45 protein-coding genes are annotated in these 57,671 nt (G+C 40.9%); 36 read left to right on the forward strand and 9 right to left on the reverse strand.

Translation table 11 applies throughout. The features are described 5' to 3' along the window. Nucleotides 1-69: 69 nt before the first annotated feature. A complete protein-coding gene (locus ACTQ9S_RS11545) occupies nt 70-1,023 on the forward strand; it encodes a hypothetical protein (RefSeq protein ID WP_440455067.1) in 954 nt (317 codons plus the stop codon). Between the two features lie 148 nt (nt 1,024-1,171). On the opposite strand, the gene gltA is transcribed toward ACTQ9S_RS11545, so the two are convergent. After that, nucleotides 1,172-2,452: a citrate synthase gene (gene gltA, locus ACTQ9S_RS11550; protein WP_068033753.1), complete on the reverse strand. Its 1,281-nt coding sequence runs from the start codon at nt 2,450-2,452 to the stop codon at nt 1,172-1,174. A gap of 1,041 nt (nt 2,453-3,493) precedes the next feature. On the opposite strand from gltA, the gene sdhC reads away from it, so the two are divergent. The 16 genes from sdhC to kdsA all read left to right on the forward strand — a co-directional run bounded on the left by sdhC (nt 3,494) and on the right by kdsA (nt 26,006). Next, nucleotides 3,494-3,880, forward strand: coding sequence for a succinate dehydrogenase, cytochrome b556 subunit (gene sdhC, locus ACTQ9S_RS11555; RefSeq protein WP_082787118.1), 387 nt, complete (start codon nt 3,494-3,496; stop codon nt 3,878-3,880). Between the two features lie 20 nt (nt 3,881-3,900). After that, a complete protein-coding gene (gene sdhD, locus ACTQ9S_RS11560) occupies nt 3,901-4,287 on the forward strand; it encodes a succinate dehydrogenase, hydrophobic membrane anchor protein (RefSeq protein ID WP_068038841.1) in 387 nt (128 codons plus the stop codon). A gap of 402 nt (nt 4,288-4,689) precedes the next feature. Beyond that, nucleotides 4,690-6,540: a succinate dehydrogenase flavoprotein subunit gene (gene sdhA, locus ACTQ9S_RS11565; protein WP_068325418.1), complete on the forward strand. Its 1,851-nt coding sequence runs from the start codon at nt 4,690-4,692 to the stop codon at nt 6,538-6,540. A gap of 179 nt (nt 6,541-6,719) precedes the next feature. Beyond that, a complete protein-coding gene (locus tag ACTQ9S_RS11570; RefSeq protein WP_068033760.1) occupies nt 6,720-7,430 on the forward strand; it encodes a succinate dehydrogenase iron-sulfur subunit in 711 nt (236 codons plus the stop codon). 1,054 nt (nt 7,431-8,484) lie between these two features. Continuing rightward, nucleotides 8,485-11,370, forward strand: a complete 2,886-nt coding sequence (locus ACTQ9S_RS11575) for a 2-oxoglutarate dehydrogenase E1 component (protein WP_068033762.1) — start codon at nt 8,485-8,487, stop codon at nt 11,368-11,370. Nucleotides 11,371-11,554: 184 nt separating this feature from the next. Continuing rightward, entirely contained in the window at nt 11,555-12,796 is a 1,242-nt protein-coding gene (gene odhB, locus ACTQ9S_RS11580; RefSeq protein WP_440455006.1) for a 2-oxoglutarate dehydrogenase complex dihydrolipoyllysine-residue succinyltransferase, read from the forward strand. Between the two features lie 264 nt (nt 12,797-13,060). Continuing rightward, the gene (gene lpdA, locus ACTQ9S_RS11585; protein ID WP_351118948.1) at nt 13,061-14,512 is read left to right on the forward strand and encodes a dihydrolipoyl dehydrogenase; all 1,452 of its coding nucleotides are present in this window, start codon (nt 13,061-13,063) and stop codon (nt 14,510-14,512) included. A gap of 193 nt (nt 14,513-14,705) precedes the next feature. Next, nucleotides 14,706-15,872, forward strand: a complete 1,167-nt coding sequence (sucC, locus tag ACTQ9S_RS11590) for an ADP-forming succinate--CoA ligase subunit beta (RefSeq protein ID WP_440455007.1) — start codon at nt 14,706-14,708, stop codon at nt 15,870-15,872. A 136-nt stretch (nt 15,873-16,008) separates the two neighbouring features. Further along, nucleotides 16,009-16,884: a succinate--CoA ligase subunit alpha gene (sucD, locus tag ACTQ9S_RS11595; RefSeq protein WP_440455008.1), complete on the forward strand. Its 876-nt coding sequence runs from the start codon at nt 16,009-16,011 to the stop codon at nt 16,882-16,884. A gap of 420 nt (nt 16,885-17,304) precedes the next feature. Beyond that, the gene (gene galE, locus ACTQ9S_RS11600) at nt 17,305-18,351 is read left to right on the forward strand and encodes a UDP-glucose 4-epimerase GalE (protein WP_440455009.1); all 1,047 of its coding nucleotides are present in this window, start codon (nt 17,305-17,307) and stop codon (nt 18,349-18,351) included. Further along, the gene (locus tag ACTQ9S_RS11605) at nt 18,317-19,555 is read left to right on the forward strand and encodes a capsular polysaccharide export protein, LipB/KpsS family (protein ID WP_440455010.1); all 1,239 of its coding nucleotides are present in this window, start codon (nt 18,317-18,319) and stop codon (nt 19,553-19,555) included. The genes galE (ACTQ9S_RS11600) and ACTQ9S_RS11605 overlap by 35 nt, the downstream gene beginning before the upstream one ends. Continuing rightward, a complete protein-coding gene (locus ACTQ9S_RS11610; RefSeq protein WP_440455011.1) occupies nt 19,552-20,523 on the forward strand; it encodes a hypothetical protein in 972 nt (323 codons plus the stop codon). The genes ACTQ9S_RS11605 and ACTQ9S_RS11610 overlap by 4 nt, the downstream gene beginning before the upstream one ends. 14 nt (nt 20,524-20,537) lie before the next feature. After that, the gene (locus ACTQ9S_RS11615) at nt 20,538-21,881 is read left to right on the forward strand and encodes a glycosyltransferase (protein ID WP_440455012.1); all 1,344 of its coding nucleotides are present in this window, start codon (nt 20,538-20,540) and stop codon (nt 21,879-21,881) included. A 117-nt stretch (nt 21,882-21,998) separates the two neighbouring features. Continuing rightward, nucleotides 21,999-24,128 carry a tetratricopeptide repeat protein gene (locus tag ACTQ9S_RS11620; protein ID WP_440455013.1) on the forward strand — a complete coding sequence of 710 codons (2,130 nt, stop codon included), beginning with the start codon at nt 21,999-22,001 and terminating at the stop codon, nt 24,126-24,128. A 38-nt stretch (nt 24,129-24,166) separates the two neighbouring features. Continuing rightward, complete coding sequence (locus tag ACTQ9S_RS11625) at nt 24,167-25,123, forward strand: KpsF/GutQ family sugar-phosphate isomerase (protein WP_440455014.1); 957 nt, start codon at nt 24,167-24,169, stop codon at nt 25,121-25,123. Between the two features lie 43 nt (nt 25,124-25,166). Continuing rightward, nucleotides 25,167-26,006: a 3-deoxy-8-phosphooctulonate synthase gene (gene kdsA / locus ACTQ9S_RS11630; RefSeq protein WP_440455015.1), complete on the forward strand. Its 840-nt coding sequence runs from the start codon at nt 25,167-25,169 to the stop codon at nt 26,004-26,006. A gap of 11 nt (nt 26,007-26,017) precedes the next feature. Here the strand turns inward: kdsA and ACTQ9S_RS11635 are convergent, their stop codons facing one another. Then, nucleotides 26,018-26,998: a capsular polysaccharide export protein, LipB/KpsS family gene (locus ACTQ9S_RS11635; protein WP_440455016.1), complete on the reverse strand. Its 981-nt coding sequence runs from the start codon at nt 26,996-26,998 to the stop codon at nt 26,018-26,020. Between the two features lie 142 nt (nt 26,999-27,140). Between ACTQ9S_RS11635 and galE (ACTQ9S_RS11640) the strand changes: the two genes are divergently transcribed. From galE (ACTQ9S_RS11640) to ACTQ9S_RS11660, 5 genes are all read left to right on the forward strand, one after another. Further along, entirely contained in the window at nt 27,141-28,199 is a 1,059-nt protein-coding gene (galE, locus tag ACTQ9S_RS11640) for a UDP-glucose 4-epimerase GalE (protein WP_440455017.1), read from the forward strand. A 99-nt stretch (nt 28,200-28,298) separates the two neighbouring features. After that, nucleotides 28,299-29,183, forward strand: a complete 885-nt coding sequence (locus ACTQ9S_RS11645) for a UTP--glucose-1-phosphate uridylyltransferase (protein ID WP_440455018.1) — start codon at nt 28,299-28,301, stop codon at nt 29,181-29,183. A gap of 19 nt (nt 29,184-29,202) precedes the next feature. Further along, nucleotides 29,203-30,867 carry a glucose-6-phosphate isomerase gene (gene pgi, locus ACTQ9S_RS11650; protein ID WP_440455019.1) on the forward strand — a complete coding sequence of 555 codons (1,665 nt, stop codon included), beginning with the start codon at nt 29,203-29,205 and terminating at the stop codon, nt 30,865-30,867. A gap of 274 nt (nt 30,868-31,141) precedes the next feature. After that, nucleotides 31,142-32,512 carry a UDP-glucose/GDP-mannose dehydrogenase family protein gene (locus ACTQ9S_RS11655; protein WP_440455020.1) on the forward strand — a complete coding sequence of 457 codons (1,371 nt, stop codon included), beginning with the start codon at nt 31,142-31,144 and terminating at the stop codon, nt 32,510-32,512. Between the two features lie 173 nt (nt 32,513-32,685). Next, a complete protein-coding gene (locus ACTQ9S_RS11660; RefSeq protein WP_440455021.1) occupies nt 32,686-33,765 on the forward strand; it encodes a Fic family protein in 1,080 nt (359 codons plus the stop codon). Between the two features lie 67 nt (nt 33,766-33,832). Here ACTQ9S_RS11660 and ACTQ9S_RS11665 read toward each other — a convergent pair whose 3' ends face one another. After that, nucleotides 33,833-35,314 carry a phosphomannomutase CpsG gene (locus ACTQ9S_RS11665; protein WP_440455022.1) on the reverse strand — a complete coding sequence of 494 codons (1,482 nt, stop codon included), beginning with the start codon at nt 35,312-35,314 and terminating at the stop codon, nt 33,833-33,835. A gap of 155 nt (nt 35,315-35,469) precedes the next feature. On the opposite strand from ACTQ9S_RS11665, the gene mazG reads away from it, so the two are divergent. From mazG to yjgA, 8 genes are all read left to right on the forward strand, one after another. After that, nucleotides 35,470-36,351, forward strand: a complete 882-nt coding sequence (mazG, locus tag ACTQ9S_RS11670; RefSeq protein WP_440455023.1) for a nucleoside triphosphate pyrophosphohydrolase — start codon at nt 35,470-35,472, stop codon at nt 36,349-36,351. After that, nucleotides 36,348-36,716, forward strand: a complete 369-nt coding sequence (locus ACTQ9S_RS11675; protein ID WP_440455024.1) for a ComEA family DNA-binding protein — start codon at nt 36,348-36,350, stop codon at nt 36,714-36,716. The genes mazG and ACTQ9S_RS11675 overlap by 4 nt, the downstream gene beginning before the upstream one ends. Nucleotides 36,717-36,888: 172 nt before the next feature. Then, nucleotides 36,889-39,201: a polynucleotide adenylyltransferase PcnB gene (pcnB, locus tag ACTQ9S_RS11680; RefSeq protein WP_440455025.1), complete on the forward strand. Its 2,313-nt coding sequence runs from the start codon at nt 36,889-36,891 to the stop codon at nt 39,199-39,201. A 1-nt stretch (nt 39,202) separates the two neighbouring features. Next, a complete protein-coding gene (gene folK / locus ACTQ9S_RS11685; protein WP_440455026.1) occupies nt 39,203-39,715 on the forward strand; it encodes a 2-amino-4-hydroxy-6-hydroxymethyldihydropteridine diphosphokinase in 513 nt (170 codons plus the stop codon). 242 nt (nt 39,716-39,957) lie between these two features. Further along, complete coding sequence (panB, locus tag ACTQ9S_RS11690) at nt 39,958-40,758, forward strand: 3-methyl-2-oxobutanoate hydroxymethyltransferase (protein WP_068033805.1); 801 nt, start codon at nt 39,958-39,960, stop codon at nt 40,756-40,758. A 51-nt stretch (nt 40,759-40,809) separates the two neighbouring features. After that, the gene (gene panC / locus ACTQ9S_RS11695) at nt 40,810-41,709 is read left to right on the forward strand and encodes a pantoate--beta-alanine ligase (protein WP_440455027.1); all 900 of its coding nucleotides are present in this window, start codon (nt 40,810-40,812) and stop codon (nt 41,707-41,709) included. Nucleotides 41,710-41,838: 129 nt separating this feature from the next. Beyond that, entirely contained in the window at nt 41,839-42,807 is a 969-nt protein-coding gene (gene rapZ / locus ACTQ9S_RS11700; protein ID WP_351118933.1) for an RNase adapter RapZ, read from the forward strand. Nucleotides 42,808-42,921: 114 nt separating this feature from the next. Further along, the gene (gene yjgA, locus ACTQ9S_RS11705) at nt 42,922-43,434 is read left to right on the forward strand and encodes a ribosome biogenesis factor YjgA (RefSeq protein ID WP_068033809.1); all 513 of its coding nucleotides are present in this window, start codon (nt 42,922-42,924) and stop codon (nt 43,432-43,434) included. Nucleotides 43,435-43,559: 125 nt separating this feature from the next. Here the strand turns inward: yjgA and ACTQ9S_RS11710 are convergent, their stop codons facing one another. Further along, complete coding sequence (locus tag ACTQ9S_RS11710; RefSeq protein ID WP_068033811.1) at nt 43,560-44,180, reverse strand: thiol:disulfide interchange protein DsbA/DsbL; 621 nt, start codon at nt 44,178-44,180, stop codon at nt 43,560-43,562. A 583-nt stretch (nt 44,181-44,763) separates the two neighbouring features. Here ACTQ9S_RS11710 and ubiG point away from each other — a divergent pair. From ubiG to ACTQ9S_RS11730, 4 genes are all read left to right on the forward strand, one after another. After that, entirely contained in the window at nt 44,764-45,525 is a 762-nt protein-coding gene (gene ubiG / locus ACTQ9S_RS11715; RefSeq protein WP_350655708.1) for a bifunctional 2-polyprenyl-6-hydroxyphenol methylase/3-demethylubiquinol 3-O-methyltransferase UbiG, read from the forward strand. A gap of 29 nt (nt 45,526-45,554) precedes the next feature. Continuing rightward, complete coding sequence (locus ACTQ9S_RS11720; RefSeq protein WP_068033813.1) at nt 45,555-46,265, forward strand: HAD family hydrolase; 711 nt, start codon at nt 45,555-45,557, stop codon at nt 46,263-46,265. A 96-nt stretch (nt 46,266-46,361) separates the two neighbouring features. Beyond that, nucleotides 46,362-47,210, forward strand: a complete 849-nt coding sequence (locus tag ACTQ9S_RS11725) for a YciK family oxidoreductase (protein WP_440455028.1) — start codon at nt 46,362-46,364, stop codon at nt 47,208-47,210. A 127-nt stretch (nt 47,211-47,337) separates the two neighbouring features. After that, on the forward strand, nt 47,338-47,604 hold the full coding sequence (locus tag ACTQ9S_RS11730; protein ID WP_440455029.1) for a DksA/TraR family C4-type zinc finger protein: 267 nt from the start codon (nt 47,338-47,340) through the stop codon (nt 47,602-47,604). A 190-nt stretch (nt 47,605-47,794) separates the two neighbouring features. Here the strand turns inward: ACTQ9S_RS11730 and ACTQ9S_RS11735 are convergent, their stop codons facing one another. Next, nucleotides 47,795-48,931 carry a CobW family GTP-binding protein gene (locus ACTQ9S_RS11735; RefSeq protein WP_440455030.1) on the reverse strand — a complete coding sequence of 379 codons (1,137 nt, stop codon included), beginning with the start codon at nt 48,929-48,931 and terminating at the stop codon, nt 47,795-47,797. A 68-nt stretch (nt 48,932-48,999) separates the two neighbouring features. After that, a complete protein-coding gene (gene ompR / locus ACTQ9S_RS11740) occupies nt 49,000-49,764 on the reverse strand; it encodes an osmolarity response regulator transcription factor OmpR (RefSeq protein ID WP_068033820.1) in 765 nt (254 codons plus the stop codon). Between the two features lie 579 nt (nt 49,765-50,343). Here ompR and ACTQ9S_RS11745 point away from each other — a divergent pair. After that, a complete protein-coding gene (locus tag ACTQ9S_RS11745) occupies nt 50,344-52,863 on the forward strand; it encodes a Tex family protein (RefSeq protein ID WP_440455031.1) in 2,520 nt (839 codons plus the stop codon). 127 nt (nt 52,864-52,990) lie between these two features. Here ACTQ9S_RS11745 and ACTQ9S_RS11750 read toward each other — a convergent pair whose 3' ends face one another. The 3 genes from ACTQ9S_RS11750 to ACTQ9S_RS11760 form a co-directional block, all read right to left on the reverse strand. Continuing rightward, nucleotides 52,991-53,683 (reverse strand): hypothetical protein, encoded by a 693-nt coding sequence (locus tag ACTQ9S_RS11750; protein ID WP_440455032.1) that lies wholly within the window; start codon nt 53,681-53,683, stop codon nt 52,991-52,993. A 445-nt stretch (nt 53,684-54,128) separates the two neighbouring features. Continuing rightward, a complete protein-coding gene (locus ACTQ9S_RS11755) occupies nt 54,129-54,959 on the reverse strand; it encodes a hypothetical protein (RefSeq protein WP_440455033.1) in 831 nt (276 codons plus the stop codon). Between the two features lie 721 nt (nt 54,960-55,680). Further along, nucleotides 55,681-56,979 carry a saccharopine dehydrogenase family protein gene (locus ACTQ9S_RS11760; RefSeq protein WP_440455034.1) on the reverse strand — a complete coding sequence of 433 codons (1,299 nt, stop codon included), beginning with the start codon at nt 56,977-56,979 and terminating at the stop codon, nt 55,681-55,683. A 470-nt stretch (nt 56,980-57,449) separates the two neighbouring features. Between ACTQ9S_RS11760 and ACTQ9S_RS11765 the strand changes: the two genes are divergently transcribed. Next, entirely contained in the window at nt 57,450-57,605 is a 156-nt protein-coding gene (locus ACTQ9S_RS11765) for a DUF1328 domain-containing protein (RefSeq protein WP_021814049.1), read from the forward strand. Nucleotides 57,606-57,671 lie beyond the last annotated feature (66 nt).

Raw genomic sequence — 57,671 nt, forward strand, 5'->3', positions numbered from 1 at the left:
TATTAACCATAAGAATTAACAACAAATTCTATCTGCTATATTAGCTTTTAACAAAGGAATTGTGCCGTGATTTTTACTTTTTGGAACTCAAAGCTTGATGCTGTTCGATCAAAAAATACCATTCATAAGGTTACTACTGTTCATTTATGGCGAACACCTAATTTAATAGTAGCGATACTTGCAGGAACATTGATGCTGGCAGGTTGTCAGCAGCAGTCAGAAACTACGGAATCTGACAATGACAGTCAAACAAGCACACAAATTGATGCTGAAAATGCTAAGCCTGCGCCATTGAGTGATTCAGCTAAGGCACGTATCGAGCAGTTTCAGCCTTTGTACGTCGCCCAGATGCAAGGTCTACAACGACGTTTGCAAGCAGAGTATGAGGCACTACAAGCAGCTGATGCTTCTGATAGCGAAAATGCCTTGTTGCTTGATGGTACATCTGAGTCAGTCGATGATACGATTAATACTAATAGCCCCGACTCTACAATTAGCGCCACTGCTGACCCTATAACCAATGATGCAGATATTGAAGCTACTAACGAGGTAGCTACGAATGATGCCGAAGTTGAGATAAATACTAGTACTGAAGTGGGGGAGCGTGATCTAGAGGTATTAAAGCGTATTAGCCTTGAGCCGCGTAGACCGGAAGTATTAACTGAAGAGCAGATTATCGAACGTTATCAACAGGCGATGCAAGCGCTTTATGAGCCAGCGACTACCGCGCTTAGTGCTCAAGATACAGACACTTTACTAAATATCGCTACTCTAGTGCCGCAGTTATTTGAACATGCAGAGATTGCTGAGAGAGTAAGTGTAAAGAGCCCCGCACTAGCACGCTTAATCATCCAGCATCAAGTATGGCAGCAGATAGAAGCTCAACAAGCGCTCGATATGCAGCAAATGAAATTAAAGCAACAGCAAGAATTTGAAGTTCTAATGACGAAGTTTAATGACACTATCAAAGACTATGATGAGCAAATCGCTAAATACGAGCAGACTTTACAAGAGTTTCAGTAACCGCTTCTGTAATCCTCTTGAATAGCTTCTTTTTTCAATACGTACTTTTCTGATAATTGCTTATAAGCGCTCAAACTATTAATTTAAACGACAATAAAAAATCCCGCACAATGGCGGGATTTTTTATTGTTTTAATATCTAATCAAACTTACTTACGGTCTTCAACTTTAACGAAATCGCGATGCGTTTCACCAGTATATAGCTGACGTGGACGACCGATTTTAAACGGTGCGCTATGCATCTCTAACCAATGGCTGATCCAACCAGAGGTACGAGCTAGCGAGAAAATAACGGTAAACATTGACGTTGGGATACCAATGGCTTTTAAGATAATGCCAGAGTAAAAGTCAACGTTTGGATATAGGTTACGCTCAACGAAGAACGGGTCTTCTAGAGCAATCTTTTCAAGTGCCATTGCAAGCTCAAGCTTAGGATCATTGATACCTAGGGCACCTAATACTTCGTCACAAGTCTCTTTCATGACTTGGGCACGTGGATCAAAGTTTTTATAGACACGGTGACCAAAGCCCATTAGCTTCACTTCACGGCTCTTCACTTTTTCCATAAATGCAGGTACGTTTTCAACTGAACCGATTTCATCAAGCATCTCAAGGACAGCTTCGTTCGCGCCGCCATGTGATGGGCCCCATAGCGCAGCAATACCAGCAGCGATACAAGCGTAAGGGTTGGCGCCAGTAGAACCAGCCAAACGTACCGTAGACGTTGAAGCGTTCTGCTCATGATCAGCATGTAAGGTAAAGATCTTGTCCATTGCTTTGGCAATCACAGGGTTTACTTTATAGTCAACGTCAGCAGGGGTTGCAAACATCATATATAAGAAGTTTTCTGCATAGTTAAAGTCGTTACGTGGATACATGAACGGTTCGCCTTGTGAGTATTTATAACTCATCGCAGCAAGCGTTGGCATTTTAGCAATCAAACGGATAGCAGTGATTTCACGATGATTCTCATCACTGATATCTAATTTATCATGGTAAAACGCTGATAAAGCACCAACGACACCAACCATAATTGCCATTGGATGCGCATCACGGCGGAAGCCTTCAAAGAACTTACGCAGTTGATCATGAACACCTGAATGCTTACGGATTTTTTCAAAAAAGTCTGCTTTTTGCTCAGCAGTAGGTAGATCACCATGAACAAGAGCATAAGCAACTTCTAAATACTCAGCATTGTTCGCTAACTGATCGATAGGATAGCCGCGATGTAATAACTCGCCTTTACCACCATCGATAAAAGTAATCTTTGACTCGACAGGAGCAGTAACTTTAAAACCGGGATCATAAGACCAATAACCAGATTCTTGTAAAGCGGCAACGTCGATAACCGGGCGCCCTAAAGTGCCTTTAATAATTGGAAGTTGGTATTCCTTACCATCTACTGTTAGGGTGGCGTTGTTATCAGCCATAATTTCATCTCCATTGGTTTTAGCTTGTTAGAGTAAAAGTACTAACGACACATAACTTCGTGTCGTCACATGAACAAATACGGATTCAACTAATTTCAGATTCTGGCTATGTTACCAGTAATTCGGCACAATTAGAAAAGACTTTTGACAGCCATTCCCCCAATTTACGTGGTTTCAGGGTATTTCTATCGGGTAATTTTTGTATCAAAATATGTCTGCTTGCTTATTTATAGTAAATTAAGTGTTTTTAGCAGAGTAACATGATGACTATTATCATGATATAAACTGACTCTTTTTAATTGTTTAGTTATACTAAATTTTATATTAATACGGTTGAAAACAGACAGTGCATACCTAGTAGAGTAAAACCATAAAAGCTACTATCAATAAAAGAGTAGTAGGTTTACGACAATTCTATTACAGATAATTGACTTTATGTTAAGACAGCCACGATATTCACTATTTAAGGGATAAATTTGTAATTGTTGGCTAGCCATTTTATAATGGCGTGATTTGACTGATGCTAACTTTGTTTTAGTAAATGCTCGCTAGCGTATGTTGGTTCATTAAATGCTTAATCGAATGCTTTTTGTTAAAGTTAATATGTTAATTTGCAAGCATAACAATAGTTTATGACTTGAATGCTGTCGTTGTTTGTTCTATTTTTAGATTGACTATGATTCAGTTCATTTTAGAAAAGATGACCGAGTAGCGTTATCTCTTTTGCCTTAAAGAACTAATTAAAAATAGACCAGTTAACTGTACAGCCAACTATTATATTAATGGTAGATAAACAAAATAACAGATCGCTTCAATGACAGCATAGCCTTGTTATTCATTTATGTTTTATCGTCAGTGAATAACTAATAAGTGCTCACGATAATGAGTAGGTGCAGCATAAACAGTTAATTGTTAACCCCTTAATTAGCACAGTCAGCTAGCTCTTCCTTACTTTATTCGTCTCATGTGTTGCTGAATGTTTAGTAGGATCAATTCCTACTTAGCGTTGTTAGTAGATACAGGAGTATAACCGCAAAAAGGATGCCCGCTGTGAAAAGCAACCGACCTATTGATCTGCCTTTGAGCCAAGTGATTAGCGTTAATCGCTCACCGATTGCGATAGCTTCAATTTTACATCGTATATCTGGCATTATTCTATTTCTATTAATTCCTGTCATGCTTTGGTTATTACAGACCTCTTTGGCCTCGCCTGAGAGCTTTGAAACCGTGTTTGATAACGTCCTTATTCGCTTCTTAGCATGGATATTTGTTGCCGCAATTGCTTATCATTTTGTGATGGGTATGAAGCACTTATTTGCTGATATGGGCATGAATGAGGAGCTGAAATCTGGCCGTACTGCCTCTATGGTCAGTTTTGTGATTGCAGCGATTCTAATTGTCGCGTCATTTGTATGGGTGATGTTCTAATGATAAAAAATGATTCAGGAATCAAAAGCGCCACCGGTCTGACAGGTTCAGGCTCACGTGATTGGATTGTCCAGCGTATTAGTGCTGTCGTATTGGCAGTCTATAGTGTTGTATTACTGGGCTTCTTTTTGACACATGGTAATGTGACCTTTATTGAGTGGTCAGACTTTATGACCAGCTTACCAATGCGTCTATTCAGTTTAGTCGCTGTACTGGCGCTTGCTGGCCATGCTTGGGTCGGTATGTGGACAGTATTTACCGATTACATTACGTCTGGCAAGATGGGTGAAAGCGCTCCAAGACTACGTATGGTATTACAAACCTTAATGATTATCGCCATTTTAGTTTATCTATTCTGGGGTATTATGATTTTTTGGGGTAATGGCTTCGGTGTCGTTGCTGTTTAACTATTGAAGACATCTCGTTTTCAGACCCTACAATGACGGACTGTTCAGTCAGTTTTAATGGCCTCTAAAGTCTTTAAGAGCAGTCAGTCAGTAGCCATATTAGATTCATCATGTTGGATAGTGTGCACAAACATTGTCAGCTTAGCGCATTCATAATGGTAGGATGCACTATATAATGTATCAAGCGCCGATACGAAGGAAGCTTATTAAAAGCTACGTAGAGTCTCAAGCTTAATATAATGATGAATATGCAAATTTTAGTAAGTGGTTGAAGGTTGTCTCAAAGATATTAGCGCTTCTGTTGAGCTTATTCTATTGAACATATAAGGATACTCAAATAATTGAACGTGATGTCTGATAGACACTCCTTGTATTTACTTCACAAGCATTAGGAAAACCGTAATGGCAACAAGACAAGACAATACTATTAGCAACATTAAGACCCTGAACTACGACGCAGTCATCGTTGGCGGTGGCGGTTCAGGCATGCGTGCTTCACTACATTTGGCTGAAGCGGGCATGAAGGTTGCAGTGCTTACCAAAGTATTCCCAACGCGTTCGCATACTGTTGCGGCACAGGGCGGTATCGGTGCAAGCTTAGGTAATATGAGCAATGATAACTGGCACTTTCACTTTTATGACACCGTTAAAGGGTCAGATTGGTTAGGTGACCAAGACGCTATTGAATATATGTGCCGTGAAGCGCCAAAAGTTGTTTATGAGCTTGAGCACATGGGCATGCCGTTCGATCGTAACGAAGATGGTACGATTTATCAGCGTCCATTTGGCGGTCATACGTCAAACTATGGCGAAAAAGCCGTTCAACGTGCTTGCGCTGCAGCTGACCGTACAGGTCATGCGCTATTGCATACGCTGTATCAGAAAAACCTAGAGCAAGGCACTGAATTTTTTATTGAGTGGATAGCCCTTGATTTGATCAAAGACGAAGCTGGCAACATCAACGGTGTTGTAGCGCTTGAGCAAGAAACAGGTACGGTTGCGGTATTCCAGTCACCAATCACTGTCCTAGCGACAGGTGGTGCTGGTCGTATCTTTGCTGCCTCTACCAACGCTTATATCAATACTGGCGACGGTATTGGCATGGCAGTCCGTGCAGGTATTCCATTACAAGATATGGAATTCTGGCAGTTCCACCCAACGGGTGTTCATGGTGCAGGCGTACTATTGACCGAAGGTTGCCGCGGTGAAGGGGCTATCTTACGTAATAAAGACGGCGAAGCCTTTATGGAGCGTTATGCGCCAACCGTGAAAGACTTAGCACCTCGTGATCTAGTATCGCGCTCTATGGACCAAGAGATCAAAGAAGGTCGTGGTTGTGGTCCTAATGCGGATCATATTGTAATGGATATGACCCATTTGGGTGTGGAAACCATCATGAAGCGCTTACCATCAGTATTTGAGATTGGTAAAAACTTTGCGAACGTTGATATCACTAAAGAGCCAATCCCCGTTATCCCAACCATTCACTATATGATGGGCGGTATTCCAACCACTATTCATGGTCAAGTCATTGTACCGGATTTAGAAGCGGGTACTGATGAAGATGGCCTATATGCAAAAGGCAACGTGGTTAAAGGTCTGTATGCTATCGGTGAATGTGCTTGCGTTAGTGTTCACGGTGCCAACCGTTTAGGTACTAACTCACTACTTGATTTATTGGTTTTTGGTCGCGCAGCAGGTAAACATATCGTTGATGAATATCATCATGCTGATCATAACTACAAGCCGCTTGATCCTCATGTATTAGATTTCACGGTACGTCGTTTGGATAAATTGCAGCAGTCTACAGAAGGCTACAATGCGCAAGACGTAGCGGATGAGATTCGTGCGACTATGCAAACGCATGCGAGCGTCTTCCGTACGCAAGCGATGATGGATGAAGGCGTTGAAAAGATTTTAGCGTTAGGTGAAAAGATTGATCAAATTCATTTAGGTGATAAATCACAAGTGTTTAATACTGCCCGTATTGAAGCATTCGAAGTTGCCAATCTATATGAAGTAGCGAAAGCGACGATGATATCAGCAGCTAAGCGTCACGAAAGCCGCGGTGCTCATAGTGTATCCGATTATGATCGTCCAGAAGACGATGACTATGCACCAAATGGCCGTAATGATCACGATTGGATGAAGCATACCTTATGGTATTCTGAAGATAACCGTATCATTTATAAGCCAGTTCGCAAAGTTCCATTGACTGTAGATTATGTCGAGCCAAAAGTTCGCGTTTATTAATTCTGTATTACACGCTGTTTGTGTATGAATAGGATTAACGTTTTATCCCTTATTAATTTATTAAAAAGGTGACCGCCAGCTACAAGCTTATGCCAGTGCTATGATTCAGATTAAACATTAGCGCTGGCATGTTGCAACCTTTGTATGCCCGCCATCACCTACGTGTGGAGTTTAGCATTATGAGCCGAGGTACTCGCACCATCGAAATCTATCGCTACGATCCTGATCAGGACGCAGCGCCACGCATGCAAACTTATACGATTGAGCTACTAGACTCAGATCGTATGTTGCTTGACGTATTATTACGCCTAAAAAAGGAAGATGAGACCATTACCTTCCGTCGCTCATGCCGTGAAGGCATCTGTGGCTCTGACGGCGTAAATATCAATGGTAAAAACGGCCTAGCATGTTTGATCAACATGAATACGTTGCCTGAAAAAGTGACTGTTCGCCCATTACCAGGTTTGCCAGTGGTTCGTGATTTGGTTGTTGATATGAACCAATTTTACGAGCAGTATGAAAAAGTACATCCGTACTTAATCAATGAGCAGCCAGCGCCACCAACTGAGCGTTTACAGTCACCTGAACAGCGTGAAAAGATGAATGGTCTTTATGAATGCATCTTATGTGCTTGTTGTTCAACCAGCTGCCCATCATTTTGGTGGAACCCTGATAAGTTCTTAGGTCCAGCAGCACTACTTAATGCTAACCGTTTTGTAGTTGATAGCCGTGATACAGATACGCAAGCGCGTTTGGCTCGTTTGGATGATCCGTTCAGCCTATTCCGCTGCCGTGGAATCATGAACTGTGTATCAGTTTGTCCAAAAGGTCTGAATCCAACTAAAGCAATCGGTAATCTACGTAATATGTTGCTTGACCAAGCCGGTTAAATAAGTCGATTAACAACAACTTTGTTCAAGTACCCAATACTAAAACACCGTCTGAATATCAGGCGGTGTTTTTAATTGCTTATTACTTTTAGAGTAGATAATAAAAGTGATGATTGAGCTTTTGGCAGTCATGCAACTTATCTGTAACCAATATCTTGTTCAATGTAAGTCTATGCGTACAGTGCGTTGGTAGCGTGTAAGAGTTCGGAGCTTAGCATCTGTTTACCTGTACAATTTACCTCTATAAGCAAAGCATTTGTAAACTGGTCTGGTGTTAACTTCGCTTGCTGTAGAATGGTACTGTTTTTTAACGATACTATTTTTAAAATAAAGCCAGTATATGACAACTTGTGATAAATATTCGGCTCTAAAAATGCTATCATAGTCACTGTAAGTGTTATTCAAAATCAGACCTATCGCAATGCGTTCATTATGGGCGAAGGTTATTATTTCACTCTCAACAAGTGGATAATTTTTGCTGAATGATAATTAATATTTATTACGTAAATACATAGTATTGAACAAACAAACTATGTCAGGTAATTGATGCATGTTACCCTATATAGCAGTGTATGCTTGGCGTAAAAGCAGGTGATAATGTTTAGTAGTGGGTATTTTCGGCAGTAGTTAACTGAGATAAACCAATAAATACTCAGCTTATTATCAATAAAATTAGATTAATAATGCGCAGTAAAATTTCGTTTGATTAATCTAATGGTTATAAATGAAACCATTATATATAAATTAAATTTGTGAAACGAGGCAAGAAACAAGACCGAACGTTCACAGATATTTGTAATAGTGGTATCACGGTAATAATGAGGGTTAAAGTTACTTGTTGCTATCTATTCCAGACAATTATAAAAAGTAAATTTTGGGCTTGATATTGTAGTTGGTCATACATATCTACCCCATCAAGTAATAGCGTGTAAAAGCGCTCCTTGATAAACAGTACTTAACGATATATGCCAGTTTTTCTAAAAGCCTAGCATATGACAGATTACACAACAATAAGCACAATTCCATTCATTTATCTATCAAATAGACGATTATTATGAATAGTATAACTAAAGAAGCAGCCGGTGTAGAACATACTGAACTTGCCGCTGACAATGCCCATTATATCGAATCTCTTTATGAGCAGTTTTTAAGCGATCCGAGTAGTGTCGATAACGATTGGCAAGATTATTTTAAACAATACCAGTCTCCTAACGATGCCAAGCACAACGAGATTAAAGATCAGTTCTTACTGCTTGCACGAAATCAAACCGCTAATAAAGGTGGCGCTGCCCCTGATAGCTCAACTACGAGCACATCAGCAGACTGTGCTGATCCTAAACAGATGGGTGTTCAGCAGCTGATTTCAGCGTATCGCCGCCGTGGTCATCGCCGTGCGCAGCTTGATCCTTTAGGTTTGCACCCGCGTGCTGAAGTAGAGGATTTAACCCTCGCTTATCATGGCTTATCAGAAGCTGATCTTGATACTATATATCCTACCAGCGATATTAGTATTAGCAAATCAGAAGCGCCATTGCGTGAGATCATTGAAATCATGGAACGCGTCTACTGCCGTTATATTGGCGTAGAGTACATGCATGTTACCACCAGTACTGAAAAACGCTGGATGGAAAAATATCTTGAGACCAACTTAGGTTACATCAAATTCGATAAAGAAAAGCGCTTATCTATTCTTGAGCGTTTGACTGCGGCTGAAGGTTTAGAGAAATATTTAGCGCGTAAATATACGGGTGTAAAGCGTTTCGGCTTAGAAGGTGGCGAGAGCTTTATTCCTGCTGTTAATGAAATCATTCAACGTGCTGGCAGTTATGGTACTAAAGAGATGGTTATCGGCATGGCACACCGTGGACGTCTTAACTTATTAGTGAACGTTCTAGGCAAAAACCCAGCTGATCTATTTGATGAGTTTGATGGTAAAGTGCAGCCAGAAAAAGGTTCAGGCGACGTAAAATATCATAATGGTTATTCATCCAACGTGATGACACCAGGTGGTGAGGCGCATTTAGCGTTGGCCTTTAACCCATCGCATCTTGAAATCGTAGCCCCAGTATTGCAAGGTTCTGTCCGCGCGCGTCAAGTACGTCGTAATGATCAAGCCCGTCATAACAACAAAGATGGCAACTCAGTATTGCCAATCGTTGTTCATGGTGATGCCGCATTCGCAGGTCAGGGCGTCGTGCAAGAGACTTTCCAGATGTCACAAACGCGTGCTTATACCACGGGTGGCACACTACATATCGTTATCAATAACCAAGTTGGTTTCACTACCAGTCGCCAAGAAGATTTGCGCTCGACAGAGTATTGTACCGATGTGGCAAAAATGGTGCACGCACCTATCTTACACGTGAATGGTGATGATCCTGAGTCAGTAATCTTTGCCGCTCAGCTAGCACTTGATTACCGTCATGAGTTTGACAAAGATATCATTATTGATCTCTTCTGCTATCGCCGTAACGGTCATAATGAAGCCGATGAGCCGTCAGCGACTCAGCCACTGATGTATGCGGTTATCAAGAAGCTACCAACGACTCGTGCTATTTATGCGCAGCAGCTTATTAAAGATGGTGTCATCAGCGACGAAGAAGCTACAAACTATGAAGATGCGTACCGTGAGTCACTAGATCGTGGCGATTATGTGGTGAACTCTTTAGTTAGTGATCCTGATGAAGCGCTATTTGTAGATTGGAAACCTTATCTAGGTCATGATTTGGTTGATGACTGGGATACCAGTGTCGATATAGAAAAGCTAAAACAATATGGTCGCCGTATGGCTGAGATGCCAGAAGGCTACAAACTACAACGCCAAGTTCAAAAAGTCGTTGACCAACGTTTAGCCATGCAAACTGGTGAAGAGCCTCTTAACTGGGGTGCGGCAGAAACGCTTGCTTATGCATCACTTGTCGATAATGATGAAGTGTTAGTACGTATCACCGGTGAAGACGTGGGTCGCGGTACTTTCTCACATCGTCATAGTGAAATATATAACGTCAATGACGGTAGTATGTATGTGCCACTAGCCCATATTAGTGAAAAACAAGCTCGCTTTGCGACTTACAACTCATTGCTATCAGAGGAAGCAGTATTGGCCTTTGAATATGGCTATGCGACGACCGTTCCAGATGCATTGGTCGTTTGGGAAGCACAGTTTGGTGATTTCGTTAACGGTGCGCAGGTAGTCATTGACCAGTTTATCTCTAGTGGTGAGACTAAGTGGCAGCGTGTTTGTGGTTTAACGATGCTATTACCGCATGGCTTTGAAGGTCAAGGTCCTGAGCATTCTTCAGCGCGTCTTGAACGCTTTTTACAGTTATGTGCTGAAGACAATATGCAGGTCATTACGCCAACTACGCCAGCGCAAATATATCACGCGCTCCGTCGTCAAGCGGTACGTCCAATTCGTAAGCCGCTAATCGTCATGTCACCAAAGAGCTTACTACGTCATAAGCTTGCGACTTCACAGCTTGAAGAGCTTGCCAATGGTAAGTTTGAAACGGTATTGCCAGAGATCGATCAGCAAAATGCCGATCAGGTCACACGTTTAGTATTGTGTGGTGGTAAGGTTTATTATGACTTACTTGAGCAGCGTCGTGCTTTAGGGTTAGATCATGTGGCCATTGTGCGTATTGAGCAGCTCTATCCACTTCCAGAAGAACGCTTGATTGCTGAAATAGAAAAATATAGCAATTTAAAAGAAATTGTCTGGACGCAAGAAGAGCCGTTGAACCAAGGCGCTTGGTATTACTTGGCACCGCATATGTTCCGTATCGTCGTACCACATCCGACTAAAGCGAAAGTTATGGAGCCAGTAGCGCGTCCTGCTAGTGCAGCACCAGCAACAGGCTCACCAAAATTGCATGCTCAGCAGCAGCAAGCATTAATCGCTGGTGGTCTTGGCATTAGTGTCGATGAGTTGGCCGAATAAAAGCTATCAGTATAAGATAAATCAATCAGGCGATAGCAGTTAGGACTCATTACGTTATTAGATCATCAATAAGTAAGCTATTTATAAGGGTGTATCATTATCCATGACACACCCTTAAATGAGCACTAACTGTCTATCACGACTTAATAATAAATAGTAATATCCAAATCTAAGGAGTATATCGATGGCTGAAATTAAAGCCCCCGTTTTTCCAGAATCGGTTGCCGATGGCACAATCGTTGAATGGCACGTCACTGAAGGCCAACAAGTTAACCGTGATGACCTTTTAGCAGAAATCGAAACTGATAAAGTAGTACTAGAAGTCGTCGCGCCTGATAATGGCGTTGTGACCAAAATCGTTAAGCAAGTTGACGATACTGTACTATCAGACGAGCTTATCGGTGAGTTCGAAGCCGGTGCTAGCGCTGGTGCAGCGCCAGCCGTAGATCCAGACCAACCTGCTGCGCCTGTGCAAGAAAAACAAGCAACTGATGGCGGCGAACCAGTACAAGCTACTGATAAAAAAGGTGATGCTGAAACTGACCATAAAGATCAAAGCCCAGCAGTACGCAAAGCGGCCAAAGAGAGTGGCGTAGATCCTAAAAACGTCGAAGGCAGTGGTCGCGGAGGTCGTGTTACTAAGACTGATATGGCAAGCCCAACGCTAAAAGCTGACAGCTCTATCAAATCTGATAGCGGTCGTCCTGTAGCTGAGTCAACAGGTGAGCGTACTGAAAAACGTGTGCCAATGACTCGTCTACGTAAGCGTGTCGCTGAGCGTCTATTATCAGCGTCGCAAGATACTGCGATGCTAACCACGTTTAATGAAGTCAACATGAAGCCGTTGATGGACTTGCGTACTAAGTATAAAGATAAGTTTGAAAAGCGTCACGGTGTACGTTTAGGCTTTATGTCTTTATTCGTACGTGCAGCTACCGAAGCGCTAAAACGTTTCCCAGCAGTGAACGCTTCATTAGATGGCGACGATATCGTTTATCATGGTTTTTATGATATTGGTGTTGCTGTATCATCAGATCGTGGTCTAGTTGTTCCTGTATTGCGTGATACCGATCGCATGAGCATGGCAGATGTTGAGAGCAAAATCCGTGAGCTTGGCGGTAAAGCACAAGAAGGCAAATTAGGTTTAGATGAGATGACTGGTGGTACATTCACTATCTCAAACGGTGGTGTATTTGGCTCACTCATGTCAACGCCTATCTTGAACCCACCACAAACTGCTATCTTAGGTATGCATGCTATTAACGATCGCCCAATGGCAGTCGATGGTAAAGTTGAAATTCTACCAATGATGTATCTTGCGTTATCTTATGACCACCGTATGATCGATGGTAAAGAAGCGGTACAGTTCTTAGTCACTATCAAAGAATTGGTCGAAGACCCATCATTGCTATTACTAGACCTATAAGCTTCTAAGCTTGTATTGGCAATCGCTGATACAAGCTTTTTGCTTTGGTGCTAAAGATTATAGATGCATTTTTATAAGTGCTTTGCAGTCTTTAATATCCGGTTTTTAGTAATATGGATAAGCGCTATATGACACACGATGCTGAATTAGTGTATTAACTATCTATTTATCGCGTGACGTATGGCTCTTTTTTATTAAATCGTATAATGATTGCACCTATAAACAGAACTAAAATCAAAACCAAAATTAGAAAAGGAACGTACTATGAAAGACAATTATGATTTAGTCGTCATTGGCGGCGGTCCTGGTGGTTACGAAGCAGCTATCCGTGCAGGACAGCTGGGTATGAGTGTTGCTTGTATCGAAAAACGCGTTTATAAAGGCGAGCCTGCTCTTGGCGGTACTTGCTTAAACGTCGGTTGTATCCCATCAAAAGCGCTACTTGACAGCTCGCATCGTTATGAAGCCACTAAGCATGATCTTGATGAGCATGGTATTAGCACCGGCGACGTATCTATCAATATCGAACAAATGATAGAACGCAAAGAAGGTATCGTTAAGCAATTGACTGGTGGTGTTGCAGCATTATTAAAAGGTAACGGCGTTGACTGGTTACAAGGCTGGGGCACGTTAGTTGACGGCAAAGGCAGCGATAAAAAAGTTAAGTTTGTCGCTCTTGAAGACGAAGCGGAAAGCACTATTACTGCTAAGAATGTGATTCTAGCGGCAGGTTCTGTGCCTATTGATATCCCAGTTGCCAAAACTGACGGTGATCGTATCGTTGATTCTACTGGCGCGCTTGATTTCACTGAAGTGCCTAAGCGTTTAGGCGTTATTGGTGCAGGTGTAATCGGTCTTGAGCTTGGTTCTGTATGGCGTCGTTTGGGTTCAGAAGTTGTCGTATACGAAGCACTACCTGAATTTTTAGCAGCTGCTGATAAAGACATCGCTAAAGAATCGCGTAAGATGTTGAAGAAGCAAGGCCTTGATATCCGTGTTGATACCAAAGTAACCAATGCTGAAGTACAAGGTGACGAAGTTGTAGTTACCAGTGAAAACAAAGGCGAATCAAGCGAGGAGCGCTTTGATAAGCTAATCGTCTGTGTTGGTCGCCGTGCTTATTCTGAAAAACTACTTGGTGAAGACAGTGGTGTTACTTTGACTGAACGTGGCCTTATTGACGTAAATGATCAATGTAAAACCAATCTCGATGGCGTATACGCAATCGGTGACTTAGTCCGTGGTCCTATGCTTGCGCATAAAGCAATGGAAGAGGGCATGATGGCGGTGGAGCGTATCCATGGCGAAAAAGCTCAGGTCAACTATGACACTATCATCAACGTTATCTACACGCATCCAGAAATCGCCTGGGTTGGTTTGACTGAACAAGAAGCGACTGAAGCGGGTTATGAAGTCAAAACTGGTTCATTTAACCTAGCTGCTAACGGCCGTGCGCTTGCGCAAAGTGAAGCGCAAGGCTCTATCAAAGTCGTTGCTGATGCGAAGACAGATCGCCTGCTAGGTATGCATGCTATCTCAGCTGGTGCTGGTGATATCGTCCATCAAGGTATGATTGCGATGGAATTTGTCTCTAGTATTGAAGACTTACAGTTAATGACATTCGCGCATCCAACGATTTCAGAAGCAGTGCATGAAGCTGCTCTATCTGCAGATGGCCGTGCTATTCACGCCATTCAGCGTAAAAAACGTAAGTAGCTTTTGAAATTAAGATATTCAAAATTAAGATAATCAAAGTTAAGACAATTTAAGTAAATATCAAGTTTAACCGGATGGCGCGACCGCATTCATTATTGAGATAGCGGTCGTGACCATCATAAGTGCTCAGATATATTTTTCTAAGCACTTATTTTCACTTTTTATTAATTGTAAAAAATAAAGGATACAATCAATGAATTTACATGAGTATCAAGCAAAAGAGCTATTAAAAAGCTACGGTTTGCCAATTCAAGAAGGCATCATTGCCTATAGTGGCGATGAAGCTGCTGCTGCTTTTGATAAGACGCCAACTGATATCGCTGTTATCAAAGCACAAGTACATGCTGGTGGCCGTGGTAAAGCTGGTGGTGTTAAGCTAGTTAAGACTCGTGAAGAAGCTAAGCAAGTCACTGATGAGCTTATCGGTACCAATCTAGTGACGTTCCAAACTGACGCAGATGGTCAACCAGTCAACTTCGTATTGGTTGCAGAAGATATGTATCCAGTACAAACTGAGCTATATCTTGGTGCTGTCGTCGACCGTTCTACTCGTCGCGTAACCTTCATGGCATCAACCGAAGGTGGTGTTGATATCGAAGAAGTGGCTAATGAGACGCCAGAAAAAATCTTTAAAGTGAGCGTAGATCCATTAGTAGGTCTCATGCCTTACCAAGCGCGTGATGTAGCATTCAAGTTAGGTCTTGAAGGCAAGCAGATCAATCAGTTTGTAAAAATCATGACTGGTGCTTATCAAGCATTTATCGAAAACGACTTTGCCTTACTTGAAGTCAACCCGCTAGCAGTTCGTGAAAACGGCGAGATCGTTTGTGTTGATGGCAAAATTGGTATCGACTCAAATGCCTTATATCGTTTACCAAAAATTGCAGCACTACAAGACAAAACTCAAGAAAACGAGCGTGAGCTAAAAGCAGCTGAATTTGATCTAAACTATGTTGCCCTAGAAGGTAATATTGGTTGTATGGTAAACGGTGCCGGCCTTGCAATGGCTACGATGGACATCATCAAATTGTATGGCGGCAAGCCTGCTAACTTCTTAGACGTTGGCGGCGGGGCAACTAAAGATCGCGTTGTTGAAGCGTTCAAAATCATTCTAGAAGACAGCAGCGTTGAAGGCGTTCTAATCAACATCTTTGGCGGTATCGTACGTTGTGACATGATTGCAGAAGCTATTATCGCTGCGGTCAAAGAAGTTGACGTAAAAGTACCTGTTGTTGTACGCCTAGAAGGTAACAACGCTGAATTAGGCTTGCAGATCCTAGAAGAGTCTGGTCTAAAACTGACTTCAGCCCAAGGCCTAGCAGACGCTGCACAAAAAATTGTCGACGCTGTTCAAGCATAAACCTTTAAATATGGGTGCTTAAGCATAGTAGTCAAAGCGTAGTAGCAGTTATTAGCCGAGGACAAGTCGTTAACATTTAACGATATGTAAGCTAGCAAACTGCTATTACAAGACAACCGAATACAAGGAATAAACAATGAGTGTATTAATTGATAAAGATACCAAAGTATTGGTACAAGGCTTCACCGGTAAAAATGGTACGTTCCACTCTGAACAAGCCATCGAATACGGTACTAAAGTCGTCGGCGGCGTAACGCCAGGTAAAGGCGGTCAAACGCACCTAGGCCTACCAGTATTTAACACTATGCGCGAAGCGATGGAAGCAACTCAAGCTGATGCTTCAGTTATCTACGTACCAGCGCCATTCGTACTAGATTCTATCGTTGAAGCAGTAGATGCAGGCGTGAAGCTGATCGTTGTGATCACTGAAGGTGTACCAACGATCGATATGCTAAAAGCCAAGCGTTATATTGAAGAAGCAGACGGCGTACGTATGGTTGGTCCTAACTGCCCAGGCGTTATCACTCCAGGCCAGTGCAAAATCGGTATTATGCCAGGTCATATCCATCTGCCAGGTAAAGTAGGTATCATTTCACGCTCTGGTACGCTAACTTATGAAGCTGTTGCGCAGACGACTAAGCTTGGCTTTGGTCAGTCGACCTGTATCGGTATCGGTGGTGATCCTATCCCTGGTATGAACCAGATTGACGCACTAAAACTGTTCCAAGACGATCCACAAACCGAAGCCATCATCCTAATCGGTGAAATCGGTGGTACTGCTGAAGAAGAAGCAGCTGCTTATATTAAAGACCATGTGACTAAGCCAGTGGTTGGTTATATCGCTGGTGTCACTGCTCCTGAAGGCAAGCGTATGGGTCATGCTGGCGCTATCATCTCTGGTGGTCAAGGTACTGCTGAAGAAAAATTCAAAGCCTTTGAAGACGCAGGCATCGCGTATACTCGTGACCCAGCTAAAATCGGTGATAAGCTAAAAGAAGTTACTGGTTGGTAATACAGACCTAGTTCTAATATATAGGCGTAAAATATCAATAGAAAAAACACTCCTACATTGGGGTGTTTTTTTTGGTTGGATAAAGCGTGCTCAGTACATCTTAAACTAACTTTAGAAAAAGCTCATCCAGATACCATAATACATATATTGCTATGATAACTTGGATAGAATAGCTATTAACACCGATAAACGGTACTTTATTCTATGTATGAGATATTTTTTACATTAAATTTTAGTATTAATATGTTTATATTCATTAATATGAATACTTCGTAGAGCTTGTCAGTTAAAGCTTAAACTCATAAAAGCAAATAAATCTATAAACAGCATGTATCTAAGTCGTTTTATTGACTAGATTCACACCTTGAAAAAACTGTGCTACAAACATACAATGAGGTGTTTTTATTGTAGTGAATTGTCATGAATAACAAGATCTTAGTAACTGGTGGCGCTGGCTATATTGGCTCACATACCTGTGTTGCACTCCATCAAGCAGGCTATGATATCGTAGTGTACGATAACCTGTCTAATAGCAGCTATGAAGCTGTCAACCGTGTTTCTGCCCTCATTGGTCAGCCGATCGAGTTTATCGAAGGTGATATCCGAAATGCTGGATTACTTAGAGAAGTATTCGATAAGCATAGATTCTTCGGTGTTATTCATTTTGCAGGCCTAAAAGCCGTTGGTGAATCCGTTGCTAGGCCTTTGATATATTATGATAATAATGTTAGTGGTACTATTAATTTACTTAATGTGATGGAGGAGTATAGCGTCAGTAACCTTATCTTCTCTTCGTCAGCTACCGTATATGGCGACCCTGAGACCCTACCTATTAATGAGACTTCTCCACGTTCCTGTACCAACCCATATGGACAGAGCAAATTAACTGTTGAGCATATTTTGGGAGATTTAGCAGTATCTAATGATAAATGGAACCTTATTACTCTTAGATATTTTAACCCAGTAGGTGCGCATCCATCAGGGCAGATCGGTGAAGACCCTAATGACATCCCTAATAACCTGATGCCCTATATTTCACAAGTAGCAGCAGGCAAACTTACCAAGCTCAGTATCTTTGGTAATGACTATTCGACCGTCGATGGTACTGGTGTACGTGACTTTATCCATGTTACTGACCTTGCACAGGGGCATGTTGCTGCCTTAAGCTATTTAAAGAAGCAATCATCGCCAGTTGGCTTCTTACCTGTTAATTTGGGTACTGGAAAAGGTACGTCTGTACTAGAGCTGGTATCTGCTTTTATTGAAACTACCAAACAGTCTATTCCTTATAAGTTTGCTGCACGTCGAGAAGGTGATATTGCTAGTTGTTATGCTAGTGCAGATAAAGCGAAGAAATTATTTGGTTGGAAAGCTAAATTGTCAATTACTGATATGTGCCAAGATACATGGAGATGGCAAAGTATGAACCCGAATGGCTACAAATCAATCAGTGAGTACAAAATATAGTATGAAAAAAATAATACTTCAAGTACATGATATAAAAGATCCTTTAAACTATTCAATAAATTTTCTAAAGAAATTTCAGGAGGTTGCGGGTGAGATAGATGTGTTGATTGTACTTCCTAAACTAAGTCAACGTATTATTAATACTATTAAAATACCATTCAAGTATAAGTTGATTATATCTGATGAGTATATCCAACAGGATGTGCTTATTAGTAGTTCTGATAATATCAATTTGGAAAATTGTATACTACAGCAAAAAGTTTATGAAAAAATTGGGCTAGTAATGCCAATCCATAATATTATTAAAAGACAGATAGCATATGTATCGTTATACGAAGAAATAATACACAATTTTAAACCTGATTTTTGTATATGTTGGAATGGACAGGTTCATATTGATCAGACGGCCTTTAGAGATACCTCAAAAAATTTGAAAGTTAATACATTGTTTTTAGAAAGAGGGCTGGTTCCTAACTCTATTTTCTATGATAAAGAAGGGGTTAATGCGACTTCAAGTGTTGCTAATTGGTCGGTTGAAGATTATTCGTATGATAATTATAAGAGAGATTATAGTTTAATAGAAAGTTATGTAAAAAAAGAAGGACTGGCTGTAGTTAAGCTTGAGCAAAAAAAGTATAGGTTTAATTCACCTTATATTCTTTTCCCATTACAGAGAGATTCTGATAGTAATCTCGTAACGAATTCTAAGTATTTTAAAAACATGTATTCGATTTTGAAAGAAATCAATAATACCGTTTTACCTGTTGATATACATTATAGAGCACATCCTGAAGATCCAAAAAATCATTACACTAAACATCTCGTATTTGATAATCCTATGTTACAGGAAAAGTCAAATGTGAATCTTGAGCAGCACTTAAAATCAAGTATTGCTGTCATGACAATTAACTCTACAATAGGCTTCTCAGCTCTTCTTAAGAATAAAGTAGTAATTACACTAGGCGAAAGTTTATATGCTAATAAAGGATTTACAATTGATTATAAAAACTATCCTTCATTTGAAAAAGCTTTTGCTCAAATTGATAGCTTCAAACTAAGCTCTGATTTAATAGAAAGAAAGAATAACTTTATTTCAAAAGTAATAATGGATCGACATATTGTGTTTGAGGATTCCCATCTATCATTCCTTCAGATTAGTAAATTAAAAAAATATATAGAGAATACTCTTGGAGAATTAAAATGATATATTTAGATATTGTTGTACTTACTACTTCTGATTCTGATTCATTAGATAGATATAGAACTAACAGATCAATTGAGTTGATTAAAGGAAAGTTAGACTATTGTAAAGTTACTGCTCATTTTGCAGAGATTAATGAAGTTAAATCATTACCACTTAACTCAGAGCTATGTCTATTTTTAATAGCTGGTGACTTATTAGAGGTAGACTACTTAGAAGAAGTTGGAAAGACTTATATACCTTCCAAAAATATCGTTTTACAGCCTGGTTATACATATTGTTTTAATAAATCTGATAGGAAACTATGTAAAAACATTGATATTCATTCTGAACTTGCATGTTACGATGTTTTAGCCTTACGATATTGTGCATCAAGACATTTTGTAAGTAAAACAAGTATGGTCAAAGATTTTTTATCAAATCAAAAATCATTAGATATTAGTTTTATATGGTCTTATTTACTATTCTTATTATCTAAAGGCCATGTTTTAATGAGTCTCCACGAAACGGTAACATTCGAAATTATTGAAAGATACTTCGATAATAGAAGTGTTAAAGTTTTTGGTGATTATTCTTCAAATCCACCTCTAAGCGATGATTTTTATTACCCTGATGTACTTAGAAGGCAAGATATCAATAATGTTCATGTCAGAGAAAAATCACTTCTCGAATCCCACATGATATCTATGAATTCTAAAGCAGTTCGTAATCCAGCTGTATCTATTTCAAATTTAGCTATGGAAACTAATAATTACAATAAATCTCAAGAACAATTCTCGACTAAAAAAAATGTCTCTGAGCAAGACGTTGCTGAAGCTATCAAGAATAATGGATTAATAAAGGGAATTAACTTAACTAAGGCAAGATTGTTAAATAGAGCTACAGAAAGATTTAAGAAAAAAAACCTTCCTTTTAAAGATAAAATAAAAGAGACTAAGATTGATGTTAAGAATACTTTAAATTTAAAATAGAATTAGGACATATTATGTTGCCTTTAAGCCCCGAAGTCATAAAGTATAACTCTATAGCAAAAAATAAACTGCCTATGAAAGTTTTAAATACTATTCATAAAATGAATGATATTAATCCCAGAGTATACCCTCCATTTAATGGATGTGGTATGACTTTTGATTATTATGATAAAGTCACAGATAGCTTATACTCCACACTAGCTTTAGCAGCAGGTGATAAAAACTATAATGGTGTTGTATTGATTCCAAGAATTAGAACAGGAGGTACAGATAAATTATTAAAATCTTATCTTAGAGCTCTTTGCGAAGGCATTGGGTTAGAGATATTGATAATTTGCGAGGATTCGACCACTAGTACGTGGACTGAAGAGTTTGAAGAATTGGCAGATATTTTATATTTAGATGAAATTTACAATTCTAAAACTCCTCCTACTTATAAAATTGCTTCAATAAATTATTATATCAATCTATTAGAACCTGAATTTATTTGGGCGTTTAATTCAAGGCTCGCTTACTTTCTTATAGGTACTTATGGTGCAGCCTTATCTAAAATTACAGATATTTGGGTTGTTACATTTGCTCACTGGATTCATGAAGTATCATATCGTGAATTTGGAATGATTCATGATTATATACTTCATTGTGAAGCTCATATCAAATATATAGTTTCAGATAACTCTAATTTCATTGAAAAACTAGAGCGTCAATATCAGTTAAATAGAGGTAAGTTAATATATATTCCTAGTCCTAACTCTTTGAAAGATATAATATATAAGCCAAATATAAAAAGAAAGAAAATTAAAGTATTATGGGCTTCTGGAATTGAGTGGAATAAAGGTATTGACACACTTTCTGAAATTGCAAATATATTAAATAAGCAAAATATTGAAGTTGAAATTGATGTATATGGAACGCCAAAAAATAACAAAGGATATAAGTTACTTGATAAATTCAAAGAACAAATTAGTAAAGTAAGCAATATTAACTACAAATCTACTTTTAGTAGCTTTGATGCACTACTACCTAATGACTATGATGTATTCTTGTTTACGAGTATTATTGAAGGTATGCCAAATATCCTTTTGGAAGCGGCTGAAAATCAGATGTTTATTATTACATCTAACGTAGGAGGTATTAGCGATCTAATTAAAGATGGTAGAACAGGTTATCTTATCGAGAATAGCTTAGATCCATATGAATACGTGGAAAGAATCAGAGATTTTATTAACTTAGATAATAATCAGTATAATGATATCCGAAAAACCTTAGTATCTCATTATAATTCAGTCTACACAAGCAAATGTGCGATTGCAGAGTTTAAGAATATACTTAATAAACCTGACTCAGGTACGATGTGATAATATAACTTTGCATTATATAATCCATGTTTTCAAAACTAGTCTTAAGTCTTTATGTTTAAAATTTTAATAATTATCCTCCTTATTATGTCCCATAGTTAAGTACAAAGGTTATTTATGGAAGACTCTTCGAATTTTAAAAATTTTTCTATACTTTTTAGATCAAAGAAGTACTTCGAAGTTATTCATTCGTTTGAAAAGTCACAAGACATTTACTTATGTAAGTATGAATCACTATTTTATTATTCACATTCGCTTTTGAATGTAAATGAAAACAAAAAAGCTAGTAAATGCTTTAATGTAGTTGTTGAGCGTTTCCCAGAAAAATATCAAGGTTATGAAGGCTTATATTTAATTGCTGAGAAAAATAACCAACTGAATATTGCTGAGACTATTTTATCTGAGCTGATATTAAATTATCCTGAAAATATAGGTTTGCACTTAAAGTATGCGTTATTAATGGTAAAAAAAGGAGGGTTTGAAAAATCAAGAGAAACATTTGAAAATTTTCTTGGCAAGCTTAACGAATCTGAATTAATTTTAGCGTGTTATGCAAACCAAGCTCAAATTGCTAAAGATTGGAATTTATCTAATAAACTATTAAGTAAACTGATTCAAAGCTATCCCCTAAATTACTCATACAATTACAAGTACGGTAAGAATTTGCAAAAGTTACATGGCGTTTTCGCTATGAAAACATATTTTGAAAACAAGGTTGAAACTAATTCATTTTCTTATATTCTTACCAAAGGTTACATTGAATCGCTCTTGATTTATCGGGATTGGTCTAAAGTGTTAATAAATGTTGAAAATGTAGTTGAAAATGGAGCACCTCCTCAAGTAGCTGAAATATTATTTTTAGCTAGAATGGCATATATAAATTTAAAAAAATCTGATGTACTTGAAGAATTAATTAACAATTTTTTAAGTGTCTATAAAGATTTTTACTTTGCATGGAAGATTTACGCTTTATTACCACATTTACTATATGATGGCAATATAAAGAAAGTTGAGCAAGCATATGAACGTGCTAAAGAAACAACTAATCAGTTTCCTGAAAATTTAGATGCTAAAATAATGCTCGTTACTAGATGTACAGATTTATATAGGTTCAAAGAAGCTGAAATTATATTGGAAAGCCTGATGAAGGACAATCAGGATAACTTCATAGTTTTTAAAAAATGGGTCTTATTACCATTTTACGAAAATAACTATGATGTTTTTAATGAGAGAGTAGAGCTCTATAAGAAAAAGTTCCCTAGAAAGCTACGTGATTTGAAAGAACATATATTTGTCTCTCTGTTGGCTTCTGGGCATAAGGAAAAGTTCCTAAAAATTTATTTGGAACAAGTAAGAGGTTCCTTTTTTCAGCTTGTTGTAGAAAACCCTGTAAATTGGTTAGATTTTGAAAGACAGAAAATTAACCAAATTTTTATTAAGAAAACAAAAATCAATATTCAAGATGTAAAGAATAACATAAAATCGAAAATTGATTACTTGCCTAAACCTAATGATGAAAACATATCGCTTTATATTAATCATTCTGCAAGAAATAGAACATTAGTCGTTTGCTTCTCAGGTATGGATGGAAAAAGAACTGCAGAACACTTTAATGATAGGAAGCTTAAAGACTTGAATAAAATTACTAATTATTCTCAAGGTGAATTTGACTATCATGGATTTGCAAAAGGTAAAAAAGATTATAACTTCCTTTTATTGAAAGATTTGTACAATTGTTGGTATCAAATTCATACTCAAAACTATATTGAATTGATTGAAAAAATATACATGGAGGGTAAGTACAATAAACTGGTTTGTGTAGGTACAAGTGCAGGTGGATTTGGTGCCCTTATGTTTGGTCAACTACTTAAGAGCCATTTAGTTTTTGCCTATGGACCCCAAACTCTTGCATGGACAACTTACTCGACCCTTTTTAATAAAGCTTGTGAAATGTGTGTTGTTCCTGACAATCCTCATCTATTCGATATTGGTCAACTTCAATATGATACAGATGGGTTTATACCTAACGTTCAAATAAGTTTGTGTGAAAATAATGCAATAGATCAGTTTGCATTATTCAATATCGATTTAACTGATCCAAATTTGAATATCATGGAATATAAAGGTGACTCTCACGCTATGTATCAAGTTATTGGCAAAAGAAAAATGTTTACCGAAATTTGTGAATATATCGACTTATATATTCCCTCTCATGAGGCTATTACAGGTAGTCCCATTCCTGTTTAAAATGAACTGTAAAAATATTTCACATTAAAGAGCCTGCTATGAGTAAAGCAATTAAGTGCAGTTTAAATACAATTGATATAGAAATAAATGCTTTAAAATCTCTTAAATTGCAGATTGACTCTAGTTTCTCTAGAGCTTGCGATATTATTCTACATTGCCAAGGCCGTTTAATTATTACTGGTATGGGTAAGTCGGGCTTAGTAGGGCGTAAGATAGCAGCAACAATGGCATCTACAGGGACGCCTGCATTTTTTGTTCATCCTGGTGAAGCGGGTCATGGTGACCTTGGGATGATCGTAAAAGGCGATGTTGTCTTAGCAATTTCGAATTCAGGCAATAGTGATGAAATCAACGTTTTACTACCAGTTATTAAAAAGCTGGACTTACCTTTAATAAGTATTAGTAAGAACTTATTAGGTAGGTTGCCTCAAGAAGCTGTTGTTGCTTTAACCATTGGCGATTTTGAAGAAGCTTGTCCAATGGGCCTAGCTCCTACCTCTAGTACTACCGCTACTATGGTATTGGGTGATGCGTTAGCTATTGCATTACTTGAAGCTCGCGGCTTTAAGTCTGAGGACTTTGCTTTATCTCATCCTGCAGGCTCTCTAGGTAAGAAGCTGTTGACTCATGTTGCCGATCTTATGAAATCGGGCGATGAGATTCCTGTAGTAACAGGAAATACCAGCATTATAGAAGCTTTATTTGAAATTACAGAAAAAAGATTAGGTATGACAGTTGTAGTAGATGACGAAAATCGCTATGGAGTACTGACTGATGGTGATATACGTCGACTGCTCACAATCGATCAAGACATGAGCCATCCGATTGCTAGTGTTATGAAGACTACGCCTATCACTGCCTCACCTGACATGAAGGCATCAGAAGCGTTAAATATCATGAGACAAGAAAAGGTGAATCAGCTTATAGTTTTCGATAATGACAAGCTAGTAGGCGTTCTTGCTTTACGTGATTTGGTACAAGCTGGTATTAATTAAATAAACATATATGACTAGCGGTTTATAGTCTTGAGGAGCACTAATGAAGATTACGGAAAGTATAACTATTGGCAATGATTTGCCTTTTGTACTATTTGGCGGTATCAATGTTATTGAATCAAGAGATCTTGCTTTAAAAACATGTGAAGCTTATGTAGAGATTACTCAAAAGCTTGGGATACCCTATATATTCAAAGCCAGCTTTGATAAAGCCAATAGATCATCAATACATTCCTTTCGTGGTCCAGGACTAGATGAAGGACTAAAGATTTTGCAGGAAGTTAAAGATACTTTTAATGTTCCTGTCATTTCTGATGTTCATGAAATAGATCAGTGTAAACCAGCTGCTGAAGTGATTGATATTTTGCAGTTGCCAGCTTTTTTAGCACGTCAAACCGATTTGATAAAAGCATTAGCAGAAACGGGTCGTCCGATTAATATAAAAAAACCACAGTTTCTTAGCCCTGAACAAATGAAAAATATCATTAATAAGTTTGATGAAATGGGCAATAATAAGTTGATGCTTTGTGAGCGTGGCAGCTGTTTTGGTTATGATAACCTAGTAGTAGATATGTTAGGTATTGGAGTGATGAAGCGTGTTAGTAATAACCTACCAATCATCTTTGATGTGACTCACTCATTACAAACTAGAAACTCAGGTAGCGAGGCATCAGGGGGTCGTAGAGACCAAATTATTGAGTTAGCCCGCTCAGGAATGGTAGCTGGCCTTGCTGGATTATTTTTAGAAGCGCACCCAAATCCTGATGCTGCTAAGTGTGATGGACCAAGTGCTTTACCTTTAGATAAGTTAGAGCCTTTCTTACTACAAATGAAGCAAATTGATGATTTGGTTAAATCGTTACCGAAGATTGAGATTCGTTAATCTAAAAATTATCAGTTATTTTTAGGGTAGACAAAGTAAGTTAGATATAATGCTTTTTGCTTATTAATCTGTTCTAGGTCTGGGATATTCGAACACAAGTTTTTATAAAAAGGTCGCCCTAATACGGTGACTTCTTTTCCTCTGAGTAACGCCTCAAAGCCACCCAATGACGTAATTGTATACACATGATCTACCGTCTCTAAAGCATCCACTAAATGGATAGACTGGGTGAGGATAAGACAATCTAGCTCAGTGAGCACATGGACGATAGACGGATCATCGAGTGTCATTGGATGTGGTTTCACAATGATTTGCGCCTCAGGGTTATCTTCAATCGCTTTGTTGACCACATCAAGCAGCGTAATGCCAATGCCACCACCATATTTTAATGAATCATCATGTGGTACCTGTCCTAATACCAACACTCGCTTCTTATTCTTAACCCCATATATTGGTGCGACATCCACATAGGGCTGATGATTATATTTACTCACACGTTTTGATACGTAATAATCGAGCATCTCTTGTGCCAATGTCTCATCATAGCCGTCTTGATGAAAGTCAAAGTTAGCAATTAAATCTGTCAAATCGTTCGGGCGAGTCGTATCGAAGTAGGGCGCTTGGCTGTCCATGACGATAGATAATGGCGGAGCACCGCTCTCATCGTCAGGGCCTGAACGAATAAAGCCATCTTCCAAAAAAAAGACATCTAAATTTTGCTCACGTATATATTCAATGAAATAATCAGGCGCTTTGTAACCCCAGATATAAATAACAGGATTGAGGCGCTTGATGAATGGTTTAAGTAGTAAACGAAAGTAGCGTTCACTAAAGTGTCGCTGTATTTGTATATGCGATGGCTCGAATACCCAGTCCCCAACGATATCTTGCCAAGGTAGCATACCGACGACTAACGCTAAACGCTGCTTTGGCTGGCGATAGTGCTTATAATAGCCTAATAACAGTGGCTGAATATAAGAATTGAATTTCATAATATGGTTAGCGTCCTAGTGGATGAAATATCTTATCTTTAAGAGACTGGATGAATTGTGTTGGCAATATAGTGCGATTCTCAGTATAGTTGCCTTTATAATTATAATAAATGTATGTTTTAAAAGCGTCTTGGCTGATTTTATGAAAAACAAGATATTAGTAACTGGCGGTGCGGGCTATATTGGCTCTCACACTTGTATTGCGCTGCATGAAGCAGGCTATGATATTGTAGTATATGACAATCTATCTAACAGTAGTCGTGAAGCTATCAACCGTGTCTCTACTCTTATTGGTCAGTCGATTGAGTTTATCAAAGGCGATACGCGAGATGCCGAGATGCTCAAACAAATCTTTGTAGCGCATCAGTTCTTTGCTGTGATTCATTTTGCAGGGCTAAAAGCAGTAGGTGAATCTGTCGCTAAGCCCTTGTTATATTATAATAATAACGTCAGTGGCAGCATTACTTTACTAGAAGTCATGGCAGAGTATAATGTCAAGAATCTAATTTTTTCGTCCTCTGCGACTGTCTATGGTGATCCTGAAACCTTACCTATCGATGAGAACTCAAAGCGCTCTTGTACCAATCCTTATGGGCAAAGCAAACTTGCCGTCGAGCACATCTTAGAAGACTTATCATTATCAGACAAGAGCTGGAATCTGATTTCTTTAAGATACTTTAACCCAGTAGGATCTCACCCATCAGGGCAGATCGGTGAAGACCCTAACGATATTCCGAATAACTTAATGCCATATATCTCGCAAGTAGCGGTAGGCAAGCTTGAAAAGCTCAGTATTTTTGGTAATGACTATCCTACCGTAGATGGTACAGGTGTACGTGACTTTATCCATGTCACTGATTTGGCGCAAGGTCATGTCGCAGCGCTGAATTATTTACAGCAACAAGCCAGCTCTAAAAGCGGTTCGGATACAACTGGCTCAGTCGGTTTTCTACCTATTAACCTAGGAACGGGTAAAGGCACCTCAGTATTAGATCTGGTTGCAGCGTTTACCAAAGTCTCTAAACAGCCTATTCCTTATAAATTTTCTGCCCGCCGTGCCGGTGATATAGCCAGTTGCTATGCTAGTGCAGATAAAGCCAAAGATTTATTAGGCTGGGAAGCCAAACTGTCAATTAATGAGATGTGTCAGGATACTTGGCGTTGGCAAAGCACGAATCCGAATGGTTATAATGAAGCCTAAGCTTTATCGAGCTATCGTCATCTACGGATGATTGCTTACTGTTTTAACTTATCGATTTAACTTTAAACTCACTTTTCTTATTAATATAGCCAAACATATATGAAAAATATCACCCACGCCGTTATCCCTGTCGCAGGCTTTGGCACTCGTATGCTGCCGCTATCTAAATCAGTGCCCAAAGAGCTATTGCCATTAGGCAATCGCCCAGCCATTCATTATGTGGTTGAAGAAGCGATCGCTGCAGGTATCAAACACATTGTCCTGGTCGGGCATGCACAAAAAAGCGCGATCGAAAACTACTTCGATATCAATGCCGAGCTGGATAGCCAATTGCGTCATAAAGGTAAAGATGAGCTAGCCGATAGCCTCAACTGGCTACCAGAGGACGTGACGGTATCAATGATACGTCAGGGCAAGCCGCTAGGTCTGGGTCATGCGGTATTGGCTGCTAGGCCTATTATTGGTGCGCATGATTTTGCAGTCTTGCTACCAGATGTCGTACTTGATCCGTTTACCACTGATATGTCTGCTGATAATTTAGCCTTTATGATTGATGCCTTTGCCAAGGATAGTCATTCGCAAATATTGGTAGATAAAGTCGCTGATGAAGATGTGCATAAATACGGTATCGCCCAATTAAATGAAGCGTTTAGTGCTGCGAGCGATATCGATGATAAAACGGAGGCTAATGCCAGTTTTAAAGTCGCTGGCTTTGTAGAAAAGCCGAGCTTAGCAGAGGCACCCTCAAAGTTAGCAGTGGTTGGTCGCTATGTATTTAGCAATCAAATCTTTGATTATCTAGCTAATACCAAAGCCTCTGTCGGCGGTGAGATTCAGCTGACCGATGCCATTGATGCGCTGATTAGCGAATACGGAGTCAATGTGACGACGATGCGCGGCGATAGTTATGATGCAGGCGATATGCGTTCATATATGCAGGCGTTTATTTATTTCGCTCAGCAACAGTTAGCAGAAGATGAATAGCTGATGGGTAATAACACTAATGAATAATATCAAGGACGATAGCGGCTATAACAACGCTCGCAGCTCTAAATATTGGCAGCAGTTGCAAATGCTAGCGGCGCAGCCGTGGTCACTTGCGACATTGTTCGCCCAAGATGATGGGCGTGCGACGCGCTTTAGTACCCAAGCTGGTCCTTTATACATGGACTACAGCAAGCAGTGTATCGACGAGACGGTATTATCTAATTTGTTGAGTCTGGCTGATAGCTGTGATTTATCTGCCCGTATTAAGGCGCTATTACAAGGGGCGATGGTTAATACCAGTGAAGAGCGTGCGGCTTTGCATACGGCGCTACGACTGCCCGAGGCCGCAGCACTACAAGTTGGTGAGCAAAATGTGGTCGCGGATGTGCATCATAGTTTGGCGCAGGTAGCCAGATTATCCGAGCGTGTCCGTAGTGGCACATGGCGCGGATTTTCAGGCAAGGCTATCACCGATGTGGTCAATATCGGGGTTGGTGGTTCTGATCTGGGACCACTGATGGCGACGACCGCGCTTGACGAGTGGGCAGATACCGATATTGAAGTGCACTTCGTCTCTAATATGGATGGTACCCAGCTTGATAATTTGCTCAAGCACTTAAATCCTGAAACCACCTTATTTATTATCTCCTCCAAATCCTTTGGTACCATTGATACCTTGTCTAACGCTAAGACGGCATTGTCGTGGCTGCTTGCCACTGCCAAGCTGCGCACTGGTACTGAAGACAGTGTGTTACGTCGCCACTTTATTGGTATTTCGGCTAACGGTGAAAAAATGAGCGCGTGGGGTATTCATCCTGAGCATCAGCTCCAGCTTTGGGAGTGGGTCGGCGGTCGTTTTTCTTTATGGTCAGCGATTGGACTGGCGATTGCTATTCGTATTGGCATGGCGGGGTTTAAAGCGCTATTGGCTGGCGCTCATAGTATGGATGAGCACTTTGCGCAGGCCGATTTTGCAGAGAACTTGCCAGTATTGTTAGGCCTACTTGCCGTTTGGAACAGTACCTTTTTAAAGGTAAATGCCCATACGGTACTGCCTTATGATGGCCGTCTTAGCTATTTGCCCAGTTATTTAACCCAGCTTGAAATGGAGAGTAATGGTAAGTCGGTTACTCAGCACGGTGATCATATTGACTATGATACCTGTCCGATTCTATGGGGCGAGATTGGCTCTAACGCGCAACATGCTTTTTATCAGTTGCTACACCAAGGGACGCAGCAGGTTTCTTGCGACTTTATCGCTTGTGTACGTCGTTATAGTGATACGCTAAAAAATACGCCGCTGCAACAGCAGCATGAGCTATCGCTAGCGAATTGTTTGGCGCAAAGTCGGGTGCTGGCCTTTGGTAATGCTGCGATTGCAGACTCAGTAACCACGGTTTCTGAGGCGGATAAATATAAATACTACCGTGGTAATCAGCTTTCAACCACGCTGCTTATCGACGAGCTTACCCCGCATAGCTTAGGGGCGTTGGTTGCGCTCTATGAGCACAAGGTCTATGTCATGGCTAGCATTTGGGATATTAACCCGTTTGACCAATGGGGAGTTGAGATGGGTAAGCAAATGGCTGAGTCAGTGCATTATGCGATGCAGCAAGAAGATAGTGGTCAGTTTGATACTTCTACGGATCAGCTCTTACAGCATATCAAGCGCTTCTCTTAATGTTGTCCTAGGTTTAATGATGCAGCATTTGACAGCTATCGTAGGGTGCATTCCATGCACCATCATAATAACGTTTGACTGATGCTTAGAAAGCACCCTACACTAAAATCCCGCCTACGCCAGCAGTATCGTTTGTAAAGCAAGCCGACCGTATAGTCGAAGCAGTCTAAAATGAGTACCAGGCAACCGAGCGCAGATAGTACACTAGTACAGCAAGCGAGGTTAACACCGTACCCGTTTATAATTGCTGTGACTATATTTAAAAGGATATAAGATGTCTGTCAATCTAAGCCATGCCGATAATATTAATAATAAAGCAAAAGTCTGCGTCATTGTTGGTCATGGTGTCGAAGCCATTACCAGTGCCGTGGTGCTGGCAAGCTTAGGTCAGACTGTTCATTTATATGCAGACTTAGAGATGCTAGAGCAGCAGTTGCAGCAATATAGCTTTGAGCGTCATTTGCAGGCGCTATGGCAGATGTATGACCAGCAAGAGCAGATTATCAGTCAAGCGTTACCAAGCAGTGCTGATAAGCTGTTGCAAATTTATGAAATAACAGGTCAAGATGCTAGTCATAAGAGTAATAAACAAAGCTCAGAAGTGGCGCTTTATTGGTTGTTTTTGGACAGCATAAAGTCAGTATGGTTGGAGGATAGCTGGATTACCGCTTTCAATCACAGTCATCAGCAGACGTTGCCTGTGATTATAAGTGGCATTGAGCAATTAGGGCATATCTCAGCACTCGCCCAACGCTTGCAACGTGCGTGGGTATACTACATACCGTTTGTATTCTTACAAGACGGTGATGCTTATAGCTCGATGTTGAATCCTTCTTTGTGGCTACTTGGTGAAAAGACTGCGGATAGCAGCAGTCAGCACTTAAGTGCGTTGCAACCTTTGATGCAGCAAGCGCGTGCTCGTCATTGTGCCGATATCGCTACGATAGAGTTTGCCCGTAGCAGTATTATGAGTATGCTGGCGACGCGGGTTAGCTTTATGAATGAGATGTCGCGTCTTGCTGATAGTCATGATATTGATATTCAGCAAGTCAGTCACATTATGGGTCTGGATGAGCGCGTTGGTAGTAGTTACCTGCAAGCGGGCTGGGGCTTTGGTGGTAATACTCTACCTACTGAACTCTTGCAACTACAGCAGTCGGGGCAGGCGAGCCGCGTAGATATGCCATTGCTACAGTCAGTTATACATATTAATGAAGATCAAAAAGAGCTGATATTCCGTAAATTCTGGCAATATTTTGATGGCTTTATCGATAACAAGACTGTGATGATTTGGGGCGGTAGTTATAAGTCAGGGTCAGGGCGTACCGTAGGGTCTGCTATCCATCCCCTATTAGCGCTGCTATGGTCTTATAATATTCAGACGCTGGTCTATAGTGACAAAGCGCAGACTGAACTAAAGGCACTATATGGTCAGCAGCCTTTATTAAAATTGGTTAACAATGCTTATGCGCCATTGGTTGATACACAAGCGCTATTTATCATGAGCTGGCCTTTAAATAGTGACTTAGATGTGAACCAAATTAATAAGACGGCTCAACCTATTTTCGATGCGCAAAACGCATTAACATGCATACAGATAGAGCGTTTGGTAGGTGGCTACATGGGTATTGGTCGTGCTAAATAAAATAAGATACAACTTCTCTTACTTCTAACGCTTAATCCGCACACCAAAGTAGTCTTTCGTGTGCATGTTCCTATAACAACAAGCTAACGTGCACAAATTTCACGATTATTTGTGCACGTTAATAGAAAAATATGCTAACGTGCACTAAATAATTCAATTATTGTGCATATAGAATGAAATTACTCGATGAATTACCAAATCTCGAAACGGTAGCTATTTTAAAAGCCAGCCTTTTAGCAAATAAAGCACTTGCTGAATTAAAAGGTGTTGCTGCCACGATACCCAATCAGCAGATGTTGTTAAGTACATTATCCTTACAAGAAGCACAGTCTAGTTCTGAGATTGAAAATATCGTGACCACACATGATGAAATATATCAAAGTAACTATCAAAATAACTACTTTACCTCGATAAATTCAAAAGAAGTACACAACTATGCTGCTGCTATGCGAGTAGGTTTTGATGTTATCAAAAAAACAGGCCTATTAACCTCTAATACCATTGTTGAGATTCAGCAAACATTAGAAGAAAATAGTGCTGGATTTCGTACACAGGTAGGAACGCAACTAAAAAACGCTAGAACGGGAGAGGTTATCTACACACCGCCGCAAAGCGTTGATGATATTCAAATATTGATGTCTGATCTAGAAAGGTTTGTCAATGATGAGTATTATTGTGAAATAGATGACTTGGTTAAGATGGCAATTATCCATCATCAATTTGAAAGCATTCATCCTTTTTATGATGGCAATGGGCGTACAGGGCGTATTATCAATATCTTATACCTTGTGAAACAAGAGCTATTAACAGTACCTATTTTATATTTATCTAGATACATTAATGACCATAAGCAAGACTACTATCGATTACTGCAAGCGGTGCGAGATACTAACTCTTGGCAAGAATGGGTTTTATTCATCTTAAAAGGTGTCGAAATCACTGCTAAACAAACGCAAGTGTTGATAGCAGAGATTAAGTCATTGATGGACGCTTATAAGATAAAAATTAAAGATTATAACGCCAATTTATACAGTCATGAGCTGATTAATAACTTATTTAAACATCCTTATACTAAGGCAGAGTTTTTAGTACAGGATTTGCAGGTTCATCGTAACACTGCGAACAGGTATTTGAAGCAATTAACAGAAATCAACCTACTTGTTAAGCAAAAAATTGGTAAAGAAAATTACTATATTAACCATCAATTATTCGACTTGTTGCAACTCTCATATCATGCAGGTGATAGGGTTTAAGGTTTGATTGAAGATTTGCTCATGACTTATAGATAAGTTTAGGAGTGATAAAAAATCATCCGCGCTTTTAAGCTAAAACGGCACCTTGTGCTCCAAGCCACTCCTCTATTTCTCTTATCTTATCGGCTAATAACTTTTCATCACCACAAGTTTCGATATTAAGCCTGATCAGCGGCTCGGTATTCGATGCGCGCAAATTAAAACGCCAATCACCAAAGTTAAGACTTAAGCCATCAAGCATCGATTTGCTTGGGTCTTCAGTACTAAACTTATCCTCGATAGCGCTGATGATGGTTGGCGCGTCATTTGTTGTGAGACGAAAGTTTAGCTCACCTGAGCTAGGATAAGCTTTGATATAACCAGTGACCAACTCAGATAGCGTCTTACCAGTAGTGGATAATAACTCAATGGTCAAAAGCCAAGGAATCATACCGCTGTCGCAATAGAAAAAGTCGCGGAAGTAGTGATGAGCAGACATCTCACCGCCATAGACTGCGCCTGACTCGCGCATGACTTGCTTGATAAATGAGTGCCCAGACTTACTGATGACTGCCTTGCCATTATGTTGTTTAATGACTGCTTCGGTATTGTAAATTACTCGTGGATCATAGACGATTGATTCATTTGGATACTTATTTAAAAAGGCTTGCGCGAGCATGCCAACGACGTAGCTACCATCAATAAATTCGCCGCTTTCATCGAATAAAAAACAGCGGTCAAAGTCGCCATCAAAGGCAATACCCAAATCAGCTTTGTTTTCCAAAACTGCTTGCTGGGTAGCCACTCTATTAGCTTCAATCATAGGATTGGGAATGCCGTTAGGGAAGCTACCGTCTGGCGTATGATGCAGTTTAATCACTTCAATCGGTGCGCCCGCTTGTGCCAGCTTGTCAATTAATAAATCAACGACCGGGCCTGCACTACCGTTACCTGAGTTAATAACCAGTTTAAGCGGTTTGAGCTTATCAGTATCTATAAAGCTGATGACGTGATTAACATAAGCACTTTTATCGTCTAATAACTGCAATTTCCCTGACTGGTTACTAGTATTAAACTGCCCTGATTCTGCCAATGCTTGAATCTCTGCTAAGCCATCATCGGCGCTAATTGGTTTTGAATGCTCTTTTACCAATTTTAAGCCATTATAATTAATAGGATTATGACTGGCAGTGACTTCGATACCGCCTAACGCCTGATAGTGACTGGTGGCAAAATACACTTCTTCTGTACCGCTCATGCCTAAATCAATAACATCAACACCCGCGTCAATAATACCTTTAAGGGTCGCTTGTTTTAACTGCTCGCTTGAATGGCGACTATCACTACCGATAACGATGGCAGGTTTTAAGTTTTTTAGTTCAGTTGAGCTATCAGCGGCGCTATAACGCTGATATAAAATCTGCGCAAAGGCACGTCCAATACGGTAAGCGATATCTTCATCAAGACTTACCCCAAGCTCACCGCGAATATCATAAGCTTTAAATGAGCTAATCGTAATAGGATGAAATTCAGTTGCTGGCTGGTAGCTAGTGGTCGCAGAAGTAGACATAATGACAAGATCCTTGCGCTAAAGCAGTGGTAAAATAACGAAGTAGATAGCACAATTATAGGCTAATAAACGTTCAATGCTACACTAATGACAAAATCGTTATGAAGTTAACGTGATTCTATTCAATAACAAAGAAAAGTATAAGAGCACCTTTTATGAGTACTGTAGAAAATAAAACCTCAGCACCCAAACCTGTACAAGGCACTCCAGAAGCGAGTGGGCAACTTGATGACCTGTTGGCACTGATGGCAAGATTGCGTGCTGACTGTCCGTGGGATAAAAAACAAAGCAATCATAGCCTCATTCCGTATGCGATTGAAGAAGCCTATGAGCTGGGTGAAGCGGTACAAAGCGATGATGACGAAGATATCAAAGGTGAGCTTGGCGATGTGCTGCTGCAAGTCGTCTTTCATTGCCAGATGTACGCTGAGCAAGGTCGTTTCGATATGAGCGATGTCATTACCACTCTACAAGAGAAGCTGATTCGCCGTCATCCGCACGTATTTGAGGCTGAAATCCTGAAAGATGAAGTGGCGGTTAAGGAACGTTGGGATGAAATCAAAGCAGAGGAGCAGCAAGTACGCGAGGCACGTGGTAAACCAAAGCGGCGTTTAGATAAAACCAAAGCGGGCAGTGCTTTGATGCAAGCGCAGGATGTACAAAAGCAGGCATCAAAATTAGGCTTTGATTGGGAAGGCATAGCAGGAGCTTTTGAAAAACTTGAGGAAGAAGTTAGTGAGTTAAAGGCTGAACTGACAGAGAAATCTACAGTTGCTGCTAAATATGACATAAGCAAAGCCAATATTAGTGATATTGAAAAAGAGCTGGGCGATTGCATGTTTGCGCTGGTCAACGTCGCACGTAAATTAAACCTTGACGCTGAGACAGCAACTCTCACTTGCGTGCATAAATTTAAGTCACGTTTTGGTTATATTGAAGAACAACTGGCTGCTGCTGGCAAGTATTTAGAAGACAGTGATATAACAGAGATGGATGCATTGTGGGAAGCGGCGAAACGAAATGAACGATCGTCATGAACGCTCATCATACAGCCTCGTTCATCAATTTAATAACGAACGCTGCATTCGGCTTCGCTTTGCTTATTATGATGCCAAATAGTGGGAATGCGGCGCCTTGTTTTGATAATCCACAAAGTGCTTATGCGCACCTTTTGGCACAAGAGAATGCTAAAACCCAAGCGCGCGAGCAAGCCATCGTCAATATCAATCGTGCTAGCGAAGGTGAACTGGTTTCATTAAACGGTATCGGTAGTAGCAAAGCCCAAGCGATTATTTTATATCGTGAAATGTTTGGCGATTTTAAGACGGTTGATGAGTTAGTAAAGGTCAAAGGTATCGGCGCCAAAACGGTTGAGAAAAATCGAGGACGTTTACGCGTATAAAATTAATGGCATTATTTTGCTTTAATTAACCCCAATATTGACAAAATTGCACGTAACTAAATGTCATAACGCACCTACTGCGCGCAAAATTTGTTAAACTAGTGAATACATCCGCCTGATAAACGCTGTGTTGGTCAGGGGTGGTTAAAGAATACCGGCGAGGAGTAGATGCATGGCCGAGCGTGCCGCCAAGCAGTTAGAACTGAATAAATCTGAATTACCCAATTCCATTACTGAAGTGATTGCCACATTAACCCGAGCTGGGTTTGATGCCTATATCGTCGGTGGTGGTGTGCGTGATACCTTGTTGGGTCTGCGCCCAAAAGACTTTGACGCTGTGACTGATGCCAAGCCACATGAAATCAAAGACGTCTTTGGTAAGCGCTGCCGCATTATCGGTCGTCGCTTTCAGTTGGCACATGTGTATTCAGGGCGAGAGCTAATTGAAGTTGCTACTTTTCGTGGTCCGCCAACGAGTGATGCTAATACCAATCAAGACGGTATGATCCTGCGTGATAACGTCTGGGGCGATATTAAACAAGACTTTTCTCGTCGTGATTTCTCTATCAATGCACTTTATTATCAGCCACTTAAAGGTGTGGTTCATGATTTTTGCGGTGCGCTTGAAGATATTGATAATAAGATCATCCGCCTATTAGGTCATGCACCCGTACGTATCGAAGAAGATCCGGTAAGATTATTGCGCGCGTTACGTTTCAAAGCCAAATTAGGTTTTGAGTTTGATGAAGAGTTGTCTCAGCAGTTCCACGATGATAATTGGGCATTGCTTGAGCAAATATCACCGCATCGTCTTTATGATGAAACGCAAAAGATGTTTACTGGCGGCTATCTAGTGCCACTGTTGCCATTATTGTTTGAGTCGGGTGCGATTGATAGCTTAATCATTTATCCACCTTCTGAGCCAAGTGCCTTAGTGAAACAGGTGGCTATCAATACCGATAAACGTATTGCCGCAGGTAAAAGCATCAATCCAGCGTTTTTCTATGCAGCCCTGTTATGGGAAAACTATCTACATCAGTTAGAAAAAGCTAAAAAGCGCAATATGCCTTTTGCTGAAGCGCAAATGCATGCGGCTGGCAAGGTCATCGACCGTCAACGCATCAAGACTGCTATCCCTAAATTTGCTGAGCAATTCATCCGTGATATCTGGATATTGCAGCCAAAACTTGCAGCCCCGCGTAGCAAGCAAATCGTCCAGCTCTCTGAGCATCCACGCTTTCGTGCAGGCTTTGACTTCTTATTATTACGTGAGCAGTGCGGTGATGCTGAGCATCCGCTATCAGAGTCAACCAACGGTATGGGTGACTGGTGGCAGACTTATCAGACTTTATCTGAACAGCAGCAGCAGCAAGCGATTGATGAGTTCGATGAAAACATTCGTCGCGGTGCTTATAAAAAAGGGCAACGCGCGCGCGGACGCAGTCGCCAAAAGCCTGAGTCATATACAGCGGATGAGTCAATGTCTAATCAGAATAATACTAAGCGTAGCAAAGCCAATGGCAGTACTGAAAAGCATGTTACTGAAAAGCATAGTACTGAGCAGGCAGTGGTGAACGATTCATCAAACATTCCATCACGCCGTCGCCGCGCTGCAAGCCAGTCAGCACTTGCTAAGCAATCTGATAGCAGTAAAAACAAGGATTACAACACGCAACAGGTAAAGCAGGACAGTAATGAGCTTGCTCAGCTACAGCAGTTGTCTCTTGCCAGTAGCAGCGACCAAGCGTCGAACAAACGCCAAAACGCTAAGCCTGCGCCATTGTTTGTAATCGAGCACGAAAAAGTCGTGCCGCCATTACAAAAGCAGCTATCAGGTGCTGATAAGCCTAAGCGTAGCCAAGAGCCTGTACAGCAAAAATCAGCTACGTCAAGCCCAACGGCTGAGAAAGAGCGAAATAATCAAGATACAAAATCTGATACTAAAGTTGATCGTTCAAGTGGTGCTCAACAATCTAAGGCAAAGCAGTCAGATTTCAAGCAGTCAGAAGATAAACCTTCTTCTGCTAACGCATATCCTACTCGTTCGGTGGCAAGATCACCTGCACTAGTCAGCATGAATAACGAGCCGATACCGCATAAGCGTCGCCGCCGTGAGCCTACTGTAGAAAAACAGCCAGCTGATAATAACGACCAAACTGCTGCGAAGTATGCGAAAAAAGCGCCTAAGGAAATAGTCCAGCGTAACGGAAAAGCCGAGAAAACGGTAGCGCGTGTAGAAGCTACGACAGGAACCAAGAGTTCAGGAAACAAGGCAGAAACTAATAAAGCGACTGCACCTGCGAAAGCTAGAAAACCAGCTAGACCGACAGAAGCAAAGTCTGCTAAAACCAGTCAAGCTGCTAAAGAAAAGGTTGATTCTAGTAAAGTGATTGATAATAAAGCAAGTACCAATAAGGTGAGTGACAGCAAAGGGCCTGTACCGTCGAAGCGTCGTCGCCGTCAGCCTAGTACCGATAATGCCTAATATGGATAATCGTATAGGCAACGCTCATTGGGTGACTTGCTATGTAGGCTTAGGTAGCAATCTGGCTAATGAGTTAGGTTCACCTGTAGAGCATTTGCAGCAAGCACTTGCAGTGATGCGAGAGCATGAGCAGATACAAGATGTTCGTGTTTCTTCATTTTACGCTTCAGCGCCTATGGGGCCGCAAGATCAGCCAGACTTCGTCAATGCAGTCGTTGGTTTTGAGACGACGTTGCCACCTTTTGAGTTGCTCACATTTTGCCAGCAGCTAGAAGAGCAAGCTAAGCGTGCACGTATACGACGTTGGGGTGAACGTAGCCTGGATGTCGATATTTTGTTATACGGTGAAGCGCAAATTGCAGAGCCGCAACTAACCATACCGCATGCTGGACTGCCTGAACGTAATTTTGTCTTAATACCGCTACAAGAGCTAGCACCAGAGCTAGTAATTGCTGGCAAATCGATAGATGATTATCCACAAAGTAAAGATTGGACAGGCTTAAAGCTACTATAGTTAATTTATTATTGAATTGAATCAACTGTAAAGTAAATATAGCGCTATTGGGATAAATTTTGCGCAGCCTCTGTCTGCGTAGGCACAGCAAGCAAGGAAAAATTATCCCAATAGCGCATCACAATTTTTGTGCTTCTTTTGTTTAGAATGACTATATATCAAGCAATTGCTAAGTTTTTTGATCACAAACAGAATAACAGTTACTAATAAGTTAAAAGCATTGCAGATTAAATGAGGGTCATATGACGACGTTATCTACTTTAAATAATTTTAAAAAAGACGGCACCAAGTTTACTTGCCTGACGTGCTATGACTCGATGTTTGCACGAATGATGGACAAGGCGCAGATTGATACTATTTTGATCGGTGATAGTTTGGGCATGGTGGTACAAGGTCATGACTCAACCTTGCCCGTTACAATCGATGATATGGCTTATCATACGGCTAATATTGCCCGTAGTAATAAGCATGCACTAATTTTAGCTGACCTGCCGTTTATGAGTTATGTGACTCTGCCAGAGGCTGTGGCCAATAGTCGTCAATTGATGCAAGCCGGCGCGCATGTCATAAAGATTGAAGGTGGCAGTGAGCTTTGTGATTTAGTCACGACCTTAGCACAAGCGGGTACACCAACTTGTGTCCATCTTGGCTTGACTCCGCAATCTGTCAATGTTTTCGGCGGCTATAAAATCCAAGGTCGCGGTGATGAAGCGGCTGATAAGCTGCTTGCTGATGCTAAAGCGGTGGTTGCTGCAGGGGCTGCATTACTTGTATTAGAATGTGTGCCAGCTGAGCTCGCTAAAGCAGTCACAGAAGCTGTTACAGCGCCAGTGATTGGTATTGGCGCTGGCGCAGATACTGATGGTCAAGTATTAGTGATGCATGACATGCTAGGTATGGTACATGGCCGCGTGCCGCGCTTTGTTCATGACTTTTTGACCGATGAACGCAATAGCGCCCATAGTATTGAAGGCGCCTTTGCGCTTTATCAGCAGTCAGTGCGCGAAGGTAGCTTTCCAACTGAGCAGCACCAATTTAGCTAATCTTATTGAATTTTTGGGTTTTTACGATTATAAGTAGAAGAATATTTAACGATGCCAATTATTTATCAGCAGATTTCAGCACTGCGTACCGCCTTGCAGCCTTATCGTGGTCAAAGAAATGACAATCAAAATAGCCCACAACGTATTGCGCTAGTACCAACGATGGGCAATCTGCATGATGGTCATCTTGAGTTAGTAAAAATTGCTAAGCAGCATGCTGATATCGTGGTCGTTAGTATCTTTGTGAATCCTACTCAGTTCGGGGAAGGAGAGGATTTCGACAGTTATCCACGTACCTTAGATGAGGATGTCGCAAAGCTAGCAACGGTTGGTGCAGATTATGTTTTTGCGCCCAGTATTGACGAGATGTACTCAGTATTGCCGCCACCGACTGCCGTTCTTGCCGGTGCTATTACCACTCAATTATGTGGTCGATCGCGTCCTGGGCACTTTGACGGTGTTGGTATTGTGGTCTCGAAATTGTTTAACATTGTGCAACCTGATGTGGCTGTATTTGGTCAAAAAGATTACCAGCAACTGGCGATTATTAAACAGTTAGTACGCGATCTGAGTTATCCGATTGAAATAATAGGTGCACCTATTGTCCGTGCTGCTGATGGCTTGGCGCTATCCTCACGCAATCAATATTTAAATGCGGCTGAGCGTCAAATTGCACCTGCACTACATCAAGAGCTGCAACGTCTGGCACAAAAGTTGCTGAATTGCGAACATAGTCAGAAAGCGTTTGAAGCACTATTAGCAGAAACACGTGAGCGTATTACGGATGCTGGTTTTATTATAGATTATCTAGAAGTAAAAACTGACCAACTAGACTCTGTCCCTAATAATGCTGCAATCTTCAATGCAGAAAATCAAGACTTGGTTATTTTAGTCGCGGCTTGGTTGGGACGTGCGCGTTTATTGGATAATCAACTTGTTACCTTCAAATAGCAATTTTAATAATTGATTAATGAAGAGTCGTTATAATAAAAACATAAACCCTTTAGCATGCTCGTAGATAAGCTAAGTAGTAAGATAGATATTATGCATCAGTGATTTAATAAACTAGGATGGTGGATCATGGAAGCAGCAGACCCGAATCAAGGAAATAAAGTAGCGACAGAGCAGTCAGCAACGAAGGAAGCTAAAGGCAGTGGTGTCAGTATCCTAGTAATTTCTGGGCGCTCAGGGTCGGGTAAGACATCAGTATTAAATATTTTAGAGGACTTGGGTTATTATTCTATTGATAATTTACCACTCTCCTTGATACCGAACGCAGTTGATAAATTAGTGGGTGAAAGTGGTATTCGCCGTATTGCCCTTGGCGTTGATATTCGTACCCCACGCGCAGATTTGAGCAACTTTGCCTCTATCTATAAGACGCTCAGACAGACCTATGGTAAGCAGACAATTAAAGTTATCTATGTGACGGCGCAAGATACTATCTTGGTTGCACGTTTTAACGCTACTCGCCGCGTCCATCCGTTAATGGCTCAAGAAACTGAAAGCTCTACTTATCCTACGTACAATTTGCCAGCTGCTATCAAAAAAGAAGAAGAGTTACTAGAACCTATTGCCAGTTATGCTGATATAAAAATTGATACTAGCAAGTTGAACATTCACCAGTTAAAAGATCGTTTACGCGATCATATTGGTGTGGACAATAAGATTGTGATTAATCTACTGTCTTTTGGTTTTAAATATGGCAGTCCTATCGATGCCGACTTTGTATTCGATGTTAGGATTCTACCAAACCCACATTGGAACCCTGAGTTACGTACCGCGACGGGTCTTGATGCAAAGGTTGGTGAATTCTTTGCTGACTATCCAGAAGTGGCTGAGATGACCAACGATATCGCTAAATTTTTGGATCGTTGGTTGCCAGACTTTTTGCACAATAATCGTCATACAGTGACGGTGGCAATTGGTTGTACTGGTGGTAAACATCGCTCAGTTTTTATTACTGACAAGTTGCAAAGTTATCTTGCTAAGAGCTTGCCTAAAGGCCTAAAAGTGGTGGCCAAGCACCGTGAAAAAAGCCGTTGGTAGCGCTGTTGGTAGTTAGTAGATAAGCAATATTGATAACGTATTACTGAAGATCTATGCTGATGCAAATGGTTGTCAGCACCCCCTAATTTTTACTTATTATTTTGGAAAGCTTGTATGATTGACTGGTCAGAACATGACATGCGCGTATCGCGCACTGAACTTAAAAAATCTCATGAGCGCTTACAAGAGTTATCGATACCGCTTGCCGGTTTATCGAAAAAGCAGCTCAAAAACCTACCTGCCAGTGACTATTTTATGGCAGAACTGATGGCGCTTGCTGATATCACCAGCGCTAATGCTCGCAATCGCCAAACTAAGCGGGTTGGTAAACTAATCAGTGAAGAAAACCGCCATGAGTTGGTAAAAGCATTGTTCGATGCTTTTTTTCCAAAAGAGCAGGTTGCTAAAATTGAAAGCTGGCGAGGCAGGCTTAATATCAATGACGAGGGTACGCTAAAGCAATTTGTAAAGCAGTATAAAGCCTCAGAACGCAACAGCTTATATCAGCTATTACTTTGGATTGAGTATGCTAAGCATACAAACGATGATGAGCTGATGATGGAGTCTGAAGAAGACTTGGCCAGTTATATTCGAGAAGTCGCAATTTTGACTCAGATAAAGTATTAAAGATATTTTATACCTATGCTATGAACAGCTGTTTTATAAAATGGCTGTCAAATGTCAAAATGAGTACAATAAAAAAGCCAATCATTGACGATTGGCTTTTTTATTGAAAACTTATACAGTGTCAGTTATTTTTTCTCGGCGCGAACTTTATCGACTAAATAATCAACGACTTTAGGAACGTTAGCACCTTCACCTGTTACGACATATTTGCCTTGTACTACCACTGCTGGTACACCAGAGAGTTGATAGCGCTTAGCACCAGCTTGTGAGCGACCAATTTTGGTACCTACGGCAAAAGAGTTATATAAGCTGTTAAACTTCTTCTGATCAACGCCCTTTGTAGCATACCATTTGCTTAGTGATGCTTGGTCAAATAACTGTTTGCCATCTTTGTGAATAGCATCAAACAAGGCATCATGAGTTTTATTTTCATAACCTAACAGCTGAGCGGCATAAAAACCGCGCGCGCTGGCTTCCCAAACTGGATTTAGCGCTGCTGGTGTTTTAAAGAAAGCCACGTCTTTATCTTTGGTCTTAGCCCATTTTTCCATATGTGGGTTAAGGACGTTACAATGCGGACAGCCGTACCAAAAGAACTCACGTACAATAATAGCATCACCGCTGATATTCTCTGGATTATCTAGCACGCGGTAGTCCTTTCCTGCAACATAATCGGCGGCTTGTGCGCCCATATTGGCAAGTCCAATGGCAACAGCCAGACCAGTCAGTGTGATGATACGTTTCATACTTCTTCCTTTGGGGATAAATGTTTGAAGTTTTAATGACGATATTTAATGATAATAAATAGTAAAGCGCAAGCCGCTTATAATAACGTAAAATGGCGCTGCTTGTGAACCAGATTCTTAACTAACCGTTGTAAAGCTGTTAGACATTATTTACGCCACCTTGCCCATGGCCAAGACAATCGATTATTTTTAGTCTATCAGTTGGTAATTTAAAGGCGCTTCTACAATCGATCCACTATAAAATAAATACAGCGCTACTGAGATAAATTTTGCGCAGCCTTTGTCTGCATAGGCACAGCAAGGAAAAATTATCTCAATAGCACGTTATAATTCTTGGATTTCTTTTATTTAGGACTGACTATAGCTTGTTATCAGTTAACAATACCACTCATAATCGGTCACGATGTCCTTACGACAAAGCGATGACTCTCATGCTAACATTAAGTCCATGTCAGCGCATAATAGATATAGATAATGACAATAAAGGAAAAATGCTATGAGCTCAGCTATACCTTCTTCATCTACTAACACTCATTCCGATACTATTGCAGATACTACTATCGTAAAAACTAACGATGCAAATATGAACACAGCCACCAACGTCGATCCAAGTGAAGTTGATAAGTTTAATAAGCTTGCCAGCGAATGGTGGGATAATACGGGTGCGTTTGCAACCTTGCACCATATCAATCCACTACGCCTTAATTGGATAGAAGAAAACGTTAAACGTGGCTATCAAGGTGGTGATGCTAACAAAACGGCTGAGATGGGTCTGACTGGTAAAAGGATATTAGATGTTGGTTGTGGTGGCGGCATATTAGCCGAATCAATGGCGCGTCGCGGTGCTGATGTCACTGGTATTGATTTAGGTACTGAAAACTTAAAAGCCGCCAGCTTACATGCAGAGCAGAGTAATCTAAATGACTCTTTACGCTATCAGCATATACCGGTCGAAAAATTAGCAGAAACTCATGCCGGTCAGTTCGATGTGGTGACTTGCATGGAAATGCTCGAACATGTACCGGATCCAAGCTCTATCGTACAAGCTTGTTTCGATTTGCTTGCCCCAGGCGGAGTCTGTGTGCTCTCTACTATCAATCGTAGCCCAAAATCTTACTTGTTTGCGATTGTCGGAGCGGAGTATGTATTGCGTCTATTAGATCGTGGTACGCATGATTATGCAAAATTTATTACCCCAGCTGAGCTTGATAAAATGGCATTAAACTCAGGCTTTAGCCGCCAAGATATTATCGGCCTGCATTATAACCCGTTGACCAAACGCTACTGGCTGGCACAGAATGTCGATGTCAACTATATGCTAGCCGTCCAAAAACCACTGGTTTAATACAATTTTTAATAATAAGAGCATGCAATATGACGCAATTTGTAAAAGCTGTTTTGTTCGATCTAGATGGTACGCTGATTGATACCGCTGCTGATTTTGTACGCATCATTGGCAAAATGAGTGCGCAAAATAATTGGCAAGCACCGCCCGAAGCACATATTCGCGAGCAAGTCTCTGCTGGTGCGTCAGCGATGGTGCAGTTAATGCTACGTCACAACGACCAAATCGACCTCAGTGATGAGGAGTTGTCACAGTATCGCCAGCAGTTTTTAGATGACTATGAAGCAGATATCTGTGTCGATAGCTGTGTATTTGGTGAGCTTGAAGCAGTGCTAACTGCTCTTGAAAATAAAGGCGTGCCATGGGGTATCGTAACCAATAAGCCGCGTTATTTATCTGAGCAACTGCTTAAAGTTATGCAACTAGATGGGCGCTGTTCGGTCTTGGTTTGCCCTGATGACGTCTCACGTACTAAGCCTGATCCAGAGCCGATGTATATGGCGTTAGAGAAGCTTGCAATACCGCGTGGCGCTGCAGGTTGCGTACTTTACGTGGGCGATCATGTACGTGATATAGAAGCTGGAAAGGCTGCTGGTATGCCAACGATTTTGGCCGCTTATGGTTATATTCCACCCGAAGATCAGCAAAATCTAAAAAGCTGGGGCGCAGACTATATTATCGATACCCCTGAACAGTTAAGTAAATTGCTATTATCTCCGGGCAAATTTGAATACTTATAGTTCAAATACATCTATATCTAGCTAGTATTAGATAACCTAAAAAAATAAATCTTTATAGTAATCTTTATCATAAATCGATAAATAGCAGGTAAACCTATGAGCGACAATGTTAATCAACCTTCTAATAAAACTGCCAACCAAGAAGCTAATCAAAAAGCCAGTCAAAACTCTACGCAACCTTTAAGCCATGATGAGATTCGTCATTTTGTGCCGCAAGATAACTGCTTAGAGGGCAAGACAATCTTAGTCACAGGTGCGGGAGACGGTATTGGGCGTATTGCCGCATTGACCTATGCTCGCTATGGTGCGACGGTATTATTATTAGGTCGTACTAGCAGCAAGCTCGAAGCTGTCTATGATGAGATTGAAAGCTTGGGTGGTAAGCAGCCAGCGATGCTACCGATGGATTTAGAAAAAGCCACTTATGCCGAAATGCAGCAGTTAGAAGGATTGATCGTCAAAGAAATCGGTCAACTTGATAGCGTCCTACACAATGCAGGATTATTAGGTGAGCTGACACCGCTTGAGATGTACGATGTCGATATCTTTGCCAAAGTGATGCAGGTCAACTTTACAGCGACCTTTATGCTGACTCAAGCACTATTACCGTTACTTAAAGACGCGGCTAATGGCTCTATTGTCTTTACTTCCAGTACCGTTGGCACCCATCCGCGCGCATTCTGGGGTGCATATGCACTCTCAAAACAAGCCGTGGAGGGCATGAGTGATATCTTCACTCAGGAGACGCAGAACACGACTAATCTGCGCTTTAATTGTATCAATCCAGGCGGTACGCGTACCAACATGCGCGCCCATGCTTTTCCGGGTGAAAACCCGATGAGCTTAAAAACACCTGAAGATATTATGGCAGGCTATGTCTGTCTAATGAGCGATGATAGTATCGGTGTACGCGGGCAGGTCGTGGCTTTGCAACCAAAAGACTAGAGCGTCTAAAGCGGCCAGCTATAGTTGTTTTTTGTACATTGAAAACAGTTTAATTTAGCCCCATCTATATGTTCTTAAAGCATTTTATATTAATAATAATGACTAAATATATCAAAAAGGATAGATTATGGCAGGTGGCTGGTCGAGAGATGGCGCAGAACATGAGCAAATGGATGCGACCGTCAATGATGCGTTAGATCGTGTACGAAGTGCTATACCTAAAGGTGATAGCGCTGAGTTTTGTGATGAGTGTGGCAATCGAATTCCAGAAGCACGGCGTAGTGCTTTACCTGGGGTACAGCACTGTGTAGGCTGCCAAACTGAGCTTGAGCAAGAAGCAAAAGCCGCTGAGCTGTTTAATCGCCGTGGTAGTAAAGACAGTCAATTGCGCTGATAGATTACGAAAATAGGTGGTGTTCTAAAAAGTATGCTGGCGATAAAAGTCAATACGAAATCTATGCTAAGTTCTCTGATTCTATAGGGCTTTCAAGGCTTCAAAAATTGTTCAAATTTTAATCAGCATACTTTTTGACACACCACCCGAAAATAAAAAAGCCAATGCTAAATCATAGCGTTGGCTTTTTTTATTTGGCGAGTAGTGCCATAAGCTCATGGTCGTAGACATCCCAATCTATAAGCGGTTGGCGCTCATTTTTGGACACTTTACTATTAATGTGACTATTATCCGTATCAGCAAGTAAGATAACTTCTATTCGGCTATCGATTTGCGCGCTCGTAGTCATGATGGTTAAGCTATCAGGCGTAAAATTCAGTTGTTGCCAGCCATCAGAGGTATGTACCACACCTTTAATGCGTTGCCAGTTAGGGAGTTGCAACAGCCATTGCTGCAATTCGTCCACTGCAAACACCCAATGTGAAGGTAGTCGCCAGCCAGCTAATAACATACTTTGCTGCTCGTCATGATAGCGATAGGGCAGCTCATCATCCATCGTCATTGCTGCTGAATTACCTGTATTCGGCACGTTAGTCAGTAAGTGATTAGGTAGGGTCAAGCTAATGCGTGACTGATTGGACTGTGTTGTGCGTTGCTTGAAGATACTCGCACTGGGCTGATTAAGTTGCATGCTAAGCTGAGCGACTGTCAATTCTGAGGACGCATCATTAGGGGCCGCCCAAATGATGCTTGCTTGCGCATTGAGCGTTCCAATCCACGTGAGCAGATCCTGCTGGCAAGTAGCGTCTAATTGCTCATAGCGATTGATGACCACTACGTCAGCCGCCTGAACATGCGCTTGAAAGCCTTCATGTGAGCGATATTTTTCTTGTTGCCATTGCAAGCCACTTAGTACCGTAATGACGGCTTGCATACTTAGGGATGTCTGCCAATGCGGTGCGCTTAACTGTTTGACTAGTTCGTGCGGATGAGCCAGACCTGTCGGCTCAATAATAAGACGCTGTGGACGATGCTCACTTAAAAGCCGAGTAAGTGCAATTTGTAGTGGCAATTGGCTGGTGCAACAAATACAGCCACCGCTGACCTCTCGAATAGCAATAGTGTTTGGCTTTTCGACGTCGTTTTGTCTACCTTTTAATAGGGCGCCATCAATACCAATACGTCCAAACTCATTAATCAATAAGGCCCAGCGTACATCAGCTGGTTTAGTAGCGAGCAGTTGATTAATAACGGTAGTTTTACCAGCACCCAAAAACCCTGTCACCAGTGTGCAGGGTATATTTTGAATAATTGCCGAAGAAGTCATATATAAGAATTTACTAAGTAGTTGTGCTTTAAAGTGAATACTCTAAAGCACAAAACGATGGGTTAAAACTAATCTGTCGTGGCAGTCGTTTGTTCTGGTTCTGCTTCGTCAGGAACGAAAACATAACCTACGCCCCAGACCGTTTGAATATAGCGAGCTTGTGAAGGGTTATCCTCAATCAGACGACGTAGGCGTGACACCTGTACATCGATTGAGCGCTCCATAGCACCCCACTCACGGCCACGCGCAAGATTCATAAGCTTATCACGAGTTAAAGGTTCGCGTGGATGCTGTACGAGCGCCTTTAGGACAGAAAATTCACCGGTAGTCAAAGTAACTACATTGCCATCGCGTTTAAGGGTACGCGTAGACAAGTCAAGCGTCCATGGCCCAAATTCAACCACTTCTAACTGATAGCTTGGCGCACCAGGTAACTCACGGTTTTGACGACGTAGTACCGCTTTGATACGTGCTAGTAGCTCTTTTGGATTAAAAGGCTTGGGCAAATAATCATCTGCACCAGCTTCAAGTCCAGCAATGCGATCGGCATCACCACCTTTGGCCGTAAGCATGATGATCGGAATATCTCCATTGTCTTCACGCAGACGTCTACAAATACTGATACCGTCTTCTCCTGGTAGCATTAAGTCTAGCACTACTAAAGAAAACAGTTCACGCTGCATCAATTTGTCCATCTGACTGGCATCATGAGCAGTACGTACTACGAAGCCGTCATCTTCCAGAAAACGCTGCAACAAAGAACGTAAGCGAGCATCGTCATCAACGACCAAAATTCGCTGAGTCATAGTATCGGTGCTTTTATTATCAGTCATGCAGAGATCCTTTAATAAACATTATTATTGTCAAAGATTATGTAGTTATTAATAACCTACTAGTCAGGTAGCTACACTGTCAGAAGGCTATGAGTTGTAATCAGGGGTTATAAATCCACTCAACAGGTAATTTATTTTATATGCTATCCATTGCACAAAAATATATAAAGTATTTATAACATAAAACGTTAAATTTACGGTCAGAAGTTCTAGGCCTAGCTATAATTATTTAAATCAACCCTCGGTGCAAATTAGCCAATCTATCTTAATGAAAAAAGAAATCCTAAGCCAAATATAACCGTTCATACCTCTATTGAAAGGTTTGAGGCAGATTAGCGTTTTTAAACCTATGCCTTTAGTGTATAAGATTGAACAAGTAATTGCATCACCCGTGGACATAAATGCTGTATGCGTTTGTTTAACGTAGTGATTAGCGCTAGATTATATGAAAATTCAAACCATAAAGACTATTATTTGAGCGATAAAGACTATGATAAGTAACGAAGATATAAAAAGGATTTTTATTCATGCAGCTTTTGCTATAATGCCAAACTACATTTCTCAACGATTGATACGGATATGAGTAGCACTGATACCTTAACGGCGTCTCAACCCTCGACAAATACACAGGGCCTGGATGCAACCACACACGCGAATATTCACGACAAACTTGCTCGCGCGCTTGGCATTAAGACTGCTCAAGTCAATGCGTTTGTCAAACTCTACGATGAAGGGGCGACTGTCCCTTTTATTGCGCGTTATCGCAAAGAGAAGACTCAAAATCTTGACGATGCGCAGCTGCGTGCTTTAGAGAAGTCGCTCAATTATGAGCGCGATATGGCAACACGTCGCCTCAAAATTATTGAGCTGCTTAGCACACAAGGCAATTTGACCGACGAGTTACAGACCCGTATTGATAATGCGACGTCTAAGCTTGAGCTTGAAGACATCTACTTGCCGTACCGTCCGCGTCGCCGTTCACCGGCTGCCAAAGCACGCGCCGCTGGTCTCGATGTTGCAGCGCAAGCGGTCTTGACGCAAGAAATTACCCCAACAGATGCACTGGCTGACTATCAAGCACCGTCTAGTATCTCTGATGATAGCGGTAATGAGATTGAAGTTGATTTCAGTGATATTGAAAAACAACTGGCTGGCGTACAAGCCATCATCGTCGATGAATGGACACAAGCATTAGATTTGCTTGATGGTCTGCGGAATGGCTTTGCTAAAACGGCTAGTATCGTATCGAGCGTTGCCAGTGACGAGAAGCGAGAAGTTGGCGAGAAATTCAAAGACTACTTTGAGCATAGCGAAAGCCTTGCGCGTCTGCCCAATCATCGCCTATTAGCGATGCTACGTGGTCGCCAAGAAAACGTCTTAGGTCTCAAAATTGAAGGCGAAGATGCACCATTTATCGAAAAAATCATTAGCCATTTCGATATCGATTCTAAAGCTCCAGCTGAGCGCCGTGAGTTTTTAGCAGAAGCTGCTAGCAGCTTATGGAAAGACAAATGGCGCCCGCATATCGAACATCGCTTATTGACTGAAAAGCGCCTGACTGCTGAGGCCGATGCGATTGATGTATTTGCTAATAATTTACAGCATCTACTGATGTCAGCACCTGCTGGTCGTAAAGTGATTTTAGGTGTCGATCCTGGTATTCGTCATGGCGTCAAAATGGCGATTGTTGATGCCCAAGGCCATGTCATGCTAGATAGCGAAGATAAGCCTGTAGTAGCGACCGTCTATCCATTTGCGCCTGATAACAAGATGATTGAGGCCAAAAAAGTCATTGATGAGCTGTTAAGTACTTATAACGTTGATCTAGTGGCTATCGGTAATGGTACTGCTAGCCGCGAAACAGATGCGATGGTTAAAGAGATATTGGCTGCTAATGATGCTTTAAAAGCTAAAGCCGTTATCGTTAACGAGTCTGGCGCATCAGTCTATTCTGCGAGTGAGCTTGCTAGTGATGAGCTTGCCAATCTAGATGTATCGGTACGTGGCGCGGTATCTATCGCTCGTCGCTTACAAGATCCACTCTCAGAATTGGTGAAGGTTGATCCAAAGGCGATTGGTGTTGGTCAATATCAGCATGATGTGAACCAAAGCCAGTTAGCAGATAGCCTTGATAAAGTCACGCAAGACAGCGTGAACGCGGTTGGTGTTGATGTAAATACAGCAAGCCCTGCCATCTTGGCTCATATCGCTGGTTTGAATCGCAATGTCGCCCAGCAAATCGTCACTTATCGTAAAGAGCATGGCGCATTTGATAGTCGTGAGGCGCTCAAAAACGTACCGCGCTTAGGTGCTAAGACCTTTGAGCAAGCAGCAGGCTTCTTACGTATCCATGACGGCAGCAATCCACTTGACGCCACTGGCGTGCATCCAGAAAGCTATGCGCTAGTCGATAGCTTACTTGCGCAGACGGGTAAAGCATTGCCAGAAGTGCTCGGTAACGATGGTGTATTAAATACTATCGATACTACTGCGCTTGCAGCAAATGATGACAATATCAGTGTCAAAGCTATCATCGAAGAGCTGGCCAAGCCGGCACGTGACCCACGTCCTGAGTTCAAAACCGCTAATTTCCGTGAAGACGTCAATAGCATTAAAGACTTAGAAGAAGGTATGCAGCTTGAAGGCGTCGTTACCAATGTCACAGCCTTTGGTTGTTTCGTTGACGTTGGTGTACATCAAGACGGTTTGGTACATATCTCACAGATGGCAAATGACTTCGTCGCTGATCCAATGAATCGCGTCAAGCCAGGTGATATTATATCGGTACGTGTCATCTCTATCGATGAAAAACGTGGCCGCATTGGTTTTAGTATGAAGCCTGAGTCTGAAAAACCTGCGCGTCCAGCCGCGAAGCCTACTGCAGCAAGCACTGGTAATGATGACAAAGCCAGTCGTCCACGTAGCAACCGCCCAGCCGCTGATAAGCGTCCAGCAAAGCCGCGTAGCAACCGTCAGGACAAAGACAGCGCCAATAACCGTAGCAAAGCGCCTAGAGCTGAGAAAGCTGAGACACCTAGCAAGATGGGTACCCTCGGTGCGCTGCTGCAAGAAGCTGGCGTGACCAAAACTAAGAAGTAATTTATTTTGAGATAGATAGTAAAGAGAGAAAAGGCAGCCTAATGGCTGCCTTTTTTATTACACATAATATAGTTTGCTGAAAACAGCTAATTACTATCTATTAATAGTAATTAGTAGATATAAGCGCTTAGCGAGACACAGCAACACGGCGATTTTCGCTAAATTCAACTTCAGCTGGCTGAGTAGCTAGGAATTCACCACGGCTATCTTTTTTCTTTTCTTGCAACGTAACTGGAGCGTTTGTGCTGCTCGGGTCACCGTTAAGCACTTCGCCTGCAATCAATGGCTGATATTCAGTATTGCTATGCTGCTGATTTAAAGTTTGTGGTGCAGCTTGTTCAGATCCACGGCTGTTCATTGCTTCAGGGTTGTTCATTGCTTTAGAATTACCCATCATTTCAGGATCATTCATTTCTTCGGAATTGCTCATCATTTCAGGATGATTCATTTCTTCGGAATTGCTCATCATTTCAGGATGATTCATTTCTTCAGGATTGCCCATCATTTCAGAATGATTCATTTCTTCAGGATTGCCCATCATTTCAGGATCGTTCATTTCTTCAGGATTGCTCATCATTTCAGGATCGTTCATCTCTTCAGAGTTTGTTTCGACGACAGTTGCATCGCTCTCGACTTCACCTGGTTGAGTGGCAAGTAGCTCGCCATTTGGACCATCGATTTCAGCTTGTAAAGTACTAGCAGCAGGAGCGTTACGCATATCCGCTGGTGTAATACTGCTGTTATCAATAGGAGCGGCCATTGCTAGGCTTGGCATAACTAAAGCTGTGCCTATAATTAGTGATAAAGTACGATTTTGCATCAGTTGATTCCTTGAGTCACAAGTTTTATTGATCAGTCTAAAGCGTTCTTAAACTTGATCGTTACTTAGCGTTGTTCCGTAGGGTATCTATTTAACGTTTTAAATATATATGTTTACTATATTTAAAATGTCAATTGTAGACAAAATAAAATCATGACAACTATTTTAAAGGCTGTCATGATTGCTATAGGTAAAGAGCATTATAAAGTCGCTATATAAAGCTGATATCTTATCTATAATCTCTACACGCAAAGTACCAGCTCTATGGCTGGTATTTCAGTAGTAAACTCATTAAAGGTCTAACAGATTGATGTATTCGTGTGACGTTATGCAAGTGCTGTGTCTGTAAAATCGTATAAAATTTGACCAACTTTTTTGATGGCTTAAAACATCAATAATCTAAGATATAGTAAGGCACAATAGTCACATTTTTGCATTTAGCTATTTATTCTACAGTCACATATTTACCAGTGTTTGGGTCCACAAGGCGTTGCTGCGTATCGTTATTAGGGACACGAGTAACTGGAAATGTTTGATTGATTTCTATGTTATCAATAATTTCAGCATCTGCTTCTTGACCCACAATGACGGCTCGCTCCCTACCATCTTCGATGGCTATAGCAGTCCCTGTTGCCGTATTGACACGTTTAATCTGATCTTCTGGCGCATAAATGACTTGTTTTACGCTATAAATAGTTGGGCGAATAACACGCTTGGTCTCAATAACAACCGGCTCTACGGTACGTTCTTCTGCAATAGCAACTTGCGCTTCCGGAGCTGTAACTTCACTTACCACAGGCGTTGGGAACTTATCACTGAAATGATTGTCACACTGCTGCATACTTAGGCGCACAGGGTTGCCTTCTTTGTCCATATAGACATTGACTGGCATGTCAGGAGCGATAGGCACATATTTACCGACCAATGCGCCTGATACCCCATAACGACCATCTGATTGACCGACACCTAAATCACAAGCCCCCGCTGCATAGTTTGCTGTATTTAGGTTATTGCTGCTAACCACAGCCTGAGGAATCATGACTTCAGACAGACGCATTTTTTTGACTGATGCTTCACCAGCGCGGCGTTTTGGTTTTTGATAAGTGTAAGGAGTGTAGAACTTAGCAGAGCCGTCTTTTACCGCTGTGATGCATTCATCATAGCTGTCATAGCCAACGTTACCATGCTTATCCGTTACTACAGCTGCGTTAGCAGAACTGGCAAACATAGCAAAACCTGAGATTAGTATAGCCGTAGTCAATACATTCAATTTCATAATAGCTTCCTTTTAATTAGGGATGTTTTATCGTTATTCTCTAAGAGTAGTTCTTTAGAAATTCAGATGTCTGCCTGAATCTAAGTGTCTGTTATTTAAGTGATAATTAATTAAAGCATCATTCTTATTATAAAAATAAACGAATACAGATTTCTAAAATTAAAGATAAAGATTCATCATGCTTATTTTTACTATATAAATTAGTCTTACGACTTGCAGGTAAGTTATTTTTATAGACACAATCTTCACAGGCCAATAACTTTATTAAGGGTAAGGGATATAATTGACTGTCACTGTGTCATTAAATTAACGAAGTGTATCTTTGTGTGCTAGATAACTATAAATTGGCAATAATATTTACCCAATCGCGACGTTATTATTATTTATTAACATTGGATGTTTTATGGCATATGCTAAATAGTATTAATAAAGTCAGGCTTATTACTTGGGAAGCTATGCAGGTTTAGAAACTATTTAAAAAAGGTTATTTGAAAAATTTAGATAATAAAAAGCCGCATCTTGTAATTAAGATGCGGCTATCGTTTTTTAATTATAGTTAGTACGAAATAAAATCGATACGTTAATAGCCACGTGCTACGGGTATAAATTTTCCTTGCTTGCTGCTAACACAGAGGCTGCGAAAAATTCATCCCAGTAGCACTGTCTCGGTTTTAAAGTGATTTGAATATAGTATATTTTTATACTTATTTAACTGTTTGCTTTAACTGTTGCTATCCACAACCTCAAAGCTGAGATCGGCGTGAGTTTCTAAACGAGTTAATAGTTTATCACCCATCGCAGAGGCTGGCGTCCAAAACCCGCCTTCGACATCATTTTTATCGATATCTTGAGCAAGGCATAAAGCGGACTGTGCTAGCATCCGTGAAGTACTGCCATAGCCAGGGTCTTTATCACCAGTAACTTTGGTGTTGATAGTATCGTTTTTTGCAGTCTTGCCAAAGAAACGAATATCAAAATAGCCGTTTTCTTGCTCTTCTTTAGATGGGCCAGAGCCTGATTTGGGTAGCACATGCTTTGAGAGTAGCTCACGGCTCGGTTTAATCATCATCGCTGTAGCAAAACCTAACAGGCCGATACTCATGCCATAGCTCATTAGCTTTCCTTTGACGCCATCTTTCATCCACATTGCTTCATCATATTTAAAATCGCGACCATATTCATAATCAAGAAGTTGGTTACTACGATGGACAATGCGAGTATTAATACTTGCCATCACAAATGGTGCTAACCAACGAGCGTGTTCGTCATCGTATTCAGGCTTGCTCACATTATCTTGGCGCACGTTAGGCGCATCTTCATCGTCATTAAGCAAGTATGGATTAGCAACTTGCTTACGGCGTGATTTATTCTGTCCAACTTCCTCAAATATAGTCGCCATTGAAGCGATAGTACCGCCTGACAAACCACCTTTTGCAGCTTTCACCCTCATATTGATGACAGTACAAGACTCATCAAACTTCTCTTCGGCTTGTCGCTGAGTAAAATATACACCTAAATCTGAAGGGATAGAGTCAAAGCCACATGAGTTGACAATACGTGCACCGCTTTTTTTAGCATCGTCTTGATATTTGTCCATCATGTCTTTGATAAAGATAGCTTCACCAGTAAGATCCACATAGTCAGTACCGTTTTTGGTACAAGATTTAATCAGTGGCTCACCATACTTAAGATAAGGGCCAACGGTCGAGATAATGACTTGCGTCTGTTTGGTCATCTCATCAAGACTGGCGTCGTCATTACTATTAGCGACAATGATATCGACCTTTGCTTCCGCTTTGCCACCTTTCTGCGCAGCACTTAACTCAGTCTGCAATTTTTCTAACTTCTCTTGATCACGTCCAGCAATTGCCCATGTCACAGGTTCTGAGTCTGGACCATTTTGATTGTCTTTATCTGCTAAAAACTGCGCTAGATAATGAGCAGTAATCTGACCGACAAAGCTGGTTGCGCCGTATAAAACGACAGCATATGAACGTTTTTGAATATCCGTATTATTCATATTTTTTCCTTTATATGTGTTTACATAAATGAGGGTAGGGTAATGCCTAAGATTTCTATGTTAGCAATGACCCTTAGAGTAATAGCATTTGGATTATGCGCTTCTAAGACAGCTGTAGATAACACTATCTCAGCACCATATCATCTGAATACTAGCTTAATAAACATCTGATAACCTGAACTTGCTAAAAACGGGGCAATACTACTACACAGGTTACACAACCTACCGTGATTATTACCAAACTGAACGTTTATCTGCTTAAAATGTTGCTAATCTACTATCACAACTTGGAAGTAACTTGTTGGAAGTGAATCATTAGAAATGAAGTAGAATTAATAATATTAACAACAATAAGCATTGATAGTAATTGGATTTAGCGAACCTTGCAGTACCAATTATTAAAAGATTGACTATCAACAGTGTTACGCTTTATCCGTATATTGAATGCTTTTTATTTTAGGAGAATAATTATGTTTCGTTGGGCTATTATATTTGCAGTTATCGCACTGTTAGCAAGTTTGTTAGGATTTGGCGGTGTTGCTGGATTATCTGCTAACCTAGCATATATCTTCTTAGCAGTAGCTGTTATCTTATTCATCGTGGCGTTTGTTAGCCGTAAGATGTAATTGTTAGAATGCATTTTGAATTTACGCTAAATGTATCCTAAGCAGCACAAAAAACGTCCTCATTTG

Source organism: Psychrobacter sp. ASPA161_9 (assembly GCF_051970275.1).
Taxonomy (GTDB): domain Bacteria; phylum Pseudomonadota; class Gammaproteobacteria; order Pseudomonadales; family Moraxellaceae; genus Psychrobacter.

Excerpts from the sequence above, each read along its gene's own strand:
- odhB (WP_440455006.1), top strand. The coding sequence starts at position 11,555 with ATGGCTGAAATTAAAGCCCCCGTTTTTCCAGAATCGGTTGCCGATGGC.
- ACTQ9S_RS11645 (WP_440455018.1), top strand. The coding sequence starts at position 28,299 with ATGAAAAATATCACCCACGCCGTTATCCCTGTCGCAGGCTTTGGCACT.
- galE (WP_440455017.1), top strand. The coding sequence starts at position 27,141 with ATGAAAAACAAGATATTAGTAACTGGCGGTGCGGGCTATATTGGCTCT.
- galE (WP_440455009.1), top strand. The coding sequence starts at position 17,305 with ATGAATAACAAGATCTTAGTAACTGGTGGCGCTGGCTATATTGGCTCA.
- ACTQ9S_RS11655 (WP_440455020.1), top strand. The coding sequence starts at position 31,142 with ATGTCTGTCAATCTAAGCCATGCCGATAATATTAATAATAAAGCAAAA.
- sucD (WP_440455008.1), top strand. The coding sequence starts at position 16,009 with ATGAGTGTATTAATTGATAAAGATACCAAAGTATTGGTACAAGGCTTC.
- ACTQ9S_RS11620 (WP_440455013.1), top strand. The coding sequence starts at position 21,999 with ATGGAAGACTCTTCGAATTTTAAAAATTTTTCTATACTTTTTAGATCA.
- panC (WP_440455027.1), top strand. The coding sequence starts at position 40,810 with ATGCCAATTATTTATCAGCAGATTTCAGCACTGCGTACCGCCTTGCAG.
- ACTQ9S_RS11635 (WP_440455016.1), bottom strand. The coding sequence starts at position 26,998 with ATGAAATTCAATTCTTATATTCAGCCACTGTTATTAGGCTATTATAAG.
- rapZ (WP_351118933.1), top strand. The coding sequence starts at position 41,839 with ATGGAAGCAGCAGACCCGAATCAAGGAAATAAAGTAGCGACAGAGCAG.
- ACTQ9S_RS11725 (WP_440455028.1), top strand. The coding sequence starts at position 46,362 with ATGAGCGACAATGTTAATCAACCTTCTAATAAAACTGCCAACCAAGAA.
- ACTQ9S_RS11765 (WP_021814049.1), top strand. The coding sequence starts at position 57,450 with ATGTTTCGTTGGGCTATTATATTTGCAGTTATCGCACTGTTAGCAAGT.
- panB (WP_068033805.1), top strand. The coding sequence starts at position 39,958 with ATGACGACGTTATCTACTTTAAATAATTTTAAAAAAGACGGCACCAAG.
- lpdA (WP_351118948.1), top strand. The coding sequence starts at position 13,061 with ATGAAAGACAATTATGATTTAGTCGTCATTGGCGGCGGTCCTGGTGGT.
- sdhA (WP_068325418.1), top strand. The coding sequence starts at position 4,690 with ATGGCAACAAGACAAGACAATACTATTAGCAACATTAAGACCCTGAAC.
- sucC (WP_440455007.1), top strand. The coding sequence starts at position 14,706 with ATGAATTTACATGAGTATCAAGCAAAAGAGCTATTAAAAAGCTACGGT.
- ACTQ9S_RS11755 (WP_440455033.1), bottom strand. The coding sequence starts at position 54,959 with ATGAAATTGAATGTATTGACTACGGCTATACTAATCTCAGGTTTTGCT.
- kdsA (WP_440455015.1), top strand. The coding sequence starts at position 25,167 with ATGAAGATTACGGAAAGTATAACTATTGGCAATGATTTGCCTTTTGTA.
- pgi (WP_440455019.1), top strand. The coding sequence starts at position 29,203 with ATGAATAATATCAAGGACGATAGCGGCTATAACAACGCTCGCAGCTCT.
- ACTQ9S_RS11730 (WP_440455029.1), top strand. The coding sequence starts at position 47,338 with ATGGCAGGTGGCTGGTCGAGAGATGGCGCAGAACATGAGCAAATGGAT.
- ACTQ9S_RS11605 (WP_440455010.1), top strand. The coding sequence starts at position 18,317 with ATGGCTACAAATCAATCAGTGAGTACAAAATATAGTATGAAAAAAATA.
- ompR (WP_068033820.1), bottom strand. The coding sequence starts at position 49,764 with ATGACTGATAATAAAAGCACCGATACTATGACTCAGCGAATTTTGGTC.
- yjgA (WP_068033809.1), top strand. The coding sequence starts at position 42,922 with ATGATTGACTGGTCAGAACATGACATGCGCGTATCGCGCACTGAACTT.
- ACTQ9S_RS11735 (WP_440455030.1), bottom strand. The coding sequence starts at position 48,931 with ATGACTTCTTCGGCAATTATTCAAAATATACCCTGCACACTGGTGACA.
- pcnB (WP_440455025.1), top strand. The coding sequence starts at position 36,889 with ATGGCCGAGCGTGCCGCCAAGCAGTTAGAACTGAATAAATCTGAATTA.
- ACTQ9S_RS11575 (WP_068033762.1), top strand. The coding sequence starts at position 8,485 with ATGAATAGTATAACTAAAGAAGCAGCCGGTGTAGAACATACTGAACTT.
- ACTQ9S_RS11610 (WP_440455011.1), top strand. The coding sequence starts at position 19,552 with ATGATATATTTAGATATTGTTGTACTTACTACTTCTGATTCTGATTCA.
- ACTQ9S_RS11720 (WP_068033813.1), top strand. The coding sequence starts at position 45,555 with ATGACGCAATTTGTAAAAGCTGTTTTGTTCGATCTAGATGGTACGCTG.
- ACTQ9S_RS11750 (WP_440455032.1), bottom strand. The coding sequence starts at position 53,683 with ATGCAAAATCGTACTTTATCACTAATTATAGGCACAGCTTTAGTTATG.
- folK (WP_440455026.1), top strand. The coding sequence starts at position 39,203 with ATGGATAATCGTATAGGCAACGCTCATTGGGTGACTTGCTATGTAGGC.
- ACTQ9S_RS11665 (WP_440455022.1), bottom strand. The coding sequence starts at position 35,314 with ATGTCTACTTCTGCGACCACTAGCTACCAGCCAGCAACTGAATTTCAT.
- ACTQ9S_RS11625 (WP_440455014.1), top strand. The coding sequence starts at position 24,167 with ATGAGTAAAGCAATTAAGTGCAGTTTAAATACAATTGATATAGAAATA.
- ACTQ9S_RS11570 (WP_068033760.1), top strand. The coding sequence starts at position 6,720 with ATGAGCCGAGGTACTCGCACCATCGAAATCTATCGCTACGATCCTGAT.
- ACTQ9S_RS11660 (WP_440455021.1), top strand. The coding sequence starts at position 32,686 with ATGAAATTACTCGATGAATTACCAAATCTCGAAACGGTAGCTATTTTA.
- ACTQ9S_RS11760 (WP_440455034.1), bottom strand. The coding sequence starts at position 56,979 with ATGAATAATACGGATATTCAAAAACGTTCATATGCTGTCGTTTTATAC.
- mazG (WP_440455023.1), top strand. The coding sequence starts at position 35,470 with ATGAGTACTGTAGAAAATAAAACCTCAGCACCCAAACCTGTACAAGGC.
- ACTQ9S_RS11675 (WP_440455024.1), top strand. The coding sequence starts at position 36,348 with ATGAACGCTCATCATACAGCCTCGTTCATCAATTTAATAACGAACGCT.
- ACTQ9S_RS11745 (WP_440455031.1), top strand. The coding sequence starts at position 50,344 with ATGAGTAGCACTGATACCTTAACGGCGTCTCAACCCTCGACAAATACA.
- ACTQ9S_RS11615 (WP_440455012.1), top strand. The coding sequence starts at position 20,538 with ATGTTGCCTTTAAGCCCCGAAGTCATAAAGTATAACTCTATAGCAAAA.
- sdhC (WP_082787118.1), top strand. The coding sequence starts at position 3,494 with ATGCCCGCTGTGAAAAGCAACCGACCTATTGATCTGCCTTTGAGCCAA.
- ACTQ9S_RS11710 (WP_068033811.1), bottom strand. The coding sequence starts at position 44,180 with ATGAAACGTATCATCACACTGACTGGTCTGGCTGTTGCCATTGGACTT.
- ubiG (WP_350655708.1), top strand. The coding sequence starts at position 44,764 with ATGAACACAGCCACCAACGTCGATCCAAGTGAAGTTGATAAGTTTAAT.
- gltA (WP_068033753.1), bottom strand. The coding sequence starts at position 2,452 with ATGGCTGATAACAACGCCACCCTAACAGTAGATGGTAAGGAATACCAA.